Below are 43529 nucleotides of genomic sequence, written 5' to 3'. Positions count from 1 at the left end.
GCCTACATCGTTCCATTAGCTGTGGCTAATGCGGGTTGGTCAGCGGGCTCTGCCGCTCTAAGTTCCCCTTATGGGTCCCCTCTGGTTCGCTCCCCCGGTCTACGTGAAGACGAAACGTCCGGGCATTCGCCATGGGATCAGCCACGTCGAGGGAGCCGCCGAGGAACTCATGGCGTGGGACACCAAGGGCCCGAGGTGGACGAAGGCGGTCCAATCCTGCGTGGACGCGTTCGAGGGCAGAGTCTCCCCTCAAGAGGTCCGTCAAGCCTTCGAGGCGGCTGCCAAGGAGGCCAACGTGTATCTCTCCCCTGAGTAGGAGGTATCATGGCAACCCATTGGTTGGTCCCTCCGGTGTTCGTGAAGAGTGAAACCGGCGTCAGGCATGGGTACAACAATGCGAGGGCAGCCCTTGAGCAGCTCAAGACGTGGACCCGAAGAGGACCTCGCTGGCATAAGGCGGTGACGCTGTGCCTGTCAGCCTTGGAGGGCGATCCGATTGACCCTCAGGTGGTCCGAAAGGCCTTTGAGGCTGCCGCCAAGGAAGACCCCTGAGTAGGAGGTGTTGTGGCAACCATTTGTTCTCCCCTCCGGTGTACGTCAAGACTGACCGACCTGGGGTCACCTACGGGTGCAACAATCTCGAGGGTGCCGCCGAGGAACTCCTGAAGTGGACCAAGATGGGGCCCAAGTGGCGGAAGGCTGTGCAACTATGCATCGAAGCCGTCGAGGATCGGGCGACCCCCGAGGAGGCTCGTAAGGCCTTCGAGGCGGCTGCCAGGGAGGAGGGGTGCTACGATCCTCTGATTAGGTCTCCTGTGTCCCTGTGCCCCATCGGCTAGGGTCGATTGCCGTCCAGCGAGAAGCTCCGAAACTCGATTCCGAGTTGCTTGAGCCGCTCTACACGGGGAACCTCTGCGGCTGGGTGCACGAGCCCAAGGATGGAGTCGGATCGGAAGGGTAGGGGGACATGCAGGGCCTCAGCTGCCTTGAGGACGCCATTGACAAGCTGCCAGGGCACGGCGACGGCGCGCAGTGTTCTGCCTTGTGATGCGGCGATCTCTTTCATGAGCCGTCGGAACGGTACCGGTTCGGGGTTGGCCAGCCCTACCGGCTCCGGCAGGGGCATGTCCGACTCGGCAATACGCACCATGGCGGCTGCCATGTCCGCCTCATGCACGGTGAACTGATGGGAGCGCGCTCCGATGAGAGGTGTGACCGGCAGGTTAGTGAGCTTGCGGAGCGCGCCTGCCATCCCGCCCCAACCGGGGCCGTACACCAGTCCGAGGCGGGTGGAGACACCTCCCAGACTGCTGGCGGTGCGCTCGCAGGCCAGCTTCGCCTGACCGTACAACTGTCGGGTTCCCTTATAGGCCGACATCGAGGAGATAAAAATGACCCGGCGAACCCCTGCGTCGGCGGCATTGCGCAGGAGGTGCTGCGAGCCGGACACATTGACACCCCACACATCGCCGGCGCTGACGAGAGTCAGGTCCCAGGCACAGTGGATGAGCACATCTAGGTCGCTCAATGCCGCCCCCGACGGCGGGCGCTTTATCTCGTATGGGCGCCACTCGGCCACGCCAACCATTGCGGCGGCAGAGTCGGAGGTCACCCGGTTCGAACGGGCGAACGCGATGACCTCATGCCCTTCTTCGGCGAAGGCGGCACGCAGGATGGTCCCGACATATCCGTTGGCTCCGGTGATACCGACCCGCATTGAACGCTCAACCCGTCAGCTGCATCGCTTCGCAGGCGATGCGATGTGAATTGGCCATCACAGTCAGGGTAAAGGTAGTAGCCGGCACATTTGGGAAAACCGACCCGTCGATGAGATGGATACGGTCCCAGCGCGCCAACCGCCCGAGGCGGTCTGTCGTCGCCCTCCCGGTATGCGGCTCACCGGCGTGGGGAAAGCTGCCGCCAAAGTGGTAGCTCTTTGCCCCGCCCGACCACAGCATCCGCGGCGTGACTGGCCACAAGTCAAGGTAAGGTGCCGCCCTGCGTATCCGCTTTATTACGTCAGGCAGCATCGCAGGCACGTCTTTGCCGCTGGCCCTGGCCTCGCTGAAGCCCTCTGAAGTGAGGGTGATCTTGGGTAGCTCATCAGCGGACAACTGGGCGGTGACCCGGACCTTGGGTGATGCCCAGGACGGCAAGTAGCCCAGGCCTACCGTCAACCGGCTCAGGAGCCGATCCGTCACGAAGGCGGCGGCGCGGTGTTGGAGGAAGCCGGGAAGCGCATCGTAGTATGCCTGGTTGAACGGATAGAAGTGAATCTGTGAGACATCGAAGCCCTCGTCGTCCCGGACGATGACCATGTTGAACTGGTTGAGTGTGAACTCGCGCCTTGTACGTGGGTCGGGGGTCGGCTTCATGGAGATCATTGGAAGAACGAATTGAGCCGATTCCGAAAGATGTACCGGCTGGTCCGATCCGAGCGAGCCCAGGATCAGCCGGGTGGTCCCGATTGCTCCGCAGCCCACGAAGACCCGGTCGGCTGTGAATCGCTGGATCCGGCCGCTGGACAGCTCCCGGGCCTGCACGACGGCCGTGTCGCCCTCCTGGTCAACTCGCACCGCGAGCAGTCCGCTGTGGTAGTCGATCCTCCCGCTGCGCCTGAAGCGATCGAAGCTGTGCGAGGCCGAATAGACTAGCGACCGCGGGCACCCAGTCATGCACAGGCCGCAGGGCTGGCATTCGGGCGCTGAGAAGGCGAGGCGGGCGCGGCCTATCGTTATTCCCGTGGAGCGCACTCGATCGCGGTGCCGGTCGTAGTTGGCCAGGACCATCTGCGTCCGCGGCGCCAGCGGCGGAAGCGGGTCCGGGGATCCGATGAGCGGGAACCACTCCTCGAGATCGTCGGACTCTCCAGCGAAAGGAATGTGACCCAGGATCGTCCGATAGTGCTCTTCCATATCCGAGAAGTCGAACGGCCATCCCTTGAACGTGGCGGCGCTGAAGGGCATGATCTGGGCCCCCCAGACATTGCTGAACCCCCCGTAGGCGCTTGATATGACAGCTGAGTTGACTCTACCCTCGGAGTGGACGCCGTCGAGCTGGCCCTTGTTGACAAACGGGAAATCGGATCCGTAGCTTCTCTTTTCAGGCAGCGAATCGGACCGGATCCGCTTGGGTTGCAGGCTGACCCCGCGGACGTCCTCCTCATCCCAGTTATCGACACGCAGCTTGGACAGCCTGGAGATTACCTCTTGCGTCTGCGCGTCAAGCACGGTGCCCGGATCGAACACGGTTACCTTCTCGTCCGGTTTCTCGGACAGCGCCAACACGGCGGCGGCTGCAGCCGGACCCGAACCAATGATTATCGAAGACGGCATCTACTTGCCGCGCCCACCGCCTTGCGCGGCTGTGTCCAGTATCTGCTTGGTTGCCTGTTGGCGCCGCCGGCGCAAGCGCCGCACCAGCTCGATCCGGCCGGCGATGTGGCCTGCCGCGGCCAGCCCCACGCCAGCGATTATCGCCGCGGACCGGGCCAGCCCGTGGGCGTCACCCCTGGCCGCTTGCAAAATCTCCCGCGGTACGCCCTTGGTCAGCGCGTACCAGACGAAACGGGTCTCTGCACCCAGTGCGGCGGCGTCGCCCATCTGGGCAAAGGCCTCGACCTTCCCCTTGTTGACGAACAGACAGCGGCGCCAGAAGTACCTCCAGGTCGGCCGTGAGGCGGGCACGAAGTGGCGGACGGTCGCCGCCGGTTCGTAGATGACCGCCTCACTGCCCCAGAGGTGCGCTACGCGGTGACACATGTCCATGTCGTCGTGACGGTCGGAGTGGAACCCTCCCACCTGCTCGAGGAGGATCCGCCGCACCGACATGTTGGCTCCTATGAGGTGAGCCAAAGGACCTCGGCTGGTCGGAAGGCCGTCATAAGCGCATCCGAACACCCAGTCGAACTGCACAGGAAACCAGGCCGGGCGGCTCGTCTCGAAAACCGGTATGGGGCGCCCGCCGACGGCGCCGATGCGCTTATCCCGGTACGGTTCGATGAGAATCTCGAGCCAGTCCCTGTCGGCCGCCGCATCGTCGTCCAGGAACGCCAGGATCTCTCCAGCGGCTGTCTCGGCTGCCGTGTTTCGGGCCGCCCCCAGGTGCCCGTCATACTTGTTCTGGATCACCCGTATCGGAGGGGTGGATGCTGCGAAGTCAGCCCAGTACGCGGCACAACGGTGGAACAGAGGCTGGTCGACAGATACGATGATCTCGCAGGGTTGCAAGGTCTGCTCCTGAACCGAGGCCACCGACTGAAGCAACAGCTCCCATCTGTCCTCGGAGTAGGCACAGATAATCACTGAGATCGTAGGGGGCGGCTGCCGGCATTCGCTGCTGACGCCATCCTCGGGCTGCCCGGTTTTAGATCCAAGCTGACCGGTTGTAGCAACGGCAACGTCAAGACCGCGGCGGGCGAGACCGATACTTAGGTTCCGGACGTGGCCCCGCTGGCCAACGCCAATCGACATATAGGATTGCGCAAGCATCAGAATACGCATCTAGGAATTCTCCCGACTTGAGCTGCCAATGTCTATCCAAACTCTTTGATAGACGGTGCGATGGTCTTGGTTTTTGAAACGCCAGGCTTCCACGCGGGATTCGGCCTACCCGGAAGCCGGTTTTCAGCATAAAAACTCACCAACCAGGGCCGAGCTTTGCGCCATTGTAGGCTTGCTTCCGTCGAGCGACCCGATCACCGGCTGGAGAAGGTGCGGACCACATTGGCGCCCATCGCCACCGCGTCGTCGAGAACGCGGGCGACCTCAGCCTGCGACCGGTAGGTCAGATAGTGGTTGTTTACGCCGGTCACGAAGACCGCCTGCCGTCCAACGCACAGTTCGTTCCGGAAGTCTTGATGAGGGACGTTGCCGACGGATCGTCTGCGGCGCTCACGACTGCCGGAACGGACAGCAACGCGGACACCAGCACCCGCGGTCCGGCGTTCCGCAGCCCATTTTTTCACTCGTTGCCAGTCGATGATCATCCTGGCATTTGGCTCTCGCCGGCCACAGGGTGCAATGGCCCCTAAGGATTACCTCCTCTGACCTCACACAGCCCGGCGTCGTTCGGGCATAGTGGTGCTTAGCCGTTTCCAGTCGCTCGAGTATTGACCCGTGCTCAGGCATCTCCCAATCAAGTGTTCGGCTCCCGACATGGCGAGTCCCCGCAACCACGGTAGGTGGAAACCATCCTCGCGCTGCGGCTTTCCATCTGCCGCCCTTGGCTGGCGGGCCGGCGGCGGAGTCCAGGGTAGGCGGATCGCCTGAGGTGGTTCTCGTGGAAGCTGTAAGCTGGCGTCGTTTTGAAATCGGCCGTGAGAACAACAATGCGCATTTGCCTGAGTCTCGATTCGTCCCGGCTGCTGCGGTGGCACCTCTGGCTGGCAGAAGCGCTCGCTGAAGTGCCCGGCAACGAAGTCTTCTGCGCTTTGGCGGCCGGTCGCTGCCCGCTGCCGCTAATCTGCCGTCTGCTGCTCGAACTCGAACAACTAGTCTATGGCTTTCGCGGGAACGGCGCCATCGACCCCGTCGAGGCGGCGCTGCGGTGCCTGCCGCCGCCTCCGGCCGACCAAGTCGATGTGGTGATCGATTTGAGCGGGGCAGAATCGCTCCCGGCGGGGCGGCGTGTGCTCACCCCGGTCTTCAACGGCGCACCCGGCGAGATCGGAGTCGTGGCGGCCTGGGTGAATCATCAGGATCTTCTCGTCGACCTGCATGACACGGCGCGCCCGTTGCGGTCGTGGACGGCGCGCCCGGCCAGTGCAGACCGTGAAGTGTTGGCAGCGAGGCTCGACAGCGCCCTTTCCTGCGCTGTGCCGCTGATTCTCAAAGCCCTGTGCGAGGAAAGCGGTTCAGCTGCGTCCGATATCCGCGGTGCACGGACGGCAGTGCCTTCTTTTGGCGCGCTTTCGGCGCTTGCAAGGGCGACCGGCACGGTTGCATCGAAGGCGATCGGGCTTTTGGACGTCCTGGCGAGGGGCGGCGGGATGTGGGGGATTGCCTGGCGCTTCGATGAATCGGCGAGCCTGCTCGACAAAGGCGAAGCAGCCTTCCGGGTGCTCACCGGAAATGCCGACAGCTACCTTGCCGACCCGTTCCCGTTCCGGCACCAGGGGCAGGACTTCATCTTTGTCGAACAGTACCTCTACTCGAAGAACCGGGGGTGTATTGCGGTCGTGACAGTGAACCGGGACGGGACAGCCGGCGCATCCCGGATCGTCGTAGAGGAACCGCATCACCTCTCGTACCCGTTCGTGTTCGAGCAGGATGGGCAGATCTGGATGATCCCCGAATCGGGGGCGGCCAGGAATGTCAGCCTCTACAGGGCAGTGGAATTCCCTTACCGGTGGACGCGCGAGGCCTGCCTCATGGAAGGCATTGAGGGCTACGATACCACGCCGCTCTGCCATGAGGGCGGCTTTTGGTTTTTCGTCAGCCCAAGGCTTTGGAGGTCCACATCCTGGGATCTCCTCAGCCTCTACCGTGCCGAGAGCCTGACCGGGTCCTGGACGCCCCATGCCGCCAACCCCGTCCTGCTCGATGCAAGGCTCAGCCGTCCCGCAGGCGCCGTCATCCGACACGGCGGACGCACGCTACGCCCGGTCCAAGACTGCGCGCGCGGTTATGGCGGCGCGGTGACGTTCTGCCGGATCGATGCGCTCGGCGCGTCGGAGTTTGCCCAGACCCCGCTCGGTCGCATTTCGTCCGGAGCGTTGGGGTGTCACACCTACAACCGCCGGTCTGGCCTGGAGGTGATCGACCTGTTCGGGCATATCCGGGGTTTGCGAGAGGTCACGACCTCGTATCGTTTGCTGGTACCCGACGCGCCGGTCTCGCGACCGCGCGGGGTCTCGGAACCGCGTGGGCAGTCCCTCTCTTGGCCGGTTTCGCCCGGGTTAGCTACCCGTAGCCAGGCGGTCGAGCGCAAGGTGCCCCGCCTGCGAAGGGCCGGGCGCGCTCGACCCTTCTCGGGCACAGAATAAGCTCGCAAATCACGGCCGAGTGAAGGAGCGAGCCTACCTGCACTTCGCAGCTTCTGGCCAGTGGCAAATCAGCGTTGCGCTGGACGTTCATTTCTTCGCGCCGGCGACCTTCGCTGCCTTCTGCACGGCTCGCTCGGTGGAAATTATCGCTGTGAGCTAGTCCCAGCCGCGGGTCGATGAATGTCTTTCCTGGGGGTTGAAGGTGGACCCAGAGGTCTAAGACGGGTTTGGCAACGCTGCTAACACAGCTGCTGAAGGTGATCGGTGCCGCTGCCGTACTATCCGCGCTGGTCGTATGGCTGGAAATAAACTGAAGGGATACCCCAAAAGAGCTAATCATCTATTTGCTTTTCCTAACCATCTATCGTCCTTCCATTTCAGGTCTGCATCAGTAATCGTCGCATAACAAACCAAGATAGGGGGCCACAAGCGTACCAATCTTCTTTCATTTCATCTTCATTTCATAACGGCCGGGAGTCCGCATATGGTTGGATCAAGCACATCGGTGGATGTGGCGGTCATTGGAGCTGGCCGCTGCGGCTTGTCGCTGGCCGCGCATGTGCGTGAGCGCGATGTGGAGCACCGGATTTTCGGGGAGCTCATGGGGTCATGGAAGCACAATATGCTCCCCGGATGGTTATCGCACGACCTCAAAGCGCTGCCATGAACGCCCGTCTCTCCGGCATTCTCGCCCCCGTCGGTGCCACATCGCGGCCTGACCCGGTAAATGTCGCGCTGCGGGGATCACTGACTCTGCCCCGAGTCAGCTTCGTCGTCCCGACGCTCAATGAAGCCGAGAACCTCCCGTGGCTTCTGCCGCGCATCCCCAACTGGGCGCATGAGATCATTATCGTGGATGGTCGTTCGACTGACGATACGGTCGCGGTCGCGCGCCGCCTGCGAGAGGACGTGAAGGTCGTGATGGAGCCCCGGCGTGGCAAGGGCGCTGCACTGCAAGCGGGATTCCTGGCCGCCACAGGCGAAATCATTGTCATGCTGGACGCTGACGGCTCCATGGTGCCGGAGGAGGCGATAGTCTTTGTCAGTGCGCTGATGGCCGGCGCGGATCTCGTCAAGGGTTCACGCTTTATCCAGGGCGCCGGCACGGACGACATGTCGCTGTTCCGGATGTTCGGCAATAAGGGGCTGACCCTGTTCGTGCGGCTGCTCTATGGCGGTTGGTTCTCCGATCTATGCTACGGATACATAGCCTTCTGGACCAAGCACGTCGCCACGCTGGACTGCGATTGCGATGGGTTCGAGATCGAGACCCTCATCAACGTGCGGGCCTTGAAGAACCACCTCAATATCGTCGAGGTGGCGAGTTTCGAGGCTCCGCGCATCAGCGGCGTGAGCCATCTGCGCGCCATGCCGGACGGCTGGCGCGTCCTGAAAACCATCCTGCGCGAGAGGGTGCACCAACAGCGCAGGCGGAACGCGACAGCCTGTGTTGTCGGTGGACAGACCTGATGCGAATCCTGATGGTTGCCGCTCGCTGCTACCCCCTCATAGGAGGCATCGAAACTCACATCCAGGAAGTCGGTCCCCGCTTGGTGGCGCGTGGCCACGCCGTCGACGTGCTCACTACCGATCCCTCGGGGGAGTTGCCGGTTGAGGAGGAAGTGCGCGGCATGCGCGTGCGGCGCGTGCCGGCCTGGCCGAGGGGACGGGACCTCTATGTTGCGCCCGGCATTTATACCGCGATCCGGCGCGGGGCATGGGATCTGATCCATTTCCAAGGTTACAACAGCTTCGTGGCGCCGATCGGGCTGCTCGCGACGCTTCGCGGGGACTTGCCGTTCATTCTGACCTTCCACAGCGGCGGGCATTCCTCCCGGCTGCGCAATGCCGTGCGCGGCACACAGCACGCGCTGCTTCGACCGCTGGTGGCCCGCGCCGCGCGGCTGATCGGCGTCTCCGAATTCGAGGCCAGCTTCTTCAGCGCCAGGATGCGCGTGCCGCGCGAACGGTTTGTCGTCATCCCGAACGGCGCCGCGATGCCGGCTCCGAGCCCCGGCATCAAGGTCGATCCGCACCTGATCGTCTCGGGCGGCAGGCTGGAGCGCTACAAGGGCCATCATCGGGCGATCGCGGCCTTGCCCGAACTGATCCGCCGGGTACCGGACGTGCGATTGCACATCGTCGGAACAGGCCCGTACGAGGGAGAATTGCGGCGCCTCGTAGCGGCACTCGGCCTCGAGAGGCGCGTCACTATCGCGAGCATCCCCGGATCCGACCGGCAGAACATGGCTGACCTCCTGGCGAGCGCCGCGTTATTCGTGCTGTTCAGCGAATACGAAGCCCATCCGATCGCTGTGATGGAAGCCCTGTCGCTGCGCCGTCCGGTCCTCGTTAGCGACACGTCCGGTCTGCGGGAACTGGCCGCCAATGGCCTGTGCCGGGCGGTTCCGCCCAACGCCGGTCCTGGAGAGCTGGCCGCCGCCATGGCCGAAGAACTGGAGGCCCATCGGCAGGTCCCGGATTTGGCCCTGCCGGACTGGGATGCCTGCGCGCATGCGCTGAGCCACGTTTATTATGATGTCCTCGGCAACCGATCCATGTTCCGCTTGGCCCCCGGTGGCGTGACATCGTGGCCTCCTGCGACGAGGGCATGATGCTGATGATGCCGGCTCATTTCAGCGCGGGAACCAGGATCAACCCGCTCCAGGCCGGGATACGAGTCGTCTCGGCCGTTGTCGGTCCCGACCTTCGCGACGGCAGCGCCGATGCCCCCTCGCAACGCGCCAATTCCGGATGGATCGCGGTTCTATGCCTGACGATCGCCGCGGCTCTACTCCTGGTCGTGGCCGGGCACGCGGCCGGGCGCCGGGGCTATGACGTGGCGCCGCCGCTCTTCTGGTCCGGTGTCGTTCTCCTGGTCGTTCCGACCGGCCTCCGCATCGCTTGGCCGACAACAGCCCGAGGTGAGCGCCTGTTCCTGCTCTTCCTGCTTGCCGAAGCCCTGTTCTACTGCAAGATCGTCTATTCCCCGACGAGCTTCAGCGGTTACGACGAGGTCTTGCATTGGATTGCGGCCGAGGATCTCATCACGGCCCGCCGGCTGTTCCTGTCCAACCCGCTTTTCCCGATCGGGCCAACGTATCCCGCCCTGGAAATCCTGACAGCGGCGATCGTCGATCTGACAGGACTGCCCTTGTTCGTATCGGGGACGCTCTTGTTGGTCATCCTCAAGGGCACGTTCATCGGTGCCCTGTTTCTGTTCCTCGAAAGCATCGCCGGATCGCCGCGTATCTCGGCCATCGCCTGTCTGGCCTATATGGGCTGCTCAACCTTCTTCCTGTTCGACTCGATGTTCTCCTACGGGAGCCTCGGTATCGTGCTGTGCGTGCTGACCTTCGCGGTCGAGGCAGCGTCCAAGGATCTCGTCGGGCGACCGAGGCTGAAGTCGCTCGGGCTGATAGCCTTGCTGTTGGCAAGCCTCGCGGTCACACATCACCTGTCGGCCGCCTTCGCCGCCATCTATTTCGGAGCGCTGGCCGCCCTCGAGGCCTTGCGCCGGCACGATCCCCTGCGGATGAAGACCAGCATTGCCGTGGGCCTCGCGGCGATCCTCGCCATAGCCCTGCCGTCCCTGTGGGTGCAGGCCCGTGGCATTCCTCTCACAGGCTATCTCGGCCCGGTGATCGAGTCCGGTTTCGACACATTGCTCGGGGTCATCCTGGGCGCGCCCACCCCGCGGTCGGAGCACCTCGGAGCGCCGGACAAGGCCCTCTACATGCGGCTGACCACCTTGCTGGCGCTCCTGCTCGTGGCCCTCGGACTGGCAACGGGATTCTTTCGGTCGCTGGCCATGGCAGCGCCGAGTGGTCCGCGCTCCGGTTGGCGTCCGATCCAGGACATTCTTAAACGCCGCTGGCGCGACAGCCGCCTCGTGCTCCTCAGCTTGCTGGCCTTCGGGCTCCCAGTCTCAGTTGCCTTCCGACTGACCACCGCTGGATGGGAAATCGGCAACCGCATGGGAACGTTCGTGTTCATCGCCGTCGGGCTGGTCGTCGCGGTGAGCATCGTCCACTTCTGGCAGGGCCGCACGCCACGCGGGTGGCGCCGCATCGCACCGGCCGTTGCTCTGGTGATCATCGTCCTGGGCGGCGTCACAAGCTCTTCGATTAATCCGATCCATGGGCGCTACAGGGTGGCCGCAGATCAGGAATCGATCGAGCCGATGGGGATCGAAACGGCACGCTGGGCCAGGGAATGGCTCGGTGCCGGCAACCGCTTCACCACTGACCGCATCAACCGCCTTCTGCTCGGGGGCTACGGCCGGCAGGACGTTCGGGTCACCATCATCGAAGGCATCGATCCCGCGCGCATATTCGAGGCCGAGACATTGGGGCCCGACGAATTTTGGCCCTTGGCGCGAAGCGACATCGATTTCCTGCTGATTGACCTGCGCCTGACCACGGCTCCGCCGGTGCTCGGCTTTTACTTCCAGCCGTGGGAAGCGCAGCAGGGAGCGCTTTCGGGCGCAGCGCTGCTCAAGTTCAATGACGTCAAGGGCGTCACCCGCATCTACGACAACGGCTGGATCGTCATCTATGACGTGAGGGGATTGCATGAGACTTTGTAGCAAGCGGGACCTTCTGGCCGCGTGCCTGTGGGCGGGGGCGACGGTGGCGGCCGTTGCGCTCAGCGACAGCTTGCTCCTCCGTACTGCCCTGGGCGCGCCCATGGTGTTCCTGGTCTCGGGCCACACGGTGCTGCGGGCCATTGGCGTCAGGACAACCTCCGCGTTGGAACACTTCGTCTACGCGGTCGGAGCAAGCCTCGCCGCCGGCATCGCCGGGGGCTTTGCCCTGAACGGCGCAGGCTTCCTTACGCCGCTCGGCTGGGCGGTGTGGTTCTGGGCCGTGACGACTGCCGCCGCACTGGTCGCGGCCGGCCGCCGCGACACTCCCGATCTGCCAGACTGGCCGGCTCCGGCGCGGGTCCGGCTCTGGCAGGGAGCCGCGCTCATGCTAGCGCTGCTTGTGGCGACCGGAGCCTATGCGCTGGCCGTCCGAGACGAAGCCGCCTACCGGGAATTCAAATACACCGCGTTCTGGTTGTTGCCGTCGGCCAGTGGCGAGTCCGGCCGGATCACCGTCGGCATCAGGAGCGCCGAGACTCAACCTCAGCGATTCGACCTGGAAATCACCCTCGATGGGCAACCGTTCGCCGTTTTCCGATCGCTCACCATCGCGCCGGGCGACACCTGGGCGCGGGAAATCCCGGTGCCCGTCTTGGCAACTCGCCAGACGGCCGAGGCGCGGCTCTATCGACCGGAAGACAACCGGCTCTATCGCAGTGTTTCGACGCTGGTGCCGCGCATCTAAAACGAGGCTGGACCATGCGCATCCTGCTGCTGTCGCAGTTCTATCCTCCGGTGATCGGGGGAGAGGAGCGGCACGTCCGCAATCTCGGCGCGGCGCTGGCGCAGCGGGGCCATCAGGTCAGCGTCGGGACCTTGCTGCATCCCGGATCGCCCGAAACCGAGCTGGACGGCGCGGTCCGCGTGCATCGCCTGCGCGGGACGCTCCAGCGTCTGTCGGGCCTCCACACCGATCCAGAGCGCCGCCATGCACCGCCCTTTCCGGATCCCGAACTGGTGCTTGCCCTGAAGCGCCTGGTCGCCCGGGAGGAGCCGGACATCGTCCACGCCCATAACTGGATCTACGCGTCCTTCCTGCCGCTCAAAGGTCTGAGTGGGGCACGCCTCGTGGTGACGCTCCACGATTACGGCCTTGTCTGCGCCAAGAAGAACTTCATGCACTTGGGCACCCATCTCTGCAGTGGCCCGGCGCCGGGCAAGTGCCTGCCCTGCGCCACAGGGCATTACGGGGCCGTGAAGGCAGCCGCGACCACCTTGGGCAATTGGGCGTCGAGCTTCGCCGCTCGGCGCGTTGTGGACCGCTTCATCGCGGTGAGCCACGCGGTGGCCCGTCACACCGGCCTCGCCCAAGGCCGCGCCCCCTACGAGGTCATCCCCAACTTCGTGCCCGACGATGTTGGGGTGCTTGGCCCGGAAGATGCCTGCCTGCGGGAGTTACCCGGGCATGGATTCATCCTGTTCGTCGGCGACATGATGCGCCTCAAGGGCATTGACGTTCTCCTGCAAGCCTATTCCGGCCTGGAGCGGGCGCCGCAGCTGGTCCTGGTCGGGCGCCGGGTCGCCGATACGCCAACCGAATTTCCGCCGAACGTCCGAGTGTTCGGTACGTGGCCGCATTCCGCCATCATGCATGCATGGCGGCGCTCACTGTTCGGCGTGCTGCCGTCGGTCGGGCCCGAAGCCTGCGCGACGGTCATCATGGAAGCGATGGCGTCCGGGAAGGCAGTCGTCGCAACCGACGTCGGCGGCATGTCGGATCTCGTCGACCACGGCCAGACAGGGCTTCTCGTGCCGCCCGGTGACGCGCACGCCCTCGCTCACGCAATGCAGACACTTGTGGAGGACCGCGCCTTGCTGGCCCGCCTGGAGGCGACAAGCCTCGCCAGGGTTGGACGCCTCAAGGCCGGAGCGGTCGTGACCCGGATCGAGCAGGTCTACCGGGACGTCCTGCGCCCAGCCGCCAGCAGGTCCGCGGCGCCGGCGCACCAAGGTTCGGGTGGGCGATCGTGCCGGTAGACCTCGCCGGGATGGCCATTACTCGCGTGCGCCGGGCGCTTCGAAAGAGCGCCACGCTCGTCATGAATTCCGGAGCTCTGGCGATCGGAACGATGGCAACGGCCGGTCTTGGGTTTGTCTATTGGTGGCTCGCCGCCCGGCTGTTTCCGCCGGAGGTGATCGGCAAGGCCTCCGCCCTCGTGTCCGTGATGGCCCTCGTCGGTGTGCTGGGGGAGGCCGGGCTCGGGACCTTGCTGATGGGCGAGATCGTCCGGCATCCCGGCAAGGAGCCCGGCCTCGCGGCCGCAGCAGCGTCCATCGGGGTGGCGCTTGCGGTCGGCCTGGCCTTGTTGTTTGTCTTCGGGGAGGCGTACCTCAACAGCTCGACCGGGCCGATCGGCGGTTGGTTCTTGGGCGCTGCGTTCGTCCTCGGCTGCGGCCTGACTGGTCTCAGCATCGTGGCCGATCAGGCGTTCGTCGGCACTCTGCACAGCAGCCGCAGAATGATCCGGCAAGTGCTGTTTTCCGCGTTCAAGCTGATGCTGATCGCCGCCGCCGCGGCCGCCGGCTACGTCTCAACTGCCACGATTCTTCTGACCTGGGTGATCGGCCTGCTGGCGTCCTGGATCGGCGTCGATCTCTTGACCCGGGGCGGCGCGCGTCGCCTCGTCGGGCCGCCCGAGTTCCGGCTGCTCCATACGCTCCGACGCAAGGCGTTCGACCACTACGCGCTCGATGTCGCCTTGCAGGCCCCGTGCGTCATCATGCCTTACCTCGTGCTGGTTCTGCTGTCGCCGACCACCAATGCCGCCTTCGTGGCATTGTGGATGCTGGTCTCCATGGCCTCGTTGATTCCCGCAGCCATGGCCACGGTGCTGTTCCCCGTGGTCAGAGCAAGCCCGAAACAATCCAGGCACGATATCCTTTTGTCGCTGACGGCGTCATTGCTCTTCTCGCTGGTCTGCGCCGCCTTCGTCTTCACCTTTTCGCAGGAGATCCTTGCGGTCTTCAATCCGGCCTATCCGGAGATCGCCGGTTCGAGCCTGCGCTTCCTCGGCTTCAGCCTGCTGGGATCGACGCTCAAATTTCATGCCTGCACGCTGGCGCGGCTGGGCGACAGGATGCGCAAGGCATCTCGCTGGTTCGCGCTGGGCGGATTTCTGGAGCTGTGCCTCGCGATCGCGGGGGCGAAGCTTGGCGGACTTCAAGGCCTGGTCCTGGGCTGGACGCTCGCCGTCAGCATCGAGGGCGTGTGCGCGGCCCTGACTTTGGCCTTCGCAATAAAACTTGATTCTGCCGCTGGCCCTGTGCACGAAGAACCGCGCCCCTCGCCACTCCAGACTTGAGATGTCGTCCATGGCGGCGGCCATGAGGCGATCCTTGAGCTCGCGTTGGAGGCGACGCGGATGTGGCGGCGATCTGGACGGAACTGAGCTCGCGCACCGAAACAAAAAGGCCGTTGAGCGCCAGATTCACGGCGCTTCGCATCCGCATTGCCGACGGGCCGCGTCGGCATCTATCACTTCGACAGCCGCTCCTGGCAGGGGCTGCATCGACACGCGCTCATGACGATGATCGCTTATGCTTTCCTCCAGCGCCGCCGCCTGAGAGCGGGTGGGGGGAAAGAACAGCTGAAGGACCCTCTCAGCCAACCCTACCTGCCGTGCGAAGATCCCTTCACGCAGAGCGATGTCCTCACTGCCGCATTGGGCTCACGACATCGACGCGACCACCTCCAGCATCACCTCCGTCGCGCCTCCGCCGATGGATAGGGCGCGGGCGTCACGCGCTATGCGCTCGATTGGACTCTCGCGCATGAAGCCCATAGCGCCGTGGAACTGCACGCACGTATACATGACCTCGTTGACGAGTTCGCCGCAGATGGCCTTCACCATCGAGACCTCGCGCAGGCAATCTTCGTCCGCCGCCATGCGCCAAGCGGTGGCATAGAGAAACTGGCGGCCTGCCTCCACCTTCGCAGAGAGCATCGCGAGACGTTCACGGATCGCCTGCATGTCCCATAGAACGCCCCCGAATGCGCGGCGAGCTTTCACCCAGGCGAGGGTCATATGGATCGCGGCTTCGGCCGCCCCTATCGCCATGCCGGCGAGGACAAGGCGCTCGTTCTGGAAGTTGCCCATGATGGAGTAGAAGCCCTGTCCTTCGGCGCCGAGCACGTTCTCGGCGGGGATGCGGCAACCGTCGAAGACGAGCTCCGCCGTATCGGAGGAGCGCCAGCCGTGCTTGTCCAGCTCGCGGGCGACGCTGAAGCCTGGCGTGCCCTTCTCGACGAGGAACATCGTGATCCCGTGGCTTCCTGCCGAGGGATCGGTCTTGGCGGCGACGCAGTAGAGATCCGCGTGGACGCCGTTCGTGATATAGAGCTTCGTGCCGTCGAGGACGTAAGACTCGCCCTCTCGGCGGGCGCGCGTGCGGATGGCCTTCACGTCCGAGCCCGCATCCGGCTCCGTGATGGCGACCGCGGTGATCACCTCGCCACTGATAATACCCGGCATCCAGCGGGCCCGCTGGGCTTTGGTCCCGTCGTGAAAGACGTGCACGGAAGCCATGTCGGTATGGACCAGCGTCGCGATGGCGACGCCGCCATAAGTCGAGCGCCCGAGCTCCTCGGCGAAGATCGTCGATGCGACCGCGTCCATCTCGGCACCACCGTACTCGGCCGGGTAGCGGATGCCGAAGAAGCCGAGTTCACCCATGCGGCGCAGGATCGGACGGGGAATGAACCCGTCCTCCTCCCAGCGATCCGCACGGGGCTTGATCTCCTCCTCCACGAACCGGCGCACCTGGTCGCGTAAGAGCTCGTACTCCCCCGCCGCCCAAGGCAGCCCCGGTCCTCGCGCCGGTACCCAAGCTTTGTCCATCATCTTCATCCGCTCTGCTACGCAGTCCAACGCAAAAGCTTCAGTCCAGATTGGTGCCCAGGGCCATTCGGAGGCTTCCGGCAAGCTAGAGTTCGATTTCCTCTCTCGGTCCTTCCGAGACTGAAGGGGCTCTGGAATCGGCCACCCAGAGCATTCCGTCGATCACTTCCGCCAGTCCGGCCACTGTCGGGCGCTCGAAAAGGTTGCGAAGCTGCACGTCGACGCCGAAGCTCTGCCGCATGCGCGACACCGCCCGCATCACCAGGAGCGAGTGCCCACCCAGGCCGAAGAAGTTGTCGTCACGGCCGATCGACTCGACCTTGAGGAGATCGCACCACAGCGCGGCCAGCGTCTTCTCGGTGGCAGTCGAGGGGGCGACGAAGTCTTGTGCAGGCTGGATGTTTTCCGCCGTCGGCTCGGGAAGCGCAGACCGGTCGATCTTGCCGTTGGACGTGAGCGGCATCCGTTCGAGGCGAACATACTGCGTCGGAATCATGGACTCCAAGAGCTCTTCGGCGAGGTGGGTGCGCAGGTCGGCCACGGTCAGGGGTTTCGACGAGACATAGTAGGCCACAAGTCGTGCGATGCCGTCTTCGGCCGCTGGCGGTTCGACATAGCCGATTTGGGCCATAATCTGCTGGATGCGGGGTAGGTCCAGCTCGTCGTTGAGTTCGTCAATGGCTTCATCGCGCGTCTTCTGGCCGAGTCGCACATCCCAGCTGTAGGGGAGGGCGTAGTTGTGATGTCCCCGCTGCTTCTTATGAACGTAGATGCCGACATCGTTGATGAGACAGTTCGTGGAGCGTCCTGTATCCGCGGGCCGATCCCATCCCGCCTGCGTCTTCAGGAAGTCGAGCATGTCCTCCAGAGGCACGCTCCAGTAGCGGTAGAAGTCGATGAACTTCACTTCCTCGAATACTGAGTCGTTCCGGAAGGCATCCACGTCGAGATAGCGCGACACAGCATCCTCGCGGCGGTGATACTCCTTGCGCGCCTCGGTGATGAGCGCGTCCAGACGGGCCGGATCGTAGTCGTCCCGCTTGAAGACTTCCTCGGTCAGGCGCGTCTCAAAGAACTGGCCGCGGGACAATCCAGTCACGATGTACCCGATCCCTCGTTCGCGGGCGACGTTCGTGGCCAGGGTGTAGATCGTCTTGAAGCAGCCGTTGCAGACGTTCGCGAACCGTTTCAGGCTGTCGACGAAGATCTCGTTCATATGCGGCGTGCTTCCCCAGTGGTGATCCACGCCCAGGGAGTTCACGAGCCGCCTGATATTGGCCTTGGCTCCTTCCGAAATGAAACCGTTGTCGAGGGTGAAGGTAAGCGGCTTCACCCCCATGGCGACGAGCTTGCACAGCATAAAACTGCTGTCTTTGCCGCCGCTCAACAGCACGATGCAGTCGTGAGGTCCCTTCCGGTTAGCCTGCATCTCCGCGATGAGAACCTGGAGGTCATCCGATGTCTTGAAATAGGTCTGCGCCTTGTCGACATAGGTGTCGAAGGCCCGGCATAGATTGCAGACGCCTGCCGGATCGAACGTCGTGCCGGGCAGGCTGGACGCAACACCGCACCGTTCGCAATAACGCACTTGTGTCGCTGGTTTCGCCACCGAGGTGGCGATCGCAGCGACAGCGCATTCCTGAACGTGCGGGTGCTGCAGAAGCCGGGCTTCGATCTCGCCCAGCTCGACACGCGCGCCACCAACCTTCACCTGATGATCGGCGCGGCCGAGAAAGTCCAGGCGCCCTTCCGAGTTCCAGCGGGCGAGATCGCCCGTCTTGTACAGCCGCAGCTTCGAAAACCCATCTCGAGGATCGATGGCCGTAAGGAAACGCTCGTCGGTCAGGTCAGGGCGATTGAAATAGCCTCTCGCGAGACCGTCGCCGGCAATGAACATCTCACCGATGATGCCGGGGGCGGTGGGCTGATGTGCCTTGTTGAGGACGTAAATGCCCGAATTGGCGGCCGGAACGCCGATCGGCACCGATGCGGATTGATCCCGGTCGATGTCGAAACGGTGAATCATGCAGCCCACCGTGGCTTCGGTTGGTCCGTACTCGTTGTAGATCTCGATAGGATGGGGAATGGCTTTCGTGATATCGCGAGCCAACTCGGTCTTGAAGTCCTCGCCACCCACGATGAACTTGCGCAGCCTTGTGGTCTCAAGATTGCGGTCGCGGATCATCGCGAGATGCGCCGGCGTCAGCTTCATGACATCGACGGCATTGTCGTCGATGACCTTGAGCACAACCATGCTCGGGACGCCGGGATCACCAAGATAGACCACGATGCGGCCGCCGGTGATGAGCGGCGTGAACAGGGTCGTGACGGTCAGGTCGAAGGCGAGGGATGAGAAAAGGGGCCATGCGAGACGTTCGCCGGAACTGTACACCCGAGCGGCCCACCCGATGTAGTTCACCAGGTTCCGGTGCTCGATCACGACGCCCTTGGGCGTGCCGGTCGAGCCGGAGGTGAAGATGATGTAGGCGGCGCCGTCCGGAGTGGCAGCGGACGGTCGGGCCGAATGCGGCTGATGCAAAATCGACCCGAAATCGGCGTCGAGCACGAAAATTTCGGCAAGGTTCGGGGAAATGACGGATTGCAGGCGCGCCTGAGTGATCGCCACCGGCGCCCGCCCGTCGGTCCCGTTGGCAATGTCCTTCAGGATTGTTGCCAGACGCCCCTTCGGCGTTGCCGCATCCACCGGCACATAGGCTGCACCGGACTTCAGGACGCCTAAGATCGCGACGACGACTTCAATGGAGTGCTCCATGAACACAACGGCAATCCGACCCGGCCCCAGGCCGGTCGACGTCAGATGCGCGGCCATCTGATTGGAGCGTTCGTTGAGCTGCTGGTACGTCAGCGTTGCATCGCCGAAGCGGATCGCTTCAGCATCAGGACTGCGCGTCGCCTGGTCGCGGAAGAGATCGATGATCGTCCTGTCCGACGGGTAGGGCGCTGCCGTGGCGTTGTACTCGACAACCAGCGCCTGATGATCGGTATCTTTCAGCAGGGGAAGCGCTACGGCCTCAGCCGCGATAGGAAGGACTTCGTTCATGAGATACGCTCCCCATTGCGGAAATCAAAAAATCTCATCACGTCAATCGTTCAGCTTTTTGGGTTGCCTGGCGATAAAGCTCTGCGATGGCAGGCGCGTCCGGTTCCTCCAGCATAAGGGGACCGTTGCAGTCCTCGGGCCCGAAATAAAATTCGGCATGCGGCACCACTCGAAGCCATCGGTGCGGTGCTGCACCCGATCGCAGCCAGGCCTTGTTCGGAAGAAATATGCATACTCGACCCGAATACGGAGTGGGAATGTACCGCCGCAAAGCCGTGATCGCCGTCGATTTGAGTCGAGCTCTGCTCGCCAGCACCGGATCTGCCGTGACAGGCTCTTTGCTTTTGCGAACGAGGGGCACGAGGGCGGCGCGGACGCGCTCGCCGAGATTGCGGAGGCGACTGCCGAAATATCGGAGACGGGCCCCGAATGTCGGCAGCTTCGCCATCTCTCGCAGGCACGAATCGGCGCTACGCCTAGTATAGAAATACAGCAGACGCGGCAATTCGTTATAGGTGGTGGGGTGAAGAGGGCCAAAGAGCGCTATGCATGGGACCTCCGCTCCCCGTTGACCCAGCATCTTCGCCAGTTCGAAAGCGGTTGCAGCGCCGGAGCAGTAACCGGCGATGATGTACGGACCGGTGGGCTGATATTCGACGATCTGGCGGGCGAAGTACTCCGCGATAGCTTCGACGCGGTCCATCGGCTCGCTCTGCCCATCGAAGCCAGACGGTTGGAGTGCGTAAAACGGTTGATCACCGCCCAGGTGCTTCGACAGGTCGGAGAATGAGAAGGGCGCCCCGATATGCCCGGGTACGGCATAAATGGGCGTGCGTGTTCCGCCAGACTGCAGGGGAATGATTGCAGGCTGTTGCCGGGCCGCCGCCGTGGCCATATTCAGAAACGCGATGATCTCGCCCTTCCGGTCCCGCAACTGGTCGCGAAACTCCGCCGTCAGTGCGCCAGCTGGGGCGTTGCACCGCAGCCGGTCGCCCTCTACCCAGATCTTGATGTCCTTGACCGCGAGGTCTGCGAGAAGCTCCGGGAACTGCGTCACGTCCGCCGACATAGGCCTTCCGATCACTTTTGTTCATGATTCACGACGGAGCCGAAGTGGTTCCGCGTCCCAGTTCCTCCAGCACGACGGTTTCATCCATGAAACTGCCGTTTTTTCTCCATACCCCCGGGACATGTCAGTGAAGCGCTGTCCCGTGTTCTCAACCGCGACCCACCGCGAAGTGGGAAACAAGTCCGATTCGAATGAACTTGCGTGCACTCCAAATGGAATTGGTTGAGCTCCTCGTTTATCCGTAGTGCATCGTAAGTGAATTATGGGATCGCGGGCACTTCAATTCCGGACTACCACTCAATTCCGGACACCACGGTCCCGATGTACCCAGGTTTCGGTACGAACCTACGGACAGCCCATTCTCTTTCATCCCAAGAAAAGGGCTGTCCTAAGCCGCACCCGAGGGCCTTAGAGATAGCCTCCAGCCGGGTCCAGCGCCGGAGGAAGCCTTCCAGCCGGTCTTCTGGACCAAGGGCGGTGTAGGACCCATACTCGGAGGCGGAAAAGCAATGCGCTGCGATCTCGTCCGCTTCGGGTACAGCCAGAACTGCCTCGATATCCACCCCGACCTCCTGCCTGGTCGAGAGGGCGACGACCGCGACATCTCCGGATCGCGAGACGCTGAAGTGCAAATCGCGAGCAGGCATGCGGTGCGAGAGGTGGGGTTTGCCTAGGCGTCCATATTCTAGTTCGACGTTGGAGGGCGAGATTCCCAGTTTGGAGGCGAGGGCCCGGCGCAGCTGCCCGCGGGTAACGATATAGCGGCGGCGGTCCCGCTCCAGTCTCAACCCCTCGGCGCGCCGACGTTCCTCTTCGTTGAGGCAAACGCCTATCTCGCGGATGACGTCCTGCTCCGCATCGAGCATGAATGCCAGGATCTCCAAACCATCATTCTCGAGGACCGGCATTATGATCCCGGGTCTCAGCTCGACTTTATCCAAGTTTGGAGGGGGCGGTGCCGGCTCCGCTAGAGGCTGACTGACGTCGAATCTGACGAGTCGAATTGATCGATGTCCCGAGACAGCATGAAAATTCCAGCTCGCGCCCAATGCGCCATGGCCCTCGTCCCCGCCCGCGCCACAAAATTGGATAAAGTCGAACTCAGGGCAGCAGTCAGAAGTCATACCTGGATTCCGATCGCTGGGAGCGCTCATGCGCACAAGTGCAATTCTTTCCAATGAATGGCAGCGCCATTCTTGCGCGGATTTCCCTGATGAAACAACCACGTAAGGGCGAAAGCAAGGAGCGCCCGGTGGCTATTTCGAGGTATGGACGGGCGACATCAAAAGACCAGACATGCTGCTGCTCGCAAGGGGCCTGCCGGAGGCGAAACTGCCAACTTTATCTTGCCGGATTGACAATGAACTGGCGCTCCAATGATCTCCTGCTCTGACGAGCAAGGCTGCTGCGCCGGGTTTTGCCAAAAAGCAGTTACCTGGATGCGGAATTACATCGTCAAAGCAATCTCCGCGCTTCGCTTGTGCGGCTGAGTGAGCGCCTGGGCGATGGGCTTTTGCTGCTGGACGACGGAAGCCTCCCGGCCTGTCCGCGCGGCTTTTATGCCTTATGGAAGACTTGGTTACTAGGGACGACGCGATAGCGCCGTCAGTAAAGATCCAATTCGGATTACCTCTTCTGAGTCATTGATAGGTTCTCAATAGGTCCGCATCGCCAGTCCTGTTCGAACATCGCCGATTCGGCTTGGTTTCCACAGCGGGCCCGGCTGGCGTCCTGCTCGGCGGTGGAGGCACGCAGACACAGGCAGGCGAGGCGGGCGGCGATCTCGACCCTCTTTCCGACGAGCTTGGATTCGCCGCCCCGGGCGGGGCGCGCCAGTCCCGCATTATGGGCGTTACGCAGCCGCTCGGGGACGATCATGACGATCGGTGCCCGATCATCTCCGCAACCAGCCAAACAGCGCGCCGGCTGCATGGTTGGCGAACCGGATGACGCCGTGGACGTCGATGGTGAGGATTGCAACCTCCGTGGCGCTGGCAAAGCCCATCATCGCCCCGCGCGCGATCTCGCTGCGGCGCAGCTCCAACTGCTGCATGACGAGCGCTGCGGCCGCTGCGGTGAACCTCGCCCCTGCCGGCGGCGGATCAGGTGGACCAAGGGTACTCCTGCACGGGAAGAAAGGGGCCGAAAGGCCCTTATTCAACCACTTAAAATGGTGGCTACGCGGCTACTTGTAATCTATGGCTCCAGCGGTAGGAGTCGAACCTACAAGCCTTTCGGCGTCGCATTAACCGTGCGGTGCGTCTACCAATTCCGCCACGCTGAAACATAGATTAGAGAGCCCGCCGCGCGAACTGGTGCTCTGATCCCGAATTGAACGGAATACGCGCTGTGCTTATCCGGCACTGCCGATAGTCCAAAGTGGCCAGCACCGACAACGGTCACATCGCATGACGTAAACAAATCCAACCTCCCCTTGGTCCTCGCCTTCCGAAGGTCCGAACCCGCCGATCGATTGTGGAAGAGCCTGCCCCAATACTTGATATAAAGTGGCGGCTCCCTTTTTTCGGTCGACGCTTCAAGCCGCGGCCTGTTTCATGTGAGCAGCAATGGTCCCTAGCACCCGCTTGGCACCGCGCAGCTGTGCCTCGATGCGGCGCTCTGGACTGTCTCTGCCTATTGCGATCCACTTCATGGGATGCTCCGCATTAGCCAGGTGGGACTTGTGCCCGGCGAAGCCTGCCAGAAAATCGTAGCCGCACTCGCCGCGTCCGATGCTGTCCTCAATAGCCAGCACATGGCTGATAAGTCCTGGCTTGAGCCGGCCATCGCGCTCATAAAGAAAGCCGCTTTGATAGTTGAGAACACGGCCGTCACACACGAAATTGTACAGGACCCCGACTGTCTGGTCCCCGGCCAAAGTCCGTGAGATGCGGACGGTCCCCGTGGGAACGCCGCGCGTAATGAGCTCCTCGTGAAATCGACGGAAGCTCGGGTTGGCAAAGGCTCCCCTGCGTCCCCATCGCGCCTGATGAAGCTCGGCGAGCAAATCAAACGCGGCGAGCGCCTCCGATGTCACTTCGACAGTCCGGAACGCAACGGGGCCGCGTTCCCCATATAACCGCATGGCACGGCTTACCGCTTGGCGAGTATTGCGGCCTAATGTGGCGCGGTAATTTGCGCCTTTCTGGCGGACTTTGGCGAAGTCGATCCACCGTGCCGTATCTTCTGCTTTCACCTCAGTAAGGAGCCCGGCCCGGCCCGCGGTGCGACAAGCGGCCAATTCGAAGTCTAGATCAATTCCGGAGAGCACCAGTTGGTCAGAGCGGCGCAAGTGATGCGCCAAGGCCTCGACGCATGCCGCTCGAGTGGCATCGGCCAGGGATCGCTCCGCAAGAATATCGTTGTACTCAATGAACAATCGATCGAATCGAACATCTCCGGTTTCATTGAGCAGCCAACGCGCCCGCGCATGCCGCCCGAAACTCCACGCCCTCCGCCGGCAAATAATCGCCAAGCCAACGATTCTGCTTGACGTGCGAGCGACTAGAACATGTGGTTGCGCGCCCCCCGGCAGATGCCGCAGCCAAGTTCCGATCCAGAGCCAGGACAGATAGAATGAGTGAGTTGCTCGCGCTTCGAGCTCCTTCCAAGCGGTCTCGAGTGTCGCGATGTCCGGCAAGACCTCCACGGTAACGTCGATGACCGTATCCTGGCGCATGGCTTGTTCTCCTGAGGCCACGCGATAGGGTTCCGCACCGATGGCTGAGACATCAAGAGGTCCTGATATACAACCATCTTCCTGATACTTTGCGCATTGCGGCGGGAATGCCAGGAGTATCCTCGCTGCGCGCTGCTGTTCGTCCATGGAGCACTCGGGGTTTCCTGTTTGGAGAAGACTTCATGTCGGGAGGCGCTAAAAGTGAAGACCCTATTCTTGACTACTCACGGAGAGCCTAGTCTGTGCCTGCTGGAGGAGGACGAGCGACCGCTTCACACGGCTCCCTTTAGAGCGGCCAGGACCAGCGAAGGGGGCTCCGGGGCATTGTCTCGAACCGCGGCGGCTCGCGCGCTCATTTATAGCCGAGCAGGCGAATCCCCATCAGATGCCGAAGAACCGAATTCGTAGTGGGTCTCGATCGCCGCCGCCAAACTCCTTGCATGACCATTTCGAGCATGATCCCAATTTTGGCAGGAACGAGTACATTAACGGCCCCATTGCCGAACAGCACAGCCTGCTTTCGAAGGCCAATCCCCGTAAACGCGCGTGACAGCTCACGATAGCTATATTCCTTCAGGTGGAACCCACATGCGACGTTGTCAAAGTACACCGAAATGTCGTGAGGACCCGTGACGGCGTTTGGAGTGATGCAATAGTAAGCACCCCCGGGTGAAAGAACACGATATACCTCGGAAAGCTGCCTTACTGCGTCGTCGGGGTGGAGGTGCTCCATCAACTGATCGCTGAACATAAAATCGAGACTATTATCGGCGAAAGGAAGATGAATACCATCGATCCTGACGAATTGAAAATTGACGGGCTTCTCCCCAGGTGGAAGTAACGCGTCAGTTACGTCGATTGCATTTACTGATGAGCAATGACTGCACATGCTGAGGCTAAGCTTACAATCGCCGGCCCCCAATTCGCCGAAACGCGCGCCTTTCTGGATAAGCGTTCTTAGAAGGGCGGTTTGAAGATTGACTATACGATCGTCTCTGTATTCATTCCTATTTTGGGGATGATCTTCAAGGGAAGTGAAAAGCTTGCCGTACACTTCAGCATAGAGGCTGAGCCGAGCGTCTTCATCTGAATTCAGCAGCTGAGCAGCCAGAGCTTTCTCGATTTGATAGTGCGCAAATATCCGCTCGGGCGTGCGCGCGTCGTGACAAAATGCCGAAATCTTTGACCAATCCCGCTTGATAGGCACCTGTATCCCGTTCGATGTCATCTCACCGCACCTTTGTCAGTGATCCGAACTCCTGAGCGGAGGCGGACATGCTCGTTCATGAAGCGGTTCAAGCTGTCGGCGAGGGCGAGTGGTCGTTCGCTTCCCACTTCGTCACGACGAGTTCATCTACGCGGACCAGCCATGCAACCGGTCCTCTACTCCCTCACCACGCTGGAAGGCTCGACATCGTTGGGGTTGGACGCGGCCGGCAAGCTCTCGCCGGTCGGCGACGAGGTCGGGACCGGCGAACCGGCCGGCTCTGCCGGCTCTCTTGGCTCGCTTTCGCCCGCGATGATGTTGACGAGGTCGCCTGGCTGCAACAGGGTCATCCCGACGGACTCAATGCTGACCGGCCCCGCTGCCGATTGCCGCACGATTTGATAGGTTGCGCTGTTCGCGTCCTTAGCAAGCTGGACGCGGGTCACCGGCAACATGTACAGGACGCCTTCGCTAGCGTTCAACTCGCGCAGATTGGCCGCGATCTGGCTCTCCGTGGTCTCGATCTCGATCTCCAGATCGTTCCTGAGGTCGGCCCTGGTCCGCAACACCTCAGACTCTAGCGAAGCGAGGCGCTGCTTGGCGTTTGCGTACTGGTTAAGGGCGTCCTGCCGACGCTGTTCCGCGTCGGACAACTCACTCTGGATCTGATCCATCACCGTCATGCTGAGAACTTTGCGGTCCACGAGCGTGCGCATGCTGTTGACGCGCTCCTGGCGCAGCTTGACGAGCTCGTCGAGCGACTTCATGCGCCCATAAGCTACAACATCCTGCTTAGCCGCCTCCAGCGCACGCAGGTTTGCGCGCTCGCGATCCTTGCGGGCCGTGGCGAGCGCCTTGCGCCGCTCGCTCTGCTCGTTGACGAGGTTGGCAGCTTCGGTCGCGCCGGCCAGTTCCAGCAACTGGCGCGGGATAGTGGGTGCCGTACCGTCGCGCTCGGCCTTCAGCACCGCCGTGCGCGCCAGCAACTTCAACAAGGCATCGATCGCCCCGCTCCGCTTCTGGGTCTCACGCACGGCTTCGATCTTTTGCCACGGCTGGCTCTCGGCCCGGTCGAGTCCGCCGGCCAGCGCGATCGCGTGCAGGATCGTCATGCCGGGCGCGTATTTGAACGAGCCTGGATTCTTGACCGGCCCCAGCACGTAAATGGGCGGGCGCTCCAGCGGCAGGATGTTGACCAGTCCCCCGCGGCCCAGCAGTTGATTGAAGGTTTCCACCAGGTCGGCCTGTACCTGCTGCGTCGACCGGTTGGCCACCGGAATGGAGCCAAGCAAGGGCACGGAAATCGTGCCGTCCTCTTGGACAATATATTCGCCGCTCAGTTCCGGACGCTGCAGGATGCCGCGCAAGGCCGAGGACGCGCCCCCCCACTTGTCTTCCTCGACGTCGACGCGCTCGTAGAATGCAACCTTGAGGCGGTCACCGACGCCAAACAGGGCTCCGGTTGGCATGCCTGGCGTCTTGCTGAGGGTTTTGGGGCGCTCGGCACTGGTGGGAACTGCAGGGACGACGCTCGGCCCGACCAACGCCGCGGCCGACGCACCCGGTCCCGACACGATCGCACGGGAGGGTTCTGCCGTGGGGTGGCCCGGCTGTTCTTGCCAGCTATCGATAGCAGCAGACACCTTCTGCACCACGGCCCCGGAGACATTCTCGACCCTCTGCACCACGGCTTCGGAGACATCCTGGACCCTCGGCACCATGGTTCCGGAGACATCCTCGACCTTCTGCATCGCGGCTGCGGAGACGTCCTTGACCTTCTGCATCGCGGTTCCGGAGGCGTCCTTGACCTTCTGCATCGCGGCTGCGGAGGCGTCCTTGACCTTCTGCATCGCGCCTGCGGAGGCGTCTTCGACCTTCTCCATTACGGCTCCGGAGGTATCCTCTACCTTCTGCATCACGGCTCCGGAGGCATCCTCGACCTTCTCCATTACGGCTCTGGAAACAACCTCGATGGGCTCCCAGTTTCTGACCGCTCCCGCTCCCAGGACGGCGACCCCGAAGACTCCCAAGACAAGCAGGTCGGCCTTCATTCCCCTTTGGTGGGCCGCCTTTGACGAGGGAGTGACGGGCTCGGAATTGTATTTTGCATCCATGGCCATGGCGCGTGGCTTTCACTTTCAATGGTGGCCAGCCCGTCCCGAAGTGGCGAGCATCGGTCGACGAAGAAGGCTCTGCGTTATCGTGACCCTTCACCGCTACCGGCACAACTATCCCTTTGTAGGCACTCCTTCCGGATAAACCCCCCTCCGGCGAACTCGTCCAATGAGCAGATTGCTGCGCTGAAGGAGAACCTCTTTGATGGCAAACGGGACAAAGGCGATCGAACGCAACGAATCGCCGGAAATAGTGGTCCGACGCAGCGTCTCGAACCCCCTGCGGCCCCAACATGCATTCGCAGAATGGCTGGCCGTCTCCAACTTCGTCGTCCAGGCCCTGGAGAACGAGCCGATCACGATCTCCGGCTCCGATCATTCTGCTACGTCGATGACCTGATCGACGGCACTCGCCTGATGAATGAAGAGAGGCGAACCTCGACGAAGCCGCCAACCTTGGCAATCCTATCGCGGTAGCAATAGCAGAACTGGCCCGCCTCACTCATTTCTCTGGCGGATCTCACCAGGCTTGAATTCCGGCCCCTGCCAAAGGACTTCCCCGGCAGCGCTGCTCGGATGTCGTCCGCCCCAGGGGCCGCGCCAGGCAACTCCTCTATTGCTCACCGCAAGTGCAACGCAAGGAGCGCTCGGCAGACCATTTCGATGTCCGAAGGCATCCGTGCTTCCGTGCTGTTGTGGCGCTACGCCGCTGCCAGCTGTGGCACGTTGCTCCTCAAGCTGGTGAAGCTCGGGCGCTGGTCAGGATCAGCGCGCGCCGCGTCAAGATCGCCTTCTTCTTGGCCTGCGCGTCATCCCAAAATGGCGGCTGGTCGCGGCGAGGCCCCTGGACCCGCCCCTCCGCCTGACACGCGCGCCGCCCCGCGCCAGACCGGCGGCATGGTGCTGGCTGCCGCCCGGGGCGGCCGAAAACCAGGGCCCGCACCCCTCACCAAGACCTCAGGCTTGACAATTCGGGGTAGCTCGCGACGAAGCCACCCTACGCCTAAAGAGGGTGTTCTTGTCCAGGGTTTTCCTCGCGTAAGGTGACATGGTCAAGAAAGAAACTATGCGAGGAGCACCTTGCGAGACGCGCGTACCTCAATCGCGTCAGGGGAGGCTACGATGACAACGAAATCCTTGATGACCACAAAGTCTTTTATAACAGTGCTTGTCAGCCAGAGCGAGTTACTCCGAGAGGGCCTTGTTTTAATTCTGGATGCAGCAAAGTTTCGCATTCTTTTCTCTGCGGCTTGTGTTCACGACCTTCTGCAGAAGCCGCTGCCCCAGCACCGGTCCATCTTGCTCATCATGGATGTCGACGGTATTGACGCAGATGCTGGATTTGCACAAATTTCAGAATTTAAAGGGATTTATCCGACCAGCCATGTCGTTGCGCTAGCCGATCACTGTCGACCCAACGATATAGTTTCAGCCCTTCGTGCGGGGGCTGACGCGTATTTGACAAAAGTTGCCGCTCACGACACCTTCATCAAAGCTCTCGAATTGGTTATGCTAGGGCAGACGGTTCTACCTGCAGAAACTTCGACGTTTATTCAGGACATAAGACACGGTCTGAAATATGATGAATTAGCAGTACATGAGTTTACAAATGTAGCTGTTACAATGGAGAACGCTGATCGAGAGACATCAATGCTGTCAGCTAGGGAAGATTGTATTATACGTTGCTTGATCGGAGGGGAGTCTAACAAGACAATCGCGCGCAAGATTAACATCGCCGAAGCGACGGTGAAGGTACACGTGAAGGCCATCCTACGAAAGATTCGGGTCGGCAACCGTACCCAGGCTGCAGTTTGGGCGATGAACCATGGTATGCTCACTTCCGCTCCTGGCAAAGGCCCGTCAGGGACCGAAAACATGGCTACTCAGCCTTCTCACCATCGGCAAGAGCTACTTGAAGGACAAAAGGAGTACCACCTTCTCAAGAACACTCATCCGGTGTGACCGCCTCCGGGTCTTGACAGCGACGGATCGCAATGGGGCGCTGAGGTGGACCCTCCAACGGGACCACAACCCGGCCTTTAGTGATTGCCGTCGCGGATTTCGCAGACAGATCACGGTTTCATAGCGACGTGGTGTTAACCCAGGCCAGGTTCGACGCCCATCAGGACCACCGGGAGATTCAACCAACTGACCTGGAACGTCTTCCGCGATCATCTGGTGCTCGAATGCCGCCCGAAATGGGACGGCGACCTTTGGCACTCCGATGCCTACGTGCCGCTCACGGCCGATGTGCTGGAACGCAAGATCGAGCTCCTCGACAAGCACTTCGGAACGCGGCGCTCCAAGGACTGGTTCGACCGCCAGACACTCGCTGGGCTTGCGAGGTTGCGCTGGATGGAATGCCGGGCACCCGAGCATTTCGCCGAGGCTTTCACGCTCCGGAAGGGCAAAATTCTTTAGCAGTTTGCGAACATTCTCTTGCAAAAACTTACGGGGCGACCATCGAAAAATGGAGTGGGCCTTGAACTCACCGTGCGATCTGCTTAACTGGTTATTCTACAGCGGTCCCGCAAAAAGACATCTACAAGCAAAGATAGTACAGAACTAGCCATGCGAGCCGATCGTTTCTACTATCCATTTTGAAGTTGAGGGATGCATCAAAGTGGGCAAGGCAAAAATAGCTCCTGGATTTTCGTTCAAAACAGCGCGGATCGGAACGGTCGAGGGCGGAGAATCCGGGGTTTTGGTGTGGAAATGGGATCAACTGGTCGCGGTCCTTACTCAGATCGACGAGGAAGCCTACTCCACGAAGGGCAAATGGTTCCTCGAGACAGGCTTCGGGCTGCTGAGCGGGCAGCACAAAAATTTCGATACGATCGAAGAAGCCATAATATGGGTGGCCAGACACACTTTCCCTGATAGTGCAGATGGATCGGCGGATTCAGCGGCAGAAAGTTAACCCGACTTGCGGTCAGCTTCCGGCCTGGCAGAAGTCGCGCATTCCCTTCTCAATCGGTCGTCCGCAAGGCAAGTTTCCTGTCGGCCGGAAGCTTCTTGGCTTGCGTGCCGATGCAGGTCCCAGCGAAGTCTTTCGGCCCATGTCTGATACCTACCCTCGCCGGGCGGGACTTAGTCTAGACCCGTTTGTCAGGGGACCGTCACCTTATTGGTCCGCAACTGAAGTGAGGTCGTGCTCATCACCGGCAGTGCGCCGTCGGCGGCCTTACGTCCTCATGACAGCCGTCTCGGCGCAGTGTAGCTGACGACGAGAGCGGTATGAGCACTCCACGCCCGAACATCCCGCAGGAACAGGGGACGGTATGTCTACGCCGGCTTGCCCGTTGGGGTCGAACGCAGAGAGCTCCGACGGCCGCATGCTCCCCGGACCCGGGGGTCATCTGTATTCGACGCACTTGTTCCCGTCGGCGTCCCAGACATGGCACCCCAACCGCGCTCGACCGCGCCCTTGGAGCAGCTTTCCAAAGGACTGCAGAACAAGATCATCGCGACGAACCCGGGCTTCGGAGCACCCCGCCAAAATCCCTACAGCATGCTATCAGGAAGCTCGGGGCAACGAACCGCACCGGGCCCCTGTATCTCGGGCGCTTCCCGGATGCCATTCACTGCAACGGAGATCCCGCGACTGTCACTAAGACGGCCCGCGGGATTCACCCGAGGCGGGCAGTCTTATTGCTTGGGAACGCTTCAGGAAGAGTTCCTTCTCGCGATGAGATCGTTGACCTTGTAGGCGACTTCCGTGCGGTTGGTCGCCTTCAGCTTCTTCATGATGTTTCGGATGTGGACCTTCACGGTGCTTTCTCGCAGGTTCAGTTCGTAGGCGATGATCTTGTTCGCTTTTCCGCGCCGGAGCGCCTGGGCGACCTCGGCCTGCCTAAGCGTGAACACGCCTTTCAAAGGCTGCGTGTCGCGGCTGTCCGAACCTATCAGGTGGCGCATGCAAAGGACACTGCTCGCAGTGACGAAGATACCTCCCGCTGCCGCAAGGTTTATAGCCTCGACACAGACATCGATTCCGACCGAGGTCGGAATGTAGCCGCGTGCGCCGCATTCGAGAGCGGTCAATATGTGTGCAAGATCTTCGGTGTCGGCCAGGATAACCACAGGGACTGATTTGAATTCGGACGAAATATGCCTAATCTCGTCTGCGATCCCATGATCGGTGACCTTCCGGCCGCCAAGGTTCAAGAGTATGGCTGCAAGGGGAGGGACCGAGCCCTTCTTCACGCGCCATTCATCTATCGAACCCATGGCCGCGATTTCCATGCCGAGTTCGTGGTCCGCGAGGGCAAGGGCGAGACACTCGCGGTCTAGGGCCCTTCCGTCCAGGACGAGGAGGCCTCCTTTCCCTGCTTGACCGTGGACGCTTTTCGTTCCGCTGGACAGGACTCCTGACCGATTGGGCGAAGTGTAGTTATGCCGTCCTGCTGTGGAACCCATGCCAATCCCCAATCTTTTCGCACACAAGCCGCGTTGCGGCTGCCAAGACACCCCTCATTCTCTCGCAATCTGAAAGTTTGAATACTCAGCCCCGTGTTTGAATGCGCTTGTGTATGAATACCCAGCCTTGTGAAAGCGTGAGGCTCACCCAGCTCGGGCGTCGTCAGCAGTTCTTCGCCCCCTAGCGAGAACAGCTTGTGCAGCCTATCGTCTATTTATAAGCGTTCTCTAACATAAGTTAATTTTTGGGAAATTTCACGTCGACGGTCTCTCCTGAGAGGACACGTGTTGAGACCGCGTCACCCCGCCTTGAAGGTCCCGCGAGTTCGATCGTGACGCGCGGGACCGGCGAGATTCAATCTCTTTGGCCATGTGCCACGGGCGAAACGACTCCCGACCGCTCAAGGAATGCCAAGGAAGGGGATACCTCTAGGAGGTTGATTAACCGGGTTGGCGATGATGCACATTCTCAGGAATGGGACCACTTAGCCAACCCAATCCCACCAGCCATTCGAGGAGGATCGGTAGTTCCTCGCGATGTAGACGAGAATTCCTGAGGGTGGATATTGGCATGACCAGGGCGCAGTTCGTGGCATCCGTGGCCCAGCGCTTTAGGTTCGAGAACCCGGCTGTATCTGCTGTAGTGTATGGGCAGCTTGCATGTATTTCGGCAGCATGTTCTCCTCGTGATAGACCATGGTGGGCCGTCGGTCATGAAAATCGTGCCTTTGCGGCCGCCCTCATCAAGATAGACCGCGGCCCGCCAGGTAGGCCGCGCACTACCGGCCCGGAAAACTCGTGTGGAGCTGCTCCAGCGACGGCGCACCGTCGTCTTCTAGCAGAAATTTTGCTGATGACCCATGCACTGGCGCCCCGCACCGCGCCGCAGGGGGCGATGCGAAAGCCCTAGGCACGATTGAACCCGAGCTAGAGGGAATAACCTTTACCTGAGGTACTCGCTGTCGAATCCGGCTGTTCTGACCAGCTTCTTGCGGTTGATCACCTCTACATGGCCTGCCTTGAAAGCGACGAGATCGGCCTTGCGGAGTTCCCTCAACGTCCGATTGAGGTGAACGGTGGTCATTCCCAGGATATCGGCCAATTCGTGCTGGGTAAGGGGACACTCATATCTTCCATGGGCCGACAGGCCAACGATCGAGAGCCTCTCCTCCAACTCGAGCAGGAAATGCGCGGTGCGACTCATCGCGTTCCGCCGCCCGGCATTCATGAGGTGTTCGGCAAGGATGGCGTTCAGGCGGGCCAGGGAGCAGGCGATAGTCTTGCCAAGGCGGCCTTCCGACAAGATGGCCTCTACCAGTTTCTTGCTGGAAATTTCATATACAGCTAGTTCGGTTATGGACGCCAGGGATGCTAGACGGGGTCCGTCTACGGAACGGAACCCGACAATGTCCCCCGGCAGCGGAGTGTCGATGATCTGCCGTTCTCCGTCCAGTAGTCCGCGGTAAAGTAGAGCCCAACCCGATTTTACGATGAATATCCCATCGTTGTTGTCATCCTGGCGGCATATCACCGAATGGGGTTTGTAAATTCTTGCGGTAGCACCGAGAAAATCGTTGTTACCCCAATCGTCCTTCGAGAATGTCCCCCCTACGGGATGCGAGTGTATGAACTGCAACAGTGTTTGCATGTTGCTTCAATTTCCGCACAAAAATAATTGCTCCCGCACGAGTTTGACAGAAGGACCACAGACGGTAGAGGCAGGATTGCCTACTGTCCTCGTTTGTTTGAATGAGGTAGACTGCGGTGAGATCAAGGAGTTGCAAGCATCATCAGGCAGTTAAGTCTTCCGGCTTCGGCGAGACGATCCACGCCAAGGCCTGCAGAAGTGTGGCAAGATCATTGCTCAGCAGCAGGTGGCCTGCAACCGGCTTCCCAGCTCTCGCCGGACCAAGTCAAGTGTCGGATCATCGGGATAAGTCGGCACAGCGAACCGCATGTCGCGTCGGTCCCAATAGCATTCCGATTTTCGTCTTTGAGGCCCAGCCCTCCGGCACATCTTGCTAATTAGGCGAGCGGATTTCGCGGTGCTGAAGCGCAGATTGCTGACCAGCAGTCGGACCATCGGCGCGACCGGAAAGGTTATCGCTGCTCCGGTGCGGCTCCGGGACCGGCGGGAGCGGAGCCGGCGGAGGCGGGGAAGGCGGCTGGCGAGGTTGATCGGGTCAGGTTGGGAGGGCCAAAGAAGGATCGCACGACCCTAGCGTTCCGTGGCTTTTGATCGATTCAGGAGGGCGCCGACGTAGGATGTGTCAGAGCCGCAACTTTGGCAACGAACTCTCGCGAAGTTCGCTAGCCGCGTGCGCTCGCAGTGTTTTTGGACCGCATCACTCTAGACTAGTTACGAGCGCAACACCAGTTGGGCACTAAGGGTTGATCACGGATCGCTTCGTCGATCCCGACTACGCCGGCGAATGAACATCACGTGTCAATCGGCTCGGAACATTGACTCCACATTGGACTGGGCGTGAGCCCCACGTGATTTCACCCAAGTCAATAATGATGTCGCTGATAAGTCGCGGATCAGACTCTGCTGAGACGTGACGGCAACGACCTTGTGAGCGCCTAAATGTCGGGACAACTCCACCATTTCCATGACCTGTCGGGTCTTTCCAGAAGTGGAGAATGCAAAAAGGCAATCTTCAGGGCCAATTATACCCAAGTCGCCGTGTGCTGCCTCGCCCGGATGCACAAAGGCCGCAGGTGTACAAGTCGAGCAGAGGACCGCAGCAAAACGATGAGCAGAAAATCCGGCCTTGCCCATGCCGGAGATGTTCACTTTCCCCGGCAGGCTTCTATGGTTTTGATGGCGGCATCAAAGGCCGAGTTTAGCTCTACGGCTTGAATAGCTGCCGCTTCAGCCTGCAAAATTTGCTGTGCCCGTTCTTGGATATTTGTTATTTTCCATTTCCGATGACACTCACGAAAACAACCTGCCTTCTGTTCGGAGTCTGCAACGGGTGGTTTTCTTTCGCGTTCACTAAGGGCGGAGAAACGCGGAAGGCTGGCATCTGATCGACGGTCGGAAAAGCGTCGTCGCGCCAGTTGTCGCACCTCATTAGACCGTTTCGAGCCGGCTGAACCGAACCGGGATGAGTTTCCGAGTTTTCAGTTGCCCTGCCGAATCCTTGTCGATGACCGTCAGCAACTGCACATCTTCAGGTCCCACAGGCAGAACCAGGCGTCCCCCCGGCTTGAGCTGCTCAAGCAAGGCCGGCGGCGCACGCCCAGCTGCGACGGTGACCAGGATCTTGTCGTATGGGGCGTGCTCAGGCCAGCCGCGCGACCCGTCTCCGACACGAATGCCGACATTGGATAAGCCGAGGCCCTGCAGCAGAGCCTCGGCATGGCTTGCGAATTCCTCGATGATTTCTACGCTCCAAACTTGCCCGGCGAGTTCCGCGAGGATTGCGGTTTGAAAGCCCAGGCCAGTGCCGATCTCGAGCACCGCCTCGTGCGGTTGGGGAGCAAGGAGATCGGTCATGAGAGCGACGATGAACGGCTGCGAGACGGTTTTATCGAAGCCGATCGGCAGCGGCATGTCCTGGTAGGCATAAGGTGCAACCGAGGCTGGCACGAAGAGATGCCGCGGCACTCGCTCCATCGCTGCCATCACCCGTTCATCGAGCGCCGCCTTGCCGAGTTCTTCGCTTGCAAGGTCGGTATGGATTGCAATCATCTCGACCATGTGCCTGCGTAGGACCGCGAGGTGCTCTTCATTCATTGGCTTCATGACGGTGGGCTTTCCTCAACCAGCTTGCTGCCAGTGAGCATTATATCCTGTTCGCCACGATAGCGCCCGCCATCGTTTCCATTGCGGGTGCCAGGCAAGCGTGGAAGACCGTCTTGGATGCTAATCGCCGGCGGCGATCCTGGAGATTCTGGGCGCCATATCGCCATAGCGGTGTGTCCGATACGGCTATCTCGCGCATCAGCTTCGCCAGCACCGGCCGGGAACCGATCGCGCCACCGCCGATCTCGCGCTGCAGCTTCGTAAGGGCGGACATGCCGAGCATCTGGCCTTGGTTCTGACGACAGTGAACGCGCCCTACAGCGTGCAACTCGACGGCGTGGCGCTGGGTCATTGTCTTTCGGATCTAGATCTGGCGAAGCAGTACCCTGGGCAAGTCAGTGCCTTCCTTGGAGAAGTGCCGGTCGAGCAGCAGATTGAGTTCGCCGCCGCGCACCAGATAGCGATCGATGATCTGAAGGCTTTCGCTGCCCATTTCTCTGCCTGGTCCGGCGAGACCTATCAACTCGCCGCCTGATGATCGAGGTCAATAGCCGTCGTCCGTCCGAATGGCGGCGGCTTTTCGCCATTGCTGCCGATTCGATCGACCAGCTCCGGGAGAACGCCGGAGGTTTGGGACTCGAATAGTCGTTTGGCGGGACCATCCCCGAGATCATTTCCAAGAAGGTTTATTACCGAGGCTCGGAGGCCAGACCGCGGGACATGATATCGCAGCAGCCGCGCGATCGCATCGAGCCGGCGTTGTCGGCGCCCTCCGGGCATTTCCGGATCGTGTCGCTCGAACATGGGAGCGGCTTTTAGAGCTGAATCCGGAGTTTGTCAGACGGACGGCCGCACAGCTCATGATCATGCCAGACTAAGAGGAAATGGCTGCTGATAGCCTTGTCATTGCAACAGCCCTGCTCGAAGAGGTGCTGTCGCCAGCGACATCATCCTGACCAACGCCGGCAGCCGGCTTCAAGCGGGGAGGGGCTTTCAGAGCCCAGACGCTCGACGGCAGCGGCTGTCCGGTCGCGGCGAGCGACCAGGCCTCGAGATAGCCAAGGTCGGAGGCCAGTGCCCGGAGAGAATTTGCGCCGATGCCGTCCTTGGCCAGGTGGCGCAGGTCTCGACATCGCCGTCAGTCAGGATTTCCGGCAAAAGATCGCGGCGGTCGAAGGGCAGCACGGAAATCGAGCGCGTCGAGCGCCTCGGCGCGGCGAACACCATTGCCAGATGGCCGAGCGATGAGGTCAGTTGCCATTCGCGAGCGGTCCGAGAATGCGAACTCCCTGGCCGCGCGCGGCAACTGCGAGCTTGCGATCGAGGGTGGCCAGCGGCAACGCGGTTTCGATTGCCAGCGCAAGGTAAGCGGCGTCATAGGCGCTGAGACCGTGCGCGGTGGCAAGCTCGATGATGGCGCCGTCACGTCCGGCGCCCGCATCCTCAAGCGGCAGCCGGCGAAGTCGCGCCATGGCGGCGATCGATTCGCCGGCAACGATCCGCCCGCGCCGTTCGGCCGTCAGGACAATGCTGCGCGCCTCATGCCAGAACAGGGAAGGGATTGGAGATTGACCTCTCAGTCCCGCGACCAGTGTTTCGGCCGCCTCACTGTGCTCCTCGGGCAAGAGCCAGGCAGCGGCAAAAGAGGCGTCGAGGACCAAGATCATCAGTAGCGATGCCCTTCGTGACGCCAGGCCAGGATCTCTTCGGTGGTCACGGGCTTCGCCTTGGCGCGCGCGGCGCGAACCTCGTCGATCAAGGCGTCCAGCCGGTTATCCTTGTGGATTCGGGAGAGTTTTGCGATCGGATCGTTGCCGCGCGAAATAATCACTTCCTCGCCGGCCTCGACTTTCGCCAGCAGTTCGGACAGATGGGTCTTGGCCTCGCCGACTTTCACTGTGATGGTCATTTTTTCCGTCCTCGTGTGGCGTTATACGCTACGGCCTCCGTGTTCCGCCACGGCCACTCTCGTCGCGCTGAGCGCAGCCTTGCACGATAAACGCGATTTTGCGCGACCATAGCGTCGATTCCGCCGGTTGGTCAAGGCTTGGTCAAGTTACTATCGATAAGAGGTCATTATCGGTAGTGAGCGCCAGACAAAATCCCCTGCAAGTCAGCTAAAATGCCGGATAGCTTGACTATCGCTCAAGGCGCAACGGTAGTGGGCAATCCAATGGTCCTCGCTTGCCAGTTCTACGACCGCCGTCTCGCTGCAGAGCCGACGATAGACTTTGTCAGCTTCGTGCCCGACCAAGAGTAGGGCTTTCGGTCGCAGATGTTAAGGCGGCAGAAGGTTTCCCTCTTCCTTGGCCGCTTCGAGAAACGCCCTGCGGACCACTTCGGGTTTCACCTGATCGATCATGGCATCCATGCAGAGTGCACTGCGCTGTGCCACTTGGGGCCACGCTTGGTCCACTGCAACAGTTGCTCGGCGGCTCCCTCGACGTTGTTGCACTGATAGGCAATACCAGGACGGGTGGTCCTTACGGAGACCGGCGCAGAGAACCAATGGAGCGACATTCGTACATAAGCCACGGCTTGACTAAGAGTTCCCTCAACCACGCCCGGTTCGAGCAAGGATCGGGTAAACCGGACTCGTGGTCCTACTCCTCCGGCCAGCCCTGCTGCGAACCTATTCACTGGCTGCAAGATTTGGGTGGAAGGTCAGGAGTGTCCATGAATTCCAAAGCTGGGATGGCCGCACCGGCGATCTTCGCGGACTCGTGCCTACTGTCGCGCAAAGTTGCCCCGCATCGGCTCTGCTGCTTCGCATCGCCAGCCTATTTGGCAGCGCGCGGCACGCCAATGCACCCCGACGATCTGGAGGGCACGACCTCGTCAACCTCCGATATCAGAGCACAGGTCAAAGCTTTCGCTGGCCTTCCGGATTGGCGGCCACGAGATCGAGATGGTGCCCACCGCCGGCGTGGTCTCGACGTGAGCGATGCCGTGGTCGCGGTGCTCGCGGCCGGTGGCGGCATCGGTAGCATCGCATCCTTCATCGCGGCGCCGTATGTGGCGCACGGCGAGCTAGCCCCGGTGCTTTCCGCTTTCGCCGTCGAGTGGCACGTTATCACTGCACTGTGGCCGGAGAGCCGCCGCGCAAACCCTGCCGTGCGTGCCTTCCGGACCCTGTTGCAGAACCTTTTCCAAGAGCGAATAAGGCGCGGCCGCGGCTAGCCTGTCTGTTTGATGGGGTCGCGCGCCTGGAGCCAGCAACCCGAACACATGAGGATGCCACCTGAGGGCAGCGATCCGCCTCGCCCTGGCGGAAGTGGCCCGACCGGAGGTCTCAGCCTCGGCAGCTCGGTGCCGGCCAGACGGCAGATGAATCGGCTGCTTATGGGGCGCCGTGCCGAGTTGGACGGCAACAGTTGGGCGTTTGCCGACTGGCGGCTTACATCTCGCGCCGGATTCTGATTCAGGCTCAACATGAGCCGTTATGATCTGACCGACTTCGAATGGCGCGTGATCGAGCCGTTACTAGCGGCCATCGTGCAGTCTGGACCGGCCTGGTCGGCAGCGAGATCAATGTTGGAAAACGAGAAGATGGTAGCGAGCCTTCGTCCATCGGCCGAACCGGCTGTCGTGAAAGACGTGCTGCATTTCCCTGAATTTCGCCCCTGAGCGAAATGATCAGTCACGAACTGCGACATGTTTGCAGAATAATGCGATGGAAGGCTTGCGGCAGAGAGCGCCTAGTAAGTGCATTTCTGTTTTTGTCGACGGTCTTTGGAAACTGGATTGTTCCGAGGCTATGGGAACTGCGCTGCTGGGCCGCGTGTTCGACCGGCTCAAGTCCGAGGCTTTATCTGAACAGCGACGCGAAGCGCTGGCGTCCCGGATCATTGCAAATTACATGGCCGGACTAGTTGACGAGGAAGAACTTCTGTCGGCTTCCCGGCAGGCGCTTGGACGGTAAGCGAAGGCCTGAGCGAATCCTCTGGCTAGAATTGGTCCGAAACCGTACAATAGCAAATCGTTAGCAACACAACATGCCGCTGACGCTTGGGAGCGACTATCGCACTTTTGGCCCAACACGAGGCATTGGTGAAATGGCGGAAGAACAAGGGCGGCCCGGCCTGAAACCTGAAATCGTCAGCGAGCTCGCGCGAGAGTCAGGCGTATCCGAACACCAGATACGCGAGATAATGTCGCTGGTCGGCTTCGATCGCGGCTCAATCCTGAGGGAAGCTCGTCTCCTCAAAAAGAACAAGTAGGGCCGGGGCTTTTGCACGGCGTCGGGGGCATCATCCTCGAGCCAGGCCTACGTCACGCCACCGCGCGAACGCAGCACGTTCTGACAGGCCGCAGGATCGGCATTTCCAAGGGCCGTCGAGGCCGAATGGCGGTTCGGACTGCGCGGCTCGGATTAGTTGAGCCGTAGGTTTTGATGCTGCCCATCGCGCCGCTGAGAACAACTCTAGCGCTGACTGATGCTGTTCGCGCCGGTTTGGAACCTCGCGCCGCCTTCAACGTTGTTGGGCATGGCTGACGATCGTGCAACTCATTTGCTTGGCGTTGCAACCACCGCAAAGATCGGCAGCCATCCGATTCACCCATGCTGATCCCTTTCCCGATCGCGTTGCTCGTGTCGGTATTCCTGTCGGATTTAGTGTTCTGGTCGACTGGCAATGCATTCTGGGCCGAAGCATCCTTCTGGCTGCTCGGCTTTGCCCTGTTGATGAGCGTTGCCGCGGCGCTGGCCGGCTTTACCGATTTTCTTGGAAATTCAAGGGTGCGGTCCATCAATGCAGCGTGGCACCATATGGTCGGCAACGTCGTGGCCGTGGTGCTGGCGCTGGCCAGTTTCATGCTGCGCCTAAGCGCCGGTGCAGCCGAGGGGTAGGCGTCCATCCCGAAGAGGGTGAGGACCTCAACTCCCGCCCGGAACTATCCCGATAGGTTGACGAATGGCCGACCTGCGGGAGCCGTCGTCGTGGTCGCCGGCGCCTCGAGCGGCATCGGCAGAGCGACTGCTCTGGGTTTGGCGCGCAAAGGCGCACGGTTACGCAGCGTTCCTACCCGATCACCGCTTGGCGCTGTCGCTGTCCGCTTCGGCCCGCGCAAGGAACTGCTCGGTCGTGGAGGGAAGACGGGTTTTCAGCCAATCCGCCATCGCGACTTCCTCTCGCAGATTCTCTTCGCAAGCCCGAAGAGCCTCTGTTTCGCCGAGCGATCGAGCAGCGGCAATGAGGATCGTGTAGGAGGCGATTTCCATCTGCTCGAACGTGTAGCTCGCGAGCGATCCTTTCATCACCTCATCTCCAGCGAAGACGCCGCTCAGCGATTGCGCCATCGCTGTCAGTTTACCGCCAGCATCCTTCATCATGGATGAACCCTCGTCCATCTGATCGAGACAAGTCTTCAGCCGAGCAGCCTGCTGCTTGGTTTCGTCGAGGTGCTGTCGGATTCGGTCGCTCAGTTCGGGATAATTCTCGATACGGCTCAACTGCCCGTTCAACATCGTTTCCGCCTGCTCTTCCATGGCATGAGCATCTCTAAGCCATTGGACAAACCATTCCCGTCCTTCTGACATCTCGAATCTCCTTTGCGATCTAAGGAAACTTTCAGAACAGGACATTGTTCCGGAATAGAGCCCGCCGAACGGGCCTTGGCCGTCGCAGAGGATCAGCGTCGTGGCGGGTCTCAATTCACCTCGCGAAATCCTGCAGCGATGCGTGGGGAAGGCTCGCGAAGACCGGCGCAAGGAAAACGGACCGTGAACGCGAAACGAGCGGATCAACGGGCTCGCCGCTGCGCGCTCCATTACAAAGTCCAACTGGCACTGGCCCGCTTCCTCGCCATCCCACCCGGCGACATACTGAAGCTGCCCCGCATGGGGTACGTGACCGCTGCCTGTCGTTCCAGGCATGTACGAACGGCAAGCAGATGAAGCTTGCCAGCGCTCGGCGAAGCTGAAGTGGATTCTCGACGAGGCGCTGATCGCGGCCGCCGGCGCTCCGCATTGAGCGTCGTGCCTCACCGCACCACCACAGTCACAAGGAACGCGACGGCCTCTCCGCTCGTTGATTGCATTTCGACTCGAGCCGCCGTCATGCCCTCCACATCGATACGCAAAACGGAATATGATCCCGACAGAAGAATCCTCTCGGTCTGGTTCGTGGCCAGCGGTAAGCGGTACGAGTTTGAGGGGGTACCGCCGGAAACCTTTGCCGCGTTCCGGGCCGCATTCGCCAAAGGCCGCTATTTCAACGACCATATCCGCAACATTTCCCCCACCATCTGGTTGCGAGCGATAGCGACCCGGGATGACCTGACCTGCCGGTGGCCCAGTCGTCCTGTCGCCTCCAACCGGCGGTTGGTAGACGCGTTGCCGCTGTTGCCCTAAGTTCGCTTTCGGTCCGCGCGCACCTCGCAAAGCCCACCCCCGAAGTCCCTGCCTGGTGCAAAGGCGCTTGATCGGTCCCGCCGCCCTGGCAGTGTGCGGCGGGATTTTTTGCGCTCCAGGTGGAACACCGGGGCGTGGGTAAGGTTCGGTGCACGCGGTACATCCTCCATACGATATTGCTGCAAGATCGGCTGACTCCGATCCGGCCCGCGTCTCCTCGATCCAGAGACGCGGGCTTTTGGCGAATGTCTGTGGATCAGCGCGCCATCAGGTCTGTTCACGCTAGCTGGACTATTGCTCGACCGGAACCGGCTCGTGCTGCGGCTCAGCGTGGTGGAATACCTGTCCAAGATCGCGCGCGTCGAACGTTTGGCCGCAGACTGGGCAGTAGACAAAGTGCTTCGACTCGTCCTCTACCGGCCCGTCATGCGGCCTGCCCTCATAGCCTGTCGCGATGTTGTCGGTTCTAATCCGGCGCATCGGCAAGTGCCTTTCGTCGTTTTGGCAACCGATACTTCTCCACCAACCGGACCTTCTCACGGTCGACCGTGACCAATGGCCCGAGGTCGATCGTCATAGCGTCCTCGTCGATGCGCGTGACCTCGCCTTTAGGTCGATTTGCTGGCCTCGGTTCACCTTGGTGTGGTCGATGATGGAATGTGGGAAGTCGTAACCTGGGATCGAGACGCTTACGCGGTCCTCCCCGCCTCAGAACCGTGGCTGTAATGGCCACCTGGTCGCCAATGCCTATTTCGCGAGCCATGGATTGAGTCTGGAGCGGACTAGGTGATGTTCAAGGTGTTTCCAATATAAGGCACAGGAGGGCTCAATGAACGGCTCGCGGGAACCCGCTACCTCCGAATTCCCGGTCGTGTCAAAATGGCAGAAAAGCGATGGAGGACTGCACGATAGGCCCGCAAAACGACACTTTCGAGATGTGCTGTCCTCTAATCGGGTCGTAAGCTGAGTTCGAAGCTGTTGGACATGGTGTCAACAGCCTGAGGGTCGCCAAGGCCAGAGCGGCCGGCCGGCGCCCATCATTATGTGCGCGATCGCGATCTGCGCCTCGACCTTGGTGCCGGGCAGGTGGCCCGCGTTAGCTGGGGGCACATAAGCGCTTGTACAACCCTCTCGAACTCCGAGAGGGATGGGGAACGTCACCATGGATCAGGTGCGGGCAAAGGTCCGTTGCGAAAAATGCGGCCGCAAGGATTCGATGAAAGCGGAACCTTCCATCTGGGTCGCGTCCCTACAGGTGGTGTAGCTCGGCGGTAGCGAAGCCGCTCGCGAGCGCGCTCTCGATAGCGCTGTAGATGCTATGGGCGGCGGCGAGCGTGTGGCACCCTCGACGCTGTTGAGCAGCTACCTAAGGAGCGCCCCATGTCACCATCCTTTGATGCAAGCAA

41 protein-coding genes, 1 tRNA gene and 2 pseudogenes are annotated in these 43529 nt (G+C 61.3%); 21 read left to right on the top strand and 23 right to left on the bottom strand.

Features of this window, described 5'->3' with window-relative positions; translation table 11 throughout:
- Positions 1–70 precede the first annotated feature (70 nt).
- The 3 genes from NKH17_RS30815 to NKH17_RS30805 are packed head-to-tail and all read left to right on the top strand — an operon-like array spanning position 71 to position 839.
- A complete protein-coding gene (locus tag NKH17_RS30815; protein WP_352808344.1) occupies positions 71–316 on the top strand; it encodes a DUF982 domain-containing protein in 246 nt (81 codons plus the stop codon).
- Positions 317–324: 8 nt separating this feature from the next.
- Entirely contained in the window at positions 325–552 is a 228-nt protein-coding gene (locus NKH17_RS30810) for a DUF982 domain-containing protein (RefSeq protein WP_352808345.1), read from the top strand.
- Positions 553–590: 38 nt separating this feature from the next.
- Positions 591–839 (top strand): DUF982 domain-containing protein, encoded by a 249-nt coding sequence (locus tag NKH17_RS30805; protein ID WP_352808405.1) that lies wholly within the window; start codon positions 591–593, stop codon positions 837–839.
- On the opposite strand, the gene NKH17_RS30800 is transcribed toward NKH17_RS30805, so the two are convergent.
- From NKH17_RS30800 to NKH17_RS30790, 3 genes are read right to left on the bottom strand one after another with little or no spacing between them, the layout of a single operon-like run.
- Positions 836–1717, bottom strand: coding sequence for an NAD-dependent epimerase/dehydratase family protein (locus NKH17_RS30800; protein WP_352808346.1), 882 nt, complete (start codon positions 1715–1717; stop codon positions 836–838). The genes NKH17_RS30805 and NKH17_RS30800 overlap by 4 nt on opposite strands.
- Before the next feature lie 7 nt (positions 1718–1724).
- A complete protein-coding gene (locus NKH17_RS30795) occupies positions 1725–3335 on the bottom strand; it encodes a Rossmann-fold NAD(P)-binding domain-containing protein (protein WP_352808347.1) in 1611 nt (536 codons plus the stop codon).
- Complete coding sequence (locus NKH17_RS30790) at positions 3336–4502, bottom strand: glycosyltransferase (protein WP_352808348.1); 1167 nt, start codon at positions 4500–4502, stop codon at positions 3336–3338. It abuts the gene before it with no gap.
- 827 nt (positions 4503–5329) lie between these two features.
- Here NKH17_RS30790 and NKH17_RS30785 point away from each other — a divergent pair.
- The 7 genes from NKH17_RS30785 to NKH17_RS30755 all read left to right on the top strand — a co-directional run bounded on the left by NKH17_RS30785 (position 5330) and on the right by NKH17_RS30755 (position 14935).
- Positions 5330–6985, top strand: coding sequence for a glucosamine inositolphosphorylceramide transferase family protein (locus NKH17_RS30785; protein WP_352808349.1), 1656 nt, complete (start codon positions 5330–5332; stop codon positions 6983–6985).
- Positions 6986–7648: 663 nt separating this feature from the next.
- A complete protein-coding gene (locus NKH17_RS30780) occupies positions 7649–8455 on the top strand; it encodes a glycosyltransferase family 2 protein (RefSeq protein WP_352808350.1) in 807 nt (268 codons plus the stop codon).
- Complete coding sequence (locus NKH17_RS30775; protein WP_352808351.1) at positions 8455–9600, top strand: glycosyltransferase family 4 protein; 1146 nt, start codon at positions 8455–8457, stop codon at positions 9598–9600. The genes NKH17_RS30780 and NKH17_RS30775 overlap by 1 nt, the downstream gene beginning before the upstream one ends.
- The gene (locus NKH17_RS30770) at positions 9576–11573 is read left to right on the top strand and encodes a putative glycosyltransferase family protein (RefSeq protein ID WP_352808352.1); all 1998 of its coding nucleotides are present in this window, start codon (positions 9576–9578) and stop codon (positions 11571–11573) included. The genes NKH17_RS30775 and NKH17_RS30770 overlap by 25 nt, the downstream gene beginning before the upstream one ends.
- Entirely contained in the window at positions 11560–12318 is a 759-nt protein-coding gene (locus tag NKH17_RS30765; RefSeq protein WP_352901889.1) for a hypothetical protein, read from the top strand. The genes NKH17_RS30770 and NKH17_RS30765 overlap by 14 nt, the downstream gene beginning before the upstream one ends.
- A gap of 14 nt (positions 12319–12332) precedes the next feature.
- Positions 12333–13610, top strand: a complete 1278-nt coding sequence (locus NKH17_RS30760) for a glycosyltransferase family 4 protein (RefSeq protein WP_352808355.1) — start codon at positions 12333–12335, stop codon at positions 13608–13610.
- Positions 13601–14935 carry a lipopolysaccharide biosynthesis protein gene (locus NKH17_RS30755; RefSeq protein ID WP_352808357.1) on the top strand — a complete coding sequence of 445 codons (1335 nt, stop codon included), beginning with the start codon at positions 13601–13603 and terminating at the stop codon, positions 14933–14935. The genes NKH17_RS30760 and NKH17_RS30755 overlap by 10 nt, the downstream gene beginning before the upstream one ends.
- A gap of 366 nt (positions 14936–15301) precedes the next feature.
- Here NKH17_RS30755 and NKH17_RS30745 read toward each other — a convergent pair whose 3' ends face one another.
- The 10 genes from NKH17_RS30745 to NKH17_RS30700 form a co-directional block, all read right to left on the bottom strand.
- On the bottom strand, positions 15302–16480 hold the full coding sequence (locus NKH17_RS30745; RefSeq protein WP_352808358.1) for an acyl-CoA dehydrogenase family protein: 1179 nt from the start codon (positions 16478–16480) through the stop codon (positions 15302–15304).
- Between the two features lie 76 nt (positions 16481–16556).
- Complete coding sequence (locus NKH17_RS30740; RefSeq protein WP_352808359.1) at positions 16557–19532, bottom strand: amino acid adenylation domain-containing protein; 2976 nt, start codon at positions 19530–19532, stop codon at positions 16557–16559.
- A gap of 37 nt (positions 19533–19569) precedes the next feature.
- Complete coding sequence (locus NKH17_RS30735) at positions 19570–20601, bottom strand: TubC N-terminal docking domain-related protein (RefSeq protein WP_352808361.1); 1032 nt, start codon at positions 20599–20601, stop codon at positions 19570–19572.
- 290 nt (positions 20602–20891) lie between these two features.
- Positions 20892–21509, bottom strand: a complete 618-nt coding sequence (locus NKH17_RS30730; RefSeq protein ID WP_352808362.1) for a 4'-phosphopantetheinyl transferase family protein — start codon at positions 21507–21509, stop codon at positions 20892–20894.
- Between the two features lie 718 nt (positions 21510–22227).
- Positions 22228–22479, bottom strand: coding sequence for a hypothetical protein (locus tag NKH17_RS30725; RefSeq protein WP_352808363.1), 252 nt, complete (start codon positions 22477–22479; stop codon positions 22228–22230).
- A gap of 16 nt (positions 22480–22495) precedes the next feature.
- Positions 22496–22654: a hypothetical protein gene (locus NKH17_RS30720; protein WP_352808364.1), complete on the bottom strand. Its 159-nt coding sequence runs from the start codon at positions 22652–22654 to the stop codon at positions 22496–22498.
- Positions 22655–22800: 146 nt separating this feature from the next.
- Positions 22801–22885: transfer RNA gene (locus NKH17_RS30715), tRNA-Asn, on the bottom strand.
- Positions 22886–23137: 252 nt separating this feature from the next.
- The gene (locus NKH17_RS30710) at positions 23138–24427 is read right to left on the bottom strand and encodes a GNAT family N-acetyltransferase (protein WP_352808365.1); all 1290 of its coding nucleotides are present in this window, start codon (positions 24425–24427) and stop codon (positions 23138–23140) included.
- Between the two features lie 205 nt (positions 24428–24632).
- The gene (locus tag NKH17_RS30705) at positions 24633–25508 is read right to left on the bottom strand and encodes a class I SAM-dependent methyltransferase (protein WP_352808366.1); all 876 of its coding nucleotides are present in this window, start codon (positions 25506–25508) and stop codon (positions 24633–24635) included.
- Positions 25509–25663: 155 nt separating this feature from the next.
- On the bottom strand, positions 25664–27436 hold the full coding sequence (locus tag NKH17_RS30700) for a polysaccharide biosynthesis/export family protein (protein ID WP_352901884.1): 1773 nt from the start codon (positions 27434–27436) through the stop codon (positions 25664–25666).
- 370 nt (positions 27437–27806) lie between these two features.
- On the opposite strand from NKH17_RS30700, the gene NKH17_RS30695 reads away from it, so the two are divergent.
- The 4 genes and pseudogenes from NKH17_RS30695 (at position 27807) to NKH17_RS30680 (ending at position 30521) form a co-directional block, all read left to right on the top strand.
- A complete protein-coding gene (locus tag NKH17_RS30695; RefSeq protein ID WP_352808369.1) occupies positions 27807–28001 on the top strand; it encodes a hypothetical protein in 195 nt (64 codons plus the stop codon).
- Between the two features lie 722 nt (positions 28002–28723).
- The gene (locus NKH17_RS30690) at positions 28724–29563 is read left to right on the top strand and encodes a LuxR C-terminal-related transcriptional regulator (protein WP_352808371.1); all 840 of its coding nucleotides are present in this window, start codon (positions 28724–28726) and stop codon (positions 29561–29563) included.
- Positions 29564–29664: 101 nt separating this feature from the next.
- Positions 29665–30022: pseudogene (locus NKH17_RS30685) on the top strand (PIG-L deacetylase family protein); the annotation flags it as partial.
- 202 nt (positions 30023–30224) lie between these two features.
- Positions 30225–30521 (top strand): hypothetical protein, encoded by a 297-nt coding sequence (locus NKH17_RS30680; RefSeq protein WP_352808373.1) that lies wholly within the window; start codon positions 30225–30227, stop codon positions 30519–30521.
- A gap of 746 nt (positions 30522–31267) precedes the next feature.
- Here NKH17_RS30680 and NKH17_RS30675 read toward each other — a convergent pair.
- From NKH17_RS30675 to NKH17_RS30655, 5 genes are all read right to left on the bottom strand, one after another.
- Positions 31268–32020, bottom strand: a complete 753-nt coding sequence (locus tag NKH17_RS30675) for a LuxR C-terminal-related transcriptional regulator (RefSeq protein WP_352808375.1) — start codon at positions 32018–32020, stop codon at positions 31268–31270.
- 943 nt (positions 32021–32963) lie between these two features.
- Entirely contained in the window at positions 32964–33668 is a 705-nt protein-coding gene (locus tag NKH17_RS30670; RefSeq protein ID WP_352808377.1) for a Crp/Fnr family transcriptional regulator, read from the bottom strand.
- Between the two features lie 798 nt (positions 33669–34466).
- Complete coding sequence (locus NKH17_RS30665) at positions 34467–34817, bottom strand: SIS domain-containing protein (RefSeq protein WP_352901881.1); 351 nt, start codon at positions 34815–34817, stop codon at positions 34467–34469.
- A gap of 279 nt (positions 34818–35096) precedes the next feature.
- On the bottom strand, positions 35097–35771 hold the full coding sequence (locus NKH17_RS30660; protein ID WP_352808381.1) for a protein-L-isoaspartate(D-aspartate) O-methyltransferase: 675 nt from the start codon (positions 35769–35771) through the stop codon (positions 35097–35099).
- Between the two features lie 40 nt (positions 35772–35811).
- Positions 35812–36045, bottom strand: coding sequence for a hypothetical protein (locus tag NKH17_RS30655; protein ID WP_352808382.1), 234 nt, complete (start codon positions 36043–36045; stop codon positions 35812–35814).
- 30 nt (positions 36046–36075) lie between these two features.
- On the opposite strand from NKH17_RS30655, the gene NKH17_RS30650 reads away from it, so the two are divergent.
- Positions 36076–36306 (top strand): hypothetical protein, encoded by a 231-nt coding sequence (locus NKH17_RS30650; RefSeq protein ID WP_352808383.1) that lies wholly within the window; start codon positions 36076–36078, stop codon positions 36304–36306.
- Positions 36307–36783: 477 nt separating this feature from the next.
- On the opposite strand, the pseudogene NKH17_RS30645 reads toward NKH17_RS30650, so the two are convergent.
- The 3 genes and pseudogenes from NKH17_RS30645 to NKH17_RS30635 all read right to left on the bottom strand — a co-directional run.
- Positions 36784–37032: pseudogene (locus NKH17_RS30645) on the bottom strand (integrase); the annotation flags it as partial.
- On the bottom strand, positions 37022–37441 hold the full coding sequence (locus NKH17_RS30640; RefSeq protein WP_352808406.1) for a type II toxin-antitoxin system VapC family toxin: 420 nt from the start codon (positions 37439–37441) through the stop codon (positions 37022–37024). The pseudogene NKH17_RS30645 and the gene NKH17_RS30640, both read right to left, overlap by 11 nt.
- Entirely contained in the window at positions 37438–37680 is a 243-nt protein-coding gene (locus NKH17_RS30635; protein WP_352592901.1) for a type II toxin-antitoxin system Phd/YefM family antitoxin, read from the bottom strand. The genes NKH17_RS30640 and NKH17_RS30635 overlap by 4 nt, the downstream gene beginning before the upstream one ends.
- A gap of 767 nt (positions 37681–38447) precedes the next feature.
- On the opposite strand from NKH17_RS30635, the gene NKH17_RS30625 reads away from it, so the two are divergent.
- From NKH17_RS30625 to NKH17_RS30605, 5 genes are all read left to right on the top strand, one after another.
- On the top strand, positions 38448–38951 hold the full coding sequence (locus NKH17_RS30625; protein WP_352808384.1) for a LysR substrate-binding domain-containing protein: 504 nt from the start codon (positions 38448–38450) through the stop codon (positions 38949–38951).
- A gap of 252 nt (positions 38952–39203) precedes the next feature.
- Positions 39204–39398, top strand: coding sequence for a hypothetical protein (locus NKH17_RS30620; RefSeq protein WP_352808386.1), 195 nt, complete (start codon positions 39204–39206; stop codon positions 39396–39398).
- Between the two features lie 46 nt (positions 39399–39444).
- Positions 39445–39693, top strand: coding sequence for a hypothetical protein (locus NKH17_RS30615; protein ID WP_352808387.1), 249 nt, complete (start codon positions 39445–39447; stop codon positions 39691–39693).
- 73 nt (positions 39694–39766) lie between these two features.
- Positions 39767–39991 (top strand): hypothetical protein, encoded by a 225-nt coding sequence (locus tag NKH17_RS30610; protein ID WP_352808389.1) that lies wholly within the window; start codon positions 39767–39769, stop codon positions 39989–39991.
- Positions 39992–40332: 341 nt separating this feature from the next.
- Complete coding sequence (locus NKH17_RS30605; protein ID WP_352901874.1) at positions 40333–40620, top strand: DUF2231 domain-containing protein; 288 nt, start codon at positions 40333–40335, stop codon at positions 40618–40620.
- A gap of 180 nt (positions 40621–40800) precedes the next feature.
- Here NKH17_RS30605 and NKH17_RS33535 read toward each other — a convergent pair whose 3' ends face one another.
- Positions 40801–41310 (bottom strand): ferritin-like domain-containing protein, encoded by a 510-nt coding sequence (locus NKH17_RS33535; protein ID WP_352808392.1) that lies wholly within the window; start codon positions 41308–41310, stop codon positions 40801–40803.
- Between the two features lie 519 nt (positions 41311–41829).
- On the opposite strand from NKH17_RS33535, the gene NKH17_RS30595 reads away from it, so the two are divergent.
- The gene (locus NKH17_RS30595) at positions 41830–42123 is read left to right on the top strand and encodes a KTSC domain-containing protein (RefSeq protein ID WP_352808393.1); all 294 of its coding nucleotides are present in this window, start codon (positions 41830–41832) and stop codon (positions 42121–42123) included.
- Between the two features lie 291 nt (positions 42124–42414).
- On the opposite strand, the gene NKH17_RS30590 is transcribed toward NKH17_RS30595, so the two are convergent.
- Positions 42415–42603 (bottom strand): hypothetical protein, encoded by a 189-nt coding sequence (locus tag NKH17_RS30590; RefSeq protein ID WP_352808395.1) that lies wholly within the window; start codon positions 42601–42603, stop codon positions 42415–42417.
- Positions 42604–43529: the final 926 nt, after the last annotated feature.

Origin of the sequence: Mesorhizobium sp. M1334, assembly GCF_040317995.1 — a bacterium.
In the GTDB taxonomy this organism is placed as follows: Bacteria; Pseudomonadota; Alphaproteobacteria; order Rhizobiales; family Rhizobiaceae; genus Mesorhizobium.
The sequence above is the reverse complement of the archived record's forward strand: the minus strand, read 5'-3'. Positions and strand labels throughout refer to the sequence as shown.

What these genes read in the sequence shown, in the direction of transcription:
- NKH17_RS30595 (WP_352808393.1), top strand. Translation starts at nt 41,830, where the DNA reads ATGCCCTCCACATCGATACGCAAAACGGAATATGATCCCGACAGAAGA.
- NKH17_RS30780 (WP_352808350.1), top strand. Translation starts at nt 7,649, where the DNA reads ATGAACGCCCGTCTCTCCGGCATTCTCGCCCCCGTCGGTGCCACATCG.
- NKH17_RS30810 (WP_352808345.1), top strand. Translation starts at nt 325, where the DNA reads ATGGCAACCCATTGGTTGGTCCCTCCGGTGTTCGTGAAGAGTGAAACC.
- NKH17_RS33535 (WP_352808392.1), bottom strand. Translation starts at nt 41,310, where the DNA reads ATGTCAGAAGGACGGGAATGGTTTGTCCAATGGCTTAGAGATGCTCAT.
- NKH17_RS30745 (WP_352808358.1), bottom strand. Translation starts at nt 16,480, where the DNA reads ATGAAGATGATGGACAAAGCTTGGGTACCGGCGCGAGGACCGGGGCTG.
- NKH17_RS30800 (WP_352808346.1), bottom strand. Translation starts at nt 1,717, where the DNA reads ATGCGGGTCGGTATCACCGGAGCCAACGGATATGTCGGGACCATCCTG.
- NKH17_RS30740 (WP_352808359.1), bottom strand. Translation starts at nt 19,532, where the DNA reads ATGAACGAAGTCCTTCCTATCGCGGCTGAGGCCGTAGCGCTTCCCCTG.
- NKH17_RS30795 (WP_352808347.1), bottom strand. Translation starts at nt 3,335, where the DNA reads ATGCCGTCTTCGATAATCATTGGTTCGGGTCCGGCTGCAGCCGCCGCC.
- NKH17_RS30660 (WP_352808381.1), bottom strand. Translation starts at nt 35,771, where the DNA reads ATGAAGCCAATGAATGAAGAGCACCTCGCGGTCCTACGCAGGCACATG.
- NKH17_RS30735 (WP_352808361.1), bottom strand. Translation starts at nt 20,601, where the DNA reads ATGTCGGCGGACGTGACGCAGTTCCCGGAGCTTCTCGCAGACCTCGCG.
- NKH17_RS30590 (WP_352808395.1), bottom strand. Translation starts at nt 42,603, where the DNA reads ATGCGCCGGATTAGAACCGACAACATCGCGACAGGCTATGAGGGCAGG.
- NKH17_RS30785 (WP_352808349.1), top strand. Translation starts at nt 5,330, where the DNA reads ATGCGCATTTGCCTGAGTCTCGATTCGTCCCGGCTGCTGCGGTGGCAC.
- NKH17_RS30695 (WP_352808369.1), top strand. Translation starts at nt 27,807, where the DNA reads ATGGCAAACGGGACAAAGGCGATCGAACGCAACGAATCGCCGGAAATA.
- NKH17_RS30760 (WP_352808355.1), top strand. Translation starts at nt 12,333, where the DNA reads ATGCGCATCCTGCTGCTGTCGCAGTTCTATCCTCCGGTGATCGGGGGA.
- NKH17_RS30815 (WP_352808344.1), top strand. Translation starts at nt 71, where the DNA reads ATGGGTCCCCTCTGGTTCGCTCCCCCGGTCTACGTGAAGACGAAACGT.
- NKH17_RS30620 (WP_352808386.1), top strand. Translation starts at nt 39,204, where the DNA reads ATGAGCCGTTATGATCTGACCGACTTCGAATGGCGCGTGATCGAGCCG.
- NKH17_RS30655 (WP_352808382.1), bottom strand. Translation starts at nt 36,045, where the DNA reads ATGTCCGCCCTTACGAAGCTGCAGCGCGAGATCGGCGGTGGCGCGATC.
- NKH17_RS30700 (WP_352901884.1), bottom strand. Translation starts at nt 27,436, where the DNA reads ATGGAGAAGGTCGAGGATGCCTCCGGAGCCGTGATGCAGAAGGTAGAG.
- NKH17_RS30610 (WP_352808389.1), top strand. Translation starts at nt 39,767, where the DNA reads ATGCCGCTGACGCTTGGGAGCGACTATCGCACTTTTGGCCCAACACGA.
- NKH17_RS30605 (WP_352901874.1), top strand. Translation starts at nt 40,333, where the DNA reads ATGCTGATCCCTTTCCCGATCGCGTTGCTCGTGTCGGTATTCCTGTCG.
- NKH17_RS30720 (WP_352808364.1), bottom strand. Translation starts at nt 22,654, where the DNA reads ATGCAGCAGTTGGAGCTGCGCCGCAGCGAGATCGCGCGCGGGGCGATG.
- NKH17_RS30710 (WP_352808365.1), bottom strand. Translation starts at nt 24,427, where the DNA reads ATGGACGAACAGCAGCGCGCAGCGAGGATACTCCTGGCATTCCCGCCG.
- NKH17_RS30790 (WP_352808348.1), bottom strand. Translation starts at nt 4,502, where the DNA reads ATGCGTATTCTGATGCTTGCGCAATCCTATATGTCGATTGGCGTTGGC.
- NKH17_RS30625 (WP_352808384.1), top strand. Translation starts at nt 38,448, where the DNA reads ATGAATTCCAAAGCTGGGATGGCCGCACCGGCGATCTTCGCGGACTCG.
- NKH17_RS30730 (WP_352808362.1), bottom strand. Translation starts at nt 21,509, where the DNA reads ATGCCGGTCCTCGAGAATGATGGTTTGGAGATCCTGGCATTCATGCTC.
- NKH17_RS30775 (WP_352808351.1), top strand. Translation starts at nt 8,455, where the DNA reads ATGCGAATCCTGATGGTTGCCGCTCGCTGCTACCCCCTCATAGGAGGC.
- NKH17_RS30765 (WP_352901889.1), top strand. Translation starts at nt 11,560, where the DNA reads ATGAGACTTTGTAGCAAGCGGGACCTTCTGGCCGCGTGCCTGTGGGCG.
- NKH17_RS30675 (WP_352808375.1), bottom strand. Translation starts at nt 32,020, where the DNA reads ATGGGTTCCACAGCAGGACGGCATAACTACACTTCGCCCAATCGGTCA.
- NKH17_RS30690 (WP_352808371.1), top strand. Translation starts at nt 28,724, where the DNA reads ATGACAACGAAATCCTTGATGACCACAAAGTCTTTTATAACAGTGCTT.
- NKH17_RS30635 (WP_352592901.1), bottom strand. Translation starts at nt 37,680, where the DNA reads ATGACCATCACAGTGAAAGTCGGCGAGGCCAAGACCCATCTGTCCGAA.
- NKH17_RS30725 (WP_352808363.1), bottom strand. Translation starts at nt 22,479, where the DNA reads ATGATCGTCCCCGAGCGGCTGCGTAACGCCCATAATGCGGGACTGGCG.
- NKH17_RS30705 (WP_352808366.1), bottom strand. Translation starts at nt 25,508, where the DNA reads ATGACATCGAACGGGATACAGGTGCCTATCAAGCGGGATTGGTCAAAG.
- NKH17_RS30615 (WP_352808387.1), top strand. Translation starts at nt 39,445, where the DNA reads ATGGAAGGCTTGCGGCAGAGAGCGCCTAGTAAGTGCATTTCTGTTTTT.
- NKH17_RS30670 (WP_352808377.1), bottom strand. Translation starts at nt 33,668, where the DNA reads ATGCAAACACTGTTGCAGTTCATACACTCGCATCCCGTAGGGGGGACA.